48 protein-coding genes (1 of these 48 running past the window's edge) are annotated in these 57,671 nt (G+C 32.5%); 10 read left to right on the forward strand and 38 right to left on the reverse strand.

What is annotated here, in order from left to right; all coding sequences use genetic code 11:
- From FS935_RS00005 to FS935_RS00020, 4 genes are all read right to left on the reverse strand, one after another.
- Positions 1-759, reverse strand: a 759-nt coding sequence (locus FS935_RS00005; protein WP_193559335.1) for an LXG domain-containing protein, incomplete at its 3' end; no start/stop codon positions are given.
- Between the two features lie 364 nt (positions 760-1,123).
- Positions 1,124-2,431, reverse strand: a complete 1,308-nt coding sequence (locus FS935_RS00010) for an McrC family protein (protein WP_146945495.1) — start codon at positions 2,429-2,431, stop codon at positions 1,124-1,126.
- Between the two features lie 14 nt (positions 2,432-2,445).
- Positions 2,446-4,365 (reverse strand): DUF8426 domain-containing protein, encoded by a 1,920-nt coding sequence (locus FS935_RS23720; protein ID WP_146945496.1) that lies wholly within the window; start codon positions 4,363-4,365, stop codon positions 2,446-2,448.
- Positions 4,366-4,515: 150 nt separating this feature from the next.
- Entirely contained in the window at positions 4,516-6,423 is a 1,908-nt protein-coding gene (locus FS935_RS00020) for a 3'-5' exonuclease (protein WP_146945497.1), read from the reverse strand.
- Positions 6,424-6,660: 237 nt separating this feature from the next.
- Between FS935_RS00020 and FS935_RS00025 the strand changes: the two genes are divergently transcribed.
- A complete protein-coding gene (locus tag FS935_RS00025) occupies positions 6,661-7,023 on the forward strand; it encodes an ABC transporter ATP-binding protein (protein WP_240050761.1) in 363 nt (120 codons plus the stop codon).
- A 113-nt stretch (positions 7,024-7,136) separates the two neighbouring features.
- Here FS935_RS00025 and FS935_RS00030 read toward each other — a convergent pair whose 3' ends face one another.
- From FS935_RS00030 to FS935_RS00050, 5 genes are all read right to left on the reverse strand, one after another.
- Positions 7,137-8,306: a restriction endonuclease gene (locus FS935_RS00030; protein ID WP_146945499.1), complete on the reverse strand. Its 1,170-nt coding sequence runs from the start codon at positions 8,304-8,306 to the stop codon at positions 7,137-7,139.
- A 177-nt stretch (positions 8,307-8,483) separates the two neighbouring features.
- Entirely contained in the window at positions 8,484-9,602 is a 1,119-nt protein-coding gene (locus tag FS935_RS00035) for a PD-(D/E)XK nuclease family protein (RefSeq protein ID WP_146945500.1), read from the reverse strand.
- Complete coding sequence (locus FS935_RS00040; protein WP_146945501.1) at positions 9,577-15,282, reverse strand: DEAD/DEAH box helicase; 5,706 nt, start codon at positions 15,280-15,282, stop codon at positions 9,577-9,579. Before FS935_RS00040 ends, FS935_RS00035 begins: the two co-directional genes overlap by 26 nt.
- Positions 15,283-15,296: 14 nt before the next feature.
- Entirely contained in the window at positions 15,297-16,277 is a 981-nt protein-coding gene (locus tag FS935_RS00045) for a hypothetical protein (protein ID WP_146945502.1), read from the reverse strand.
- Positions 16,270-18,345 carry a hypothetical protein gene (locus tag FS935_RS00050; RefSeq protein ID WP_146945503.1) on the reverse strand — a complete coding sequence of 692 codons (2,076 nt, stop codon included), beginning with the start codon at positions 18,343-18,345 and terminating at the stop codon, positions 16,270-16,272. Before FS935_RS00050 ends, FS935_RS00045 begins: the two co-directional genes overlap by 8 nt.
- Before the next feature lie 989 nt (positions 18,346-19,334).
- Here FS935_RS00050 and FS935_RS00055 point away from each other — a divergent pair.
- Entirely contained in the window at positions 19,335-19,523 is a 189-nt protein-coding gene (locus FS935_RS00055) for a hypothetical protein (protein WP_146945504.1), read from the forward strand.
- Positions 19,524-19,707: 184 nt separating this feature from the next.
- Here the strand turns inward: FS935_RS00055 and FS935_RS00060 are convergent, their stop codons facing one another.
- The 3 genes from FS935_RS00060 to FS935_RS00070 all read right to left on the reverse strand — a co-directional run bounded on the left by FS935_RS00060 (position 19,708) and on the right by FS935_RS00070 (position 21,367).
- Positions 19,708-20,703 carry an HNH endonuclease domain-containing protein gene (locus FS935_RS00060; protein ID WP_146945505.1) on the reverse strand — a complete coding sequence of 332 codons (996 nt, stop codon included), beginning with the start codon at positions 20,701-20,703 and terminating at the stop codon, positions 19,708-19,710.
- Between the two features lie 67 nt (positions 20,704-20,770).
- A complete protein-coding gene (locus FS935_RS00065) occupies positions 20,771-20,974 on the reverse strand; it encodes a hypothetical protein (RefSeq protein WP_146945506.1) in 204 nt (67 codons plus the stop codon).
- A 69-nt stretch (positions 20,975-21,043) separates the two neighbouring features.
- Positions 21,044-21,367 carry a nucleoside triphosphate pyrophosphohydrolase gene (locus tag FS935_RS00070; RefSeq protein ID WP_146945507.1) on the reverse strand — a complete coding sequence of 108 codons (324 nt, stop codon included), beginning with the start codon at positions 21,365-21,367 and terminating at the stop codon, positions 21,044-21,046.
- A 159-nt stretch (positions 21,368-21,526) separates the two neighbouring features.
- On the opposite strand from FS935_RS00070, the gene FS935_RS00075 reads away from it, so the two are divergent.
- The gene (locus tag FS935_RS00075) at positions 21,527-21,922 is read left to right on the forward strand and encodes a (deoxy)nucleoside triphosphate pyrophosphohydrolase (protein ID WP_146945508.1); all 396 of its coding nucleotides are present in this window, start codon (positions 21,527-21,529) and stop codon (positions 21,920-21,922) included.
- 208 nt (positions 21,923-22,130) lie between these two features.
- On the opposite strand, the gene FS935_RS00080 is transcribed toward FS935_RS00075, so the two are convergent.
- The gene (locus tag FS935_RS00080) at positions 22,131-23,855 is read right to left on the reverse strand and encodes a hypothetical protein (protein ID WP_146945509.1); all 1,725 of its coding nucleotides are present in this window, start codon (positions 23,853-23,855) and stop codon (positions 22,131-22,133) included.
- A 116-nt stretch (positions 23,856-23,971) separates the two neighbouring features.
- On the opposite strand from FS935_RS00080, the gene FS935_RS00085 reads away from it, so the two are divergent.
- The 4 genes from FS935_RS00085 (at position 23,972) to FS935_RS00100 (ending at position 27,585) form a co-directional block, all read left to right on the forward strand.
- On the forward strand, positions 23,972-25,252 hold the full coding sequence (locus FS935_RS00085) for a DNA cytosine methyltransferase (protein WP_338036886.1): 1,281 nt from the start codon (positions 23,972-23,974) through the stop codon (positions 25,250-25,252).
- A gap of 232 nt (positions 25,253-25,484) precedes the next feature.
- Positions 25,485-26,192, forward strand: a complete 708-nt coding sequence (locus FS935_RS00090) for an ABC transporter ATP-binding protein (protein WP_146945510.1) — start codon at positions 25,485-25,487, stop codon at positions 26,190-26,192.
- A gap of 1 nt (position 26,193) precedes the next feature.
- Positions 26,194-26,955 carry an ABC transporter permease gene (locus FS935_RS00095; protein WP_146945511.1) on the forward strand — a complete coding sequence of 254 codons (762 nt, stop codon included), beginning with the start codon at positions 26,194-26,196 and terminating at the stop codon, positions 26,953-26,955.
- 81 nt (positions 26,956-27,036) lie between these two features.
- On the forward strand, positions 27,037-27,585 hold the full coding sequence (locus tag FS935_RS00100) for a PadR family transcriptional regulator (RefSeq protein ID WP_146945512.1): 549 nt from the start codon (positions 27,037-27,039) through the stop codon (positions 27,583-27,585).
- A gap of 324 nt (positions 27,586-27,909) precedes the next feature.
- Here the strand turns inward: FS935_RS00100 and FS935_RS24420 are convergent, their stop codons facing one another.
- Positions 27,910-28,002: a putative holin-like toxin gene (locus tag FS935_RS24420; RefSeq protein ID WP_369127090.1), complete on the reverse strand. Its 93-nt coding sequence runs from the start codon at positions 28,000-28,002 to the stop codon at positions 27,910-27,912.
- A gap of 373 nt (positions 28,003-28,375) precedes the next feature.
- Complete coding sequence (locus FS935_RS00105; protein WP_146945513.1) at positions 28,376-29,224, reverse strand: helix-turn-helix domain-containing protein; 849 nt, start codon at positions 29,222-29,224, stop codon at positions 28,376-28,378.
- 117 nt (positions 29,225-29,341) lie between these two features.
- Here FS935_RS00105 and FS935_RS00110 point away from each other — a divergent pair, with 117 nt between their 5' ends.
- On the forward strand, positions 29,342-32,155 hold the full coding sequence (locus FS935_RS00110) for a glycoside hydrolase family 2 protein (RefSeq protein ID WP_146945514.1): 2,814 nt from the start codon (positions 29,342-29,344) through the stop codon (positions 32,153-32,155).
- A 588-nt stretch (positions 32,156-32,743) separates the two neighbouring features.
- Here the strand turns inward: FS935_RS00110 and FS935_RS00115 are convergent.
- The 10 genes from FS935_RS00115 to FS935_RS00160 all read right to left on the reverse strand — a co-directional run bounded on the left by FS935_RS00115 (position 32,744) and on the right by FS935_RS00160 (position 46,651).
- Positions 32,744-33,037 carry a type II toxin-antitoxin system RelE/ParE family toxin gene (locus tag FS935_RS00115; protein ID WP_146945515.1) on the reverse strand — a complete coding sequence of 98 codons (294 nt, stop codon included), beginning with the start codon at positions 33,035-33,037 and terminating at the stop codon, positions 32,744-32,746.
- Complete coding sequence (locus FS935_RS00120; protein WP_146945516.1) at positions 33,025-33,207, reverse strand: hypothetical protein; 183 nt, start codon at positions 33,205-33,207, stop codon at positions 33,025-33,027. The genes FS935_RS00115 and FS935_RS00120 overlap by 13 nt, the downstream gene beginning before the upstream one ends.
- 264 nt (positions 33,208-33,471) lie before the next feature.
- Positions 33,472-33,750 (reverse strand): toxin-antitoxin system YwqK family antitoxin, encoded by a 279-nt coding sequence (locus FS935_RS00125; protein ID WP_146945517.1) that lies wholly within the window; start codon positions 33,748-33,750, stop codon positions 33,472-33,474.
- Positions 33,751-34,307: 557 nt separating this feature from the next.
- Positions 34,308-35,114: a carbohydrate ABC transporter permease gene (locus tag FS935_RS00130; protein ID WP_146945518.1), complete on the reverse strand. Its 807-nt coding sequence runs from the start codon at positions 35,112-35,114 to the stop codon at positions 34,308-34,310.
- Complete coding sequence (locus FS935_RS00135) at positions 35,111-36,067, reverse strand: carbohydrate ABC transporter permease (RefSeq protein ID WP_240050763.1); 957 nt, start codon at positions 36,065-36,067, stop codon at positions 35,111-35,113. The genes FS935_RS00130 and FS935_RS00135 overlap by 4 nt, the downstream gene beginning before the upstream one ends.
- Before the next feature lie 66 nt (positions 36,068-36,133).
- A complete protein-coding gene (locus FS935_RS00140) occupies positions 36,134-37,450 on the reverse strand; it encodes an ABC transporter substrate-binding protein (RefSeq protein WP_146945519.1) in 1,317 nt (438 codons plus the stop codon).
- Between the two features lie 73 nt (positions 37,451-37,523).
- Positions 37,524-39,269, reverse strand: coding sequence for a sensor histidine kinase (locus FS935_RS00145; RefSeq protein ID WP_146945520.1), 1,746 nt, complete (start codon positions 39,267-39,269; stop codon positions 37,524-37,526).
- Complete coding sequence (locus tag FS935_RS00150; protein WP_146945521.1) at positions 39,266-40,798, reverse strand: response regulator transcription factor; 1,533 nt, start codon at positions 40,796-40,798, stop codon at positions 39,266-39,268. Before FS935_RS00150 ends, FS935_RS00145 begins: the two co-directional genes overlap by 4 nt.
- A gap of 97 nt (positions 40,799-40,895) precedes the next feature.
- Positions 40,896-43,229: a beta-galactosidase gene (locus FS935_RS00155; protein ID WP_146945522.1), complete on the reverse strand. Its 2,334-nt coding sequence runs from the start codon at positions 43,227-43,229 to the stop codon at positions 40,896-40,898.
- A gap of 77 nt (positions 43,230-43,306) precedes the next feature.
- Positions 43,307-46,651: a DUF5107 domain-containing protein gene (locus tag FS935_RS00160; RefSeq protein ID WP_146945523.1), complete on the reverse strand. Its 3,345-nt coding sequence runs from the start codon at positions 46,649-46,651 to the stop codon at positions 43,307-43,309.
- A gap of 173 nt (positions 46,652-46,824) precedes the next feature.
- On the opposite strand from FS935_RS00160, the gene FS935_RS00165 reads away from it, so the two are divergent.
- Positions 46,825-47,712 carry an AraC family transcriptional regulator gene (locus FS935_RS00165; protein WP_146945524.1) on the forward strand — a complete coding sequence of 296 codons (888 nt, stop codon included), beginning with the start codon at positions 46,825-46,827 and terminating at the stop codon, positions 47,710-47,712.
- A gap of 247 nt (positions 47,713-47,959) precedes the next feature.
- On the opposite strand, the gene FS935_RS00170 is transcribed toward FS935_RS00165, so the two are convergent.
- The 11 genes from FS935_RS00170 to FS935_RS24445 all read right to left on the reverse strand — a co-directional run bounded on the left by FS935_RS00170 (position 47,960) and on the right by FS935_RS24445 (position 55,467).
- Positions 47,960-48,202 carry a hypothetical protein gene (locus tag FS935_RS00170; RefSeq protein ID WP_146945525.1) on the reverse strand — a complete coding sequence of 81 codons (243 nt, stop codon included), beginning with the start codon at positions 48,200-48,202 and terminating at the stop codon, positions 47,960-47,962.
- A gap of 180 nt (positions 48,203-48,382) precedes the next feature.
- On the reverse strand, positions 48,383-48,682 hold the full coding sequence (locus tag FS935_RS24365) for a GNAT family N-acetyltransferase (protein ID WP_338036887.1): 300 nt from the start codon (positions 48,680-48,682) through the stop codon (positions 48,383-48,385).
- Positions 48,573-48,797 (reverse strand): hypothetical protein, encoded by a 225-nt coding sequence (locus tag FS935_RS23785; RefSeq protein WP_240050764.1) that lies wholly within the window; start codon positions 48,795-48,797, stop codon positions 48,573-48,575. The genes FS935_RS24365 and FS935_RS23785 overlap by 110 nt, the downstream gene beginning before the upstream one ends.
- A gap of 402 nt (positions 48,798-49,199) precedes the next feature.
- Positions 49,200-49,400 (reverse strand): hypothetical protein, encoded by a 201-nt coding sequence (locus FS935_RS00180; protein ID WP_146945526.1) that lies wholly within the window; start codon positions 49,398-49,400, stop codon positions 49,200-49,202.
- A gap of 439 nt (positions 49,401-49,839) precedes the next feature.
- The gene (locus FS935_RS24425) at positions 49,840-49,932 is read right to left on the reverse strand and encodes a putative holin-like toxin (protein ID WP_369127091.1); all 93 of its coding nucleotides are present in this window, start codon (positions 49,930-49,932) and stop codon (positions 49,840-49,842) included.
- A gap of 327 nt (positions 49,933-50,259) precedes the next feature.
- The gene (locus FS935_RS24430; protein ID WP_369127091.1) at positions 50,260-50,352 is read right to left on the reverse strand and encodes a putative holin-like toxin; all 93 of its coding nucleotides are present in this window, start codon (positions 50,350-50,352) and stop codon (positions 50,260-50,262) included.
- 313 nt (positions 50,353-50,665) lie between these two features.
- The gene (locus FS935_RS24435; protein WP_369127092.1) at positions 50,666-50,761 is read right to left on the reverse strand and encodes a putative holin-like toxin; all 96 of its coding nucleotides are present in this window, start codon (positions 50,759-50,761) and stop codon (positions 50,666-50,668) included.
- Between the two features lie 49 nt (positions 50,762-50,810).
- Positions 50,811-52,298, reverse strand: coding sequence for a DUF2357 domain-containing protein (locus FS935_RS00185; protein ID WP_146945527.1), 1,488 nt, complete (start codon positions 52,296-52,298; stop codon positions 50,811-50,813).
- Positions 52,273-54,519 carry an McrB family protein gene (locus FS935_RS00190; RefSeq protein ID WP_146945528.1) on the reverse strand — a complete coding sequence of 749 codons (2,247 nt, stop codon included), beginning with the start codon at positions 54,517-54,519 and terminating at the stop codon, positions 52,273-52,275. The genes FS935_RS00185 and FS935_RS00190 overlap by 26 nt, the downstream gene beginning before the upstream one ends.
- Positions 54,520-54,895: 376 nt before the next feature.
- On the reverse strand, positions 54,896-54,988 hold the full coding sequence (locus FS935_RS24440) for a putative holin-like toxin (RefSeq protein ID WP_369127093.1): 93 nt from the start codon (positions 54,986-54,988) through the stop codon (positions 54,896-54,898).
- A gap of 329 nt (positions 54,989-55,317) precedes the next feature.
- Positions 55,318-55,467, reverse strand: coding sequence for a putative holin-like toxin (locus FS935_RS24445; RefSeq protein ID WP_369127094.1), 150 nt, complete (start codon positions 55,465-55,467; stop codon positions 55,318-55,320).
- A 122-nt stretch (positions 55,468-55,589) separates the two neighbouring features.
- Here FS935_RS24445 and FS935_RS00195 point away from each other — a divergent pair, with 122 nt between their 5' ends.
- Complete coding sequence (locus tag FS935_RS00195; RefSeq protein ID WP_146945529.1) at positions 55,590-55,826, forward strand: hypothetical protein; 237 nt, start codon at positions 55,590-55,592, stop codon at positions 55,824-55,826.
- A gap of 144 nt (positions 55,827-55,970) precedes the next feature.
- Here FS935_RS00195 and FS935_RS00200 read toward each other — a convergent pair whose 3' ends face one another.
- Positions 55,971-56,303 carry a hypothetical protein gene (locus FS935_RS00200; RefSeq protein WP_146945530.1) on the reverse strand — a complete coding sequence of 111 codons (333 nt, stop codon included), beginning with the start codon at positions 56,301-56,303 and terminating at the stop codon, positions 55,971-55,973.
- Between the two features lie 6 nt (positions 56,304-56,309).
- Positions 56,310-57,671 carry the 3' portion of a DUF6792 domain-containing protein gene (locus FS935_RS00205; protein ID WP_146945531.1) on the reverse strand. It continues 789 nt past the right edge of the window, so 1,362 of the gene's 2,151 nt are visible here — the last part of the coding sequence; the start codon falls outside the window, past its right edge; it ends in the stop codon at positions 56,310-56,312.

A 57,671-nucleotide genomic window follows, 5' to 3' on the forward strand; every position in this document is an offset into this window, starting at 1 on the left:
ACGTTGTTTTTGCTCTTCAAGGCGTTTCATTTGTTCTCTGGCTTTTTCTTGTTCTTCTTTAAAATTCAGATAGTCGTTAGCTTGATTTTCTGCTTGTTCTTTTAATAGATATACATCACTAGATTGGAATTGTTCGGCATTAAAATGGATCGGAAGAATTTCATTTCCTTGACGAGTTGCCTCTAGGAGTTGTTGAAATAGTGCCACAACATAATGCTCATCATCCTCTGATAGTGTATATTCTGATTTTAACTTTTCATCAATATTTTCAACAGCTCGAAGTGTTTCATTTCGACTTTTTTTTGCCTCTGCCACCGCATCCATAAACCGATCTGTTGAAAAAACATTTAAAGGAACTAAATCATCGACTCGATTAAATATACGTTTCAATTCATCCTGCTGACTATCAACCATCATCATGTAATTTTTCTCATGATGAGATAATTCTGATTCTAGAAAGCTTTGATAAACAACAGTGTTCCCTGATAAGTCATTATCTCCAGCATCACCTGATACTCCTTTAAAGAAGGCGATTTGCCGATCAATGAGTCGTAGCCATGCATCAATAACATCTATTTGAGCTTGATAAAAGCCTTTGATCGCATTTGCCCCTTTTCCTTTTAGAGCATCATCCAGTTGCACAATATCCAAAAAACTTTTTCGTAGAAGAACTAGCTTTTCCCTCAGGCTAGAATATTCCTTCGCGCGATCATCCATTGATTCTATTAAGCTTCTTGCCTCATATACTTTCAAAGACATCGACTACCTTTCTTTCAATTTCTATTCGTTGTTATGTATTAACTCTAGGTTAGGTATTTTTAATATCCAATAATATCCACTTATTATAAATACCATATACACCCAATTAAATACACAATTTAACAGGTAATTGTTAAAGAAAGGAACTTTATACCCAAGAAAACTCGTTGTCTATAGGAACAAAATAACGAAATAAAAAGTATAAATTAGGTGGATTTACTTATGAGTTGAGGATTAAAATAAGAAAATCAATATTATTGTGGAATATAAATAAGCAGCATTTGTTGTTTATACAAATGCTGCTTTTGATTTCGACATACTTTATCTCCAATGATCCTGTACTATGAAAAACATAATTGACTTATTATAGTATATCATTAAGACTTTCTATTATCGTTTCAAGGCTTTCCGACACATTTTCTAAATCCAGAAACATAATTTCAACCCTAACATCGTCATTACTTACATATGTTGGAGTTTTGACCGCAATATCCTTTACTTGTTCATTATAAGGATAAACAACAAGTACCTTGTCTGTGTCTAACTTTTTTGCATATGCATACATTTGGTACATGTCAGCTTGAGAAATGCCATAATTTTTCCTCGGATTATTATGTAACAATTTCCACTTGGTATCAAGTACGATTACTTTAGAATCTGTGCTAGTGAGAATAATATCTGGTATCAGCCGGAATTTCTGAGGCTGATCAAATAAATGATAAGTCTTTGCTTGAGCTTGAATGGTATATGTAGCTCCGCATCGCTTTTTCAGTATGCTGGCAACGAAAGCTTCAAATACTTTTTCCATTGGGAATAATAAAGCATAAGCAACCTCATCTCCTGAAAAGGATGTAAAGCTTTTATTAAAAAAAAATAGTTTACACCACGAAAGAATTAGGTCATAATCCTTCATACTTCGATCTGACTTAACTTTATCAAAGTCATTCGAGTAATTGATAGATTCCTCTACCTGTTCAAAATCTATGAGCAATTGTTGGATCAATTTTTTGTTCCGATAACTCTTGCTTTGAGGGTACAGTTTTTTTAATGTGGCTTTTATTAATCGATTTTCTGGTCTGTTTTGACTAAATACATCATAAGTCAGATAGAATCGTTCTTTATGGGCAACGTTCTTTTTAATATGATCGTTAAATAGTATTTTCCCCTTATAAAACCGTTCATTCTCCTCTATAGAAAGATAGGAAGATTTCAAGCCTTTTTTTGTTAACTCCATCACCTGCTGTATAAACATTTGGATAAAAATCTCAAAGATGCTATGTTTCATAACCCCTAAGCTTGATAATTGAAACTGTTTAAAGGGAAACTCTTTTAAAGATTTAAGCATCATTAAAAATATACTCCTTGTTCTTTCTTCTGTCAAATTGCCTTCCTTTGAATAAATTTTAGGTAAGATTTCGATTTGTGTACCATCTTTCATAGAAATGAGACCCACATAATTTTTTACATGAATGAGTTTTCCTAATCCTTTCTTACTTGTAATCGACATCAGTTCGATTGGATTCGTTTCAGTATCATGACAATTAGACAATATAAAATTCTCTAGAGCGTCAAATACTTTCTTAGGTATAGGCTTATACTTATCAGAAAGGCCTCGATGATCCTTACCTCTGACAAAGCAATCATATTCCTTCACTACATAGATGTTTGTCATGTTATCAGCACCAACTAACTATTGTAAATCTTTTTGTAAGATTCGGCGTTAGTAAAAGCAGCGGTATTCACTTTATAGGTTAAATCTAGATTATCGATGTCCATGCCAAACACATGACCAAAAAGATCTCTGTTTACCTCTGTCTCCCTAACAAATTTATACTCATTTTCTTTATTAAGATCACCAAGGATAAGCTGAATCTTTTGGTAATCTTCATAAAAATACTCCTGCAATAATGGAATAATCGAATTTTCAAAAATGTGCGCTAACTTTTTTAGTGTTGGCTCTTGTTTTAACTCAGTAAAATATCCATGGCCAATCATGTGTTCCCGGTCATATAGAACTTCAATACGTTCATTCATTTTTTCTAACATACTCTTAATATCAATTTCTTCAACCATTACTCCATCAAGTACACTTGCGTTAGGGAGCATTTCCACAAATCGAAATCTTCTACGTAAGGCAGTGTCTAAAAGAGCTATCGATCGATCAGCCGTATTCATCGTTCCTACTATGTAGACATTACTTGGTACGCCAAACTTTTTTTGGGAGTATGGTAGAGTTGTTGTTATTTCTTCTGTCATTCCTAAACGTTTTTGGTTTTCAATTAGTGTGATAAGTTCGCCGAAAATTTTAGAGATATTCCCTCTGTTTATTTCATCGATAATAAATACATAGTTGTCTTCTTGTTGGGGTTCCTTCACTGATCCAAAATTTTCACCTGAATACTTTTCTATTATTGGCTTAAGATCAGTAATCGTTATTCGGTTTAATCGGTACACAGAGCTTAGGGTAAGATTTTTGTTTCCGTTGAGGTCCAATATATTCACATTAATATTTTTGACAAGCCACCTCACGTTTCTTTTTCTCCGATAATGACTATAGCTTTGGTCATATTCATATTCTCCAGTAATAATACCGATTCCATCAATAGATTCCTTTGACCGTAAGGAAACAACTATATCACCGATTTCCATTTTTTCTTGAAAATCGAGAAGTATCCTCTTCACACTGTCCGATTCAGTAATAGGTGTATCATACTCAATTTTCTCGTCTAAATGATCCCATCCGATTCGAATGTGACCATTCTCAAAGCACTCTCTTTTAGTAGGATTGTCTCCTGCTCCTTCTAGAGACACTTTCCATACCGTTGGATTTAAAAACTTTTCATCCCCAATAGAAATGACCTTATCTCTTGAAGCTGTGTCACAAAAATCCTTAAATACACCAGGTTCTAAGGTATAATAAATCTCACCCTCTTTTTCCTCGCTAATAACAGGTTTGATTCCTTCAATAAACTCTTCATATCCGTAGGACTGGTGAAAAGTCGTAAATTGTACTCGCTTCTTTTCTTTATATTCATCATATCTTTTCTTTATTTGCTCATATCCATCTTTCATTACCTCTTCTTCTATATCTTCCATTGCCTTTTTTTCGATAATAGCAACCGCATATTTAACCGTATTGTAGGTTTTCCCAGTCCCAGGTGGTCCATATAAAATAATATTTTTATCATGCCAATGATCCATAGCTCTTTCCCCATTTCTTTGGGCTGCTTGTCCCATGCTGATCTTATCCTTTCCCTTTACTTCTTCACGCTTCATTTCATTTAATGTTCCAATTATATGATTAATCCCTCTCGCTTTTTTCTTTGTATAGTCTAAACCTATTATTTTATCAGTATTCTTCAGAACAATCGTAAACCCTGAATTTATTAAGTAGTTGTTTGATTCATCTCCCCCAGAGAAATCTCTAAGCTCTGTGCCATTTGCAGCTACATTCGCATACCTTATTACCTCTTTTGGAGGATACTTTCTTCCTTTGTAATATAATTCAAACTTTGTAGAAGCTCTTAGAGAATCTACTCCGATTTCATTTATCTTTTCAATCGCTTGGAGGAGGTGACTTTCTTTAATGTTATTAGGGATACCCATATTACACTCTTCTCTCTATATAATGGTTTTTATCTTAGGATTAATAAGGTGTATGTCGAAACATACACCTTATCAATGCTTTGTGATTTTCTTGAGTTTATCCTGGAGCTTTTTCTTAAGTAGTTTCTCAGTAATATTTTGTGGTTAAAACTAATTAGCTTTCTCTACCCCAGTTTTAACCTGCTTCCGTTCTTCTCTTATGTCGTCTAAATAGTTTGTGAATTCTGATTCTCCTGAATAAGATAAACATAAATATTCCTGTGCTCTTGTCATACCTATATAAAACAACGATACTTCTCTTTCCTTGTTTTCAACGAGTGGAAATGGCATGGAATCGATGTTCACGATGAATACCGCTCTGAAATCCAAACCTTTGCTACTTTCTATTGTACTGATTTTTATTTTTCCATCTTCTTTTTCATAAGATCTTTTGGAAACATCATTTTCAGTAATCCAATAAAAAGGTAAATTCGTACCCGTTAAAGCTTTTTTAATCACATCAATTATTGGTGTCTGATACGTTTTTTTCACGCGATAAAGAATCAACATTTCATCATATGAAACCTTTTTCTCTTCATGCAGTTTCATTATTTGGCGAGCAATCATTTTAGTTTCTTCAAAGAAATTTTTCGCTTTAATGATTCCAGGTTCAGGTCCCTTCCTTTTCGTACTTTGAGGAGCTATTATCTCACCATCTAAATCACCTTTTACGACTTTATTTTTAAACAAAGAATGTTTGCGATAAAAGTCCCAAGCAAAAGTAAGGATTTGATGTGTATTTCGGTAATTAATGGATAACACCTTTGATCTACCTTGAAAACTTAACCCTGTATCTTGAAGGTATGAACGTTTTCGGTTATAGATTGTTTGTGCACGATCTTCCACTAATAATAGTGATTGAGTATTCACATTAATAAGCGAACTAACAAGACGAAGCCAATCTGCTTCAAAATCCTGTCCTTCATCGATCAAAACTGCATCATATGTAGGTAGAATTGCTTCCTTTTTACCTACTTTCTCAATAATAGTAGGAAGTTGATGCTCCTTTATTCTTAAATCATTTTTTAACCAAGAATGAAAGTTTCGTACGATTATATTCTCATTTGTAACAACCTTAGAATTTGGATCAAAATCAAACAAATCCTCTGGTTCATTTAGCATATGGGTGATCATTTGTTGAATAGAATTTGCTAGTGATATATTGTAACAAAGTATGAGAATCTTCCAATCAGGATTTTGCTTTGACAGCATCTTTGCTCTACTAGCTAATATAATCGTCTTACCGCTTCCAGCTACCCCACGGATCAACCGGTTTTTATCTCCAATTTGCTTTGCTAAATTTTCTTGGTGTAGATCCATTGTTTTTATATCATGAAGAGATAACAACAGCTGATCTTGATAAGGTACAGGCTGTTTATATTCAGCACTTATTCGAACCTCAGGAAATAAATGATAGCGAATCGCATTAATATCTTCTATTGAAAGTGGTTCTCTAAGGCGAAATGGAACAACAAACATATTGAGGATTTTCTCCATCAATACTTCTTCAGAAAATGCTTCTTTATCAGGATCAATTTCGTCTCGTGTTAAACATAGGCTCGGTTCAATAACTGAATACATGCCATGTTCAACAAAATCTTTAGAATACAACCTTGTAAAAACAACTCCATGACCATATGGGAATTTCAATTGAAATTTATATTTTCCATCTAATTGAACTAAGCTTTTATCTTTCTTTAATGCATCAACAACATGAAACATATTATCTCTTGCTTGCTTCATAGGACTCTTCACAAATGCATTTTGTCCAGATGATGAAACAATTTGCCACTCGTCATTATTAATCTGGAACAATGTGTTTTTTGTATAGTCCTTTACTTCTAAAACCACAACACCAAGATCAGGACCAATGATGACAAAATCAGGCCTTCTCCCTTGTATTTCTGGTTCATAATAAACTATATAATCATCAGGTAAATAGGTTTTAAGAGTTCGGAAAAATAACCTCTCTCCTGCTGTAGCTGATGAACGAATATTCTCAGGAATTGTAACTGCCATACCAAACGCTCCAAAAAATGTATTTTATGTGATTATTATATCAATAAATAGTTACATAGACTTACATTTTTTGAAAATCCATCCCATTTTTCTTACATTTGTGATAAAATGGTACAAATTATTAAGAGAATTATGATAAAAGATATACTTATTATTATAGAAAAGTTTTTATTAATAATTATGTAGTATGCCTTTCGAATCAAATAGAAATAGGATGAAACTTATTTAAAAGAGGAAGTGAACGAATTGATTAAGGGGTTCCTTGAGAAATTATTAAATTCAAAACAACAAACGGTGTCAACAGAAAAACAATATATAAGTGAAGACCAGGTCCAAGCTATTGTAGATCAAAGATTAAAAGAACATGCTTCAACATTACAACAAACAACTACTAGTACTGAAGAAGAAGAACACTTACTGACCGCAAAACAAATTGACTATGCCCTTTCTTTAGTACATAAGATCGATGATTTTATTCTTGCTATTGATCCAGCTAAATTAACTGTTAAGGATTTGAATAGGTTAATAGCTTATAATAGGTATAAGAATAAGGGGACGGTTGTTAATTTGGTGAAAAAAGGTGTGTTGAGGAAGAAATAATCTTTATGTGCCAGCAAACTATTTGTATAGTATTTTTTAATAAAAAGAGAAGAGAAATCGGAATTGCGTTTCTCTCCCCTTTAATCACTAAAATTGTTATAAATTCTATTTCACTACCTATTAAAGTTCGCTTGAAGCCATTTAAGAACAGTTTCTTTAGATCTATATCCCGATCTTTTTAATATTGATACTATTTCAATTGCAGAAATAATAACTATTGGATGTTGATCTTCTACAATTTCTTTATAAGTGTATTCATCCACATATGAAGTAGTGACCAATATACCAAACTGCCTGTGACGTAATCTGGATATTAATCTTGAAGTTTCTTTTACTCCAACACCAGATCCTAATGCGTATCTTTTTGCTTCTAATGCGAAATCAACTAATATGGAGCTAGACTCTAATCCAATTCGATATTTACCCACTATGTCTCTACCTCCATCTCGTGTAGCCCTTGTTACATCATAGTTGATTATATTTGAATCCATTAATTGTGCTATTTGACCCGCACATGGCTCGAAAGCTTGACCAGTTTTAAAATAATAATAAATTGTTTCAATAATTTCTAAATCATTTTTTGATATAGGGATTTGCTCTTGTTTTCTTCTATATACTGTTGATTTTATAGCTTTAAGCGGTTTATAGATTCCATGTATTTTCCAGTCTTTCCATACTTTCGGTGCATGTTTACTCATTAAACCATTATCATTAAGTAAATCCTTAATCCATTCTCTAGATATAGAGCTCACATCTAAAATAGTAAAAATTGATTTATAATTTTGAAACCTCCCCCCTTCCTTTATACTCCAAATCGCTACTAGATCCTCATTAGCTGTCATTCCTTCATACCCTGGAATAGCTAAACCTCTAAACCTTACATTTCTACCAGTTTCTTTAGAGAAAATAAAAAACGGAGGAATTTCACTTCGATCACCACTATGTAGTCGATTAAAGCATTCCCTTAGTATAATATTCCCCATTTTTTTATTTCTATGGTCATGAAGTTCTCTTCCTGGCTTTTTATTATCTCCAAAATAAGTGAATTTTCCATTTTCAATGTCAATTTCATCTATCCAATCAATATCTTCTCCTGTTGTAAAAAGTACAACATACTTCAAGTCAAAATTTTTTTTATTCCCTCTTGCTCTAAAACCTCCTGAATTTTCAACATACATAAGCTTACTTAAAACTTCATCAGAAAGGTTACCACTACCTCCTGCAAGGTATAATTCATCTACTATCAAATCTGAATTTGGTAAATCAATAAAAGAAACACCCATCTTTCTCTCACCTTCCTATATTCATTTATCAATATAATTATTGCAACCTGATCTAGCCTAGCAAATCGGCAGAGTATATTTAAGCACTGATACTTTCCGATAGTGCCAACCTAAATTTACCAAAAAACCCAGCAATTCGAATGCTGGGTTCACATATAAGGTCCTGTTTGAGAAATTTTACATGTCTTGTTGATTTGTATAAATCACTGTTGTTAACTTCTCTCTAAAACAATTATCATTTGTATCTGCTAACAAATTATAAATACTAAAAAAACTTCCTTCTGATATTGATATTAGATGCCTATTAGGATTTAATCCCCTAACTTTAAAAATACTTGTAGCAGATTTAACTTTTAATAAAAGAGTTCCATTTCCTAAAGTTTTAAGACTTTCAAAATGACCTCTTATATCATGATTCCAATTTAAATGGGGGCTCTGTTCTCTCTTTTCCCAATAAGAATTACAAAGTGGTCTGAATTCACAATATTGACAATGCTCTGGAGCTGGATTAGCTAAATATTTTTGTAATTCAATGAAATTATTATTCTCCAAAATTAATTCATTTATTTCATAAAACATTTCTTTTGCTTTATTCAATACCTTTATACATTCTTCTTTAGAGTAATAGATTGAATGTATAACCCCATTTAGACCGTAAACTTTAAGAGCAGATGGCCACTCATTTAAATTTTCATAAAGTAATGCTGCATAAAGTAGCATTTGATATTTATATTCTTCTTTAATCTCATGAGTATCATTATTAAAGATTGACCCAGTCTTATAGTCAATTATTTCAATACCTGTATCAGTGAATGCTAGTTTGTCAATATATCCCCCAACAATACTGTCACCAGTCTCAAACCATCTTTCAAGCCCCGGGAATGTTTTATTGTTAGATTTATACTTTCCACCAACAACTTCTATCAATTCAGATGCTTCTTTAAATAATAACCTTTTTTTAAGCTCATACCCTCTTAGAGACTTATTAAACGGAACTAAGTATTCCTCCCTTGTCCCCAACATTTGTCTTTCTAATACAGTTATTGAGGATAACCATTCATTATCGAAGTCTTCTTTAGTTATATTACCTCTCCCAACATTCTGAAGAAAGTTATGTGCTGTAATACCAAAGTACATATTTGGAGAGGAAGGTAGTAATTTTTCATTATTATTTGATATTAATACTTCCCTTAATCTACAGCAATTCATTCTAAAAAAACGACTTGGAGAGACCCTTCTTAGTGGAGCAATGTTTACTGATGATGGCAAATTACCACCAGACTTGTTCATCCTCATCCACTGTTCCTCCTAAATTTTCATGGCACCAACCCGGACGTCTTATAAGATTAAAAGTATCAATAAAATCTAAAGAATCCAAATTTGCACCGGTAGCAACAACTGCATCAGCAAGCACACCATTAGGATTTGAATAGTCCCATAACGGATGTGTAAAAATTATTTTTCGGTTTCCTGCTTTTACTCCAGGAATGCCAGCCCACTTGGTTGGCTCATAGTTGAAAAAGGAAGAGAATCGTTCAGCTAAAACTTCAGCTAGTTGTAGCCACTCCTTTAACTCAGGTGTAGAAAAATCTCCATTTATTCCACATTGGTATGCCGAATCAAACATACTCCTTAAATAAGCTAGCCCTAAACGCCAATCTAATAAACCATGATACTGCATATTTCTATAATTCATTAGACAACCATAGCAAGCAGTACTACAATTATGCTTTTCACTAATTAAATAATTTATAAAAGACTGATTTCCTGTTTGGGAAACAACCTCTTTTAGTACATCTGTCCATTTATTTTCAAGCCAACGTACAAAACCTGCCCCATTTGGTAAGCGGTCACTCAAAATAATTTCACCAACGAAACTTCCATCTCCAATATCCGATCTTAAACATTGGGAAATTTCAATTTCATCTGCATCTATATCTAGTTTTTCGGCAACTACTGAGCGGAGTAGAAACGCTGCAGAATATACGGCTGCTTTTGCAGTTACATTAATTGGGTCAAAATTTAGTCCATTATTATTAATAATTGGTTTAATGCGCAATAAGTCAGTTGTTTTTGAGCTTGCAATTCCTATCTCTTCATTAGTAATAAAGTCTTGATCACTAACATATTTATAGTCTTCTAGTACCCATTGCCCTTTAAAGGTAAAATATTTCTGATCCCTACCACTAGTTGTTTTTGTACGATTAGTTGTTATTAAACCACCCTTAAATAAACTCCTACCATTATCATTAATTCTCCATACACGTCCATCACTACTCAAGCTTATTTGAACGTTATTACCTTTTACTTTATTAAAATTAACTTGTTTTCCCTCCGCAATACTAGAAGGGGCACCTGAAATGACCTTATCTTCTTCTCTAGCGTCACTTCCCTTAGAAAAGTCGGATCTAAATGCTTGAGGTATAGCTACGTTATAGACTCTAAATTCTTTACCTTTACTCATACCACAATTAGAACATTCTTCTAAGTCTTGATCTACCTTCATATATCCGCAATTTGAACAGTGAGCGATTTGGTATCTACCTTGTTGTGGCAATGCATCTTCATCCGTTGTTTGCCATTTCCCTTCTCTTTTTAAGAGGGGGGCTGTAAATCCAATTGCAGTATGAATTGCTTTATCCTTTGTTTTCTGAGCACCAGGTGCAAATTCACTAATTCCCATTTCTATATCACGGTCAATTGTTTGTGGATTATTAGAGCCATCAAATCCATGATAAAACAATCTTGTTCGCGTCGGCATACCAAACATTGGTAACTTAGCACCCTCCGCAAGGCATTCAGCCAAGCCTTTTCCTACTAGTTCAGGGTTAGCTGAACATTCATCAATGTCATTTATTAAGTCATTTTGAATATAATTTAAATAATTTTTAACACTGTTTTCTCCAGCTTGCCAAGGAGGAAGAAGACAGGTAATTATATCTTTTATTGCTTTTGAATTTGATAGAAGCCAGTCATAAATCTTATTTTTATTATTACCCCAATCAGATTTGTATCCAAATTCCCCATGACTATCAGGAGGATCACTAGGACCATCCCACCATTGAACACCAATTTCTTTAAAAGCTTTCCTTAAACACTCTTTAACTAGAAGTCTCTTAATAATAGGAGGCTGTTCAATTGTTACAAAAGGTACAGGTGGTGGATCACCAGTAATAGCAGAAGGATTCTCAAAATAATGGTCGTCATGGCTTCTTCCTCCACGGCAAAGTGTCAAAACATAAGAAAAAGCTTGTCCACGTCTCCCTGCACGCCCTACTCGCTGTTGATAATTAAATCGCATCGGAGGCATATTTGCCAACATCACGGCTTGTAGACTACCTATATCCACACCTACTTCCATTGTCGTCGTTACATTAAGAATATCAATCTCGTCTACTTCCTTAATATTGTTATCGCCCTCGGTATCCAGTAATATCCCTCGGAATAAACGCTGTCGAGCCCCTTGATTATCAGTTTGAGCTGTTAGCTCTTCAGAATGTAATCGAATAGGCACTCTTTCATCAGTTGCCATGAATGCTAAATAGTTTCGACTCATTAAATCACTACATTCTCCATTCGGTTGCTCTTCCAGTTCCGAATTACAATTAGTACAAATACCAGCAGACTCATGAAGGTGAGGTCTTTTACATTTTGAACATTCCCAGTAAGGGTCTTCTTCCGCTGCTACCTTAATTTGAAGTTGATCGGTAGAAATAATAACACCAGTATGACCAGAATTTTTTAATATGTTGAATACTTTTTCACCAACTACTTGATAGTCATTTGTAGGAATCCTTAATTTTTCACATACATTATTTATATAGTGCTTGATTGAACTTTTTGAATTTCTATATTCTACCCAGTCATCCAAAGGATAATCCGATCCATCATGTCGGTAAAGATCACCTAGTATTCTAATTGTTGAATTACACATTTGCTTTAAAATTTCTTGGTCAATTTTTAGAGTGATTGATGTAGTTTCGATTAAGGTCTTATCAAAACAAATCATAGGGTATCCTAAACCAGATGATTCAAAACCAAAATATAATCTGCTAAAAAGTAGATCACATAATTCTTTACGAATTTTATCACGAATTTGATTTTTAAATCTATCGGTATCAGGCGGAAGGTCACTTAACCAAGTTTGCTTTTTAAAATCAAATAGGTCAGTCCAGCGATGTTCTTGATTTCCCCACCTAAATGATTGATTTTTTATATCGTTTCCAGCAGGATTAACCCCTAATCCTATTAACCTAGAAACTATTCTTCCACAATCATCGGCAGATGAGGGATATATTAACTCTTTACAAGAAACAACCAATGTATTTTTCTTGTTTCGGATAACTTCTAACTCTTTTATTGCTTCATCATAAAATCTTCTAAAAGCAGGAGGTGGTTCATTTTTAGTTACTTCTAATAATTCACTTATTTTTTGTTGAGCCATTGGATAAGCACTAATGTATCTTTTAGATTCAGTTGATAAATCATTTCCTTCTTCAAGATCTTCTAAAAGTTGTGATTCTCCTATTGTCGCTAAATGGAGTTCATCAACTACTACTTCTCTAAAAAGATCCTTATAGTGATTACGTTCTACCCCATTAGACATTTGTGCTGCATCTTCCCTACTATCCGAAAAGACTACTAACTTTTTATCACTTCTTTCTGAAAGTTGATAAAATAGTTCCTTCGATAAGATTTGGCTGACTTTTGAGAAACCAGTACGAAAACCTCGTATTGGGCTAGTTAAATATTTTCTATTTGAATAATCCGCGTTACAACAAGGACAAATAGATGGTAATGATTTAAAATCCTCAGTTTCATCACTATCAATAGTATATCTATAGCCTTTAATATATGTTGAAGGATTGTCTTCTGAGTATTCGTGTGTAAGTTCTATTGTACCAGTTAAAGAACTAAGACTTGCAGGTTCCCATTCACCTTTTGCCTTGCCCCACTCTTTTTTTCTTTTTAATTGGTTCCACGTACGCGCTTCCTTGTGTAACTCTTCACCATCTTCAACTGGCCAGAAAATTGCATATTCTTCATAATTTCTTTGTTCAACCATATTTTTCTTATTTCGGTCTGGAATGCCTTCTATATCAGGAGAAGTTATTAACATTTCATCTTTGCCATTTTGGAGCTTCAAGCGGTTTCCTCCATAGAATACTGTCCCACATTGTTCACAATATAAGAGTTCTAAAATTCTACTTCCATTTTCATCAATGATGCTTGGTTTGGAGTATATCTTTCCAACAGGGCTCATTATCCCACTTTTTTCTTTATAAGTGGATGCCCATAAACCTTCTATATTACGGAAAAACCAATGGAATCGGAAAGAAGGTAAACTACTGACCATATGGGAGGTATCACATATAGTTCGAGCCTTAAATAATCCACTCACTGCCTTTCTTCTTACAACTTCATTGATATTTGCCCCAAAGAGACTTTTTGTAAAGTCATCTATGGAAACAGCTCGTATCCTATCACCAATTTTACAAGCATTTAACATTGTATTTGCTAACTTTAAACGATTAGACTCTAAAACTTCCTTTAACCCTTTAACCCCAGTGAGTTTACTGTCTAATCTCGATAATAGGTTATTTATTGCTATTTCTTCATTTTCTTCATATTCGTCATTAAACTTAATAAAAGGTTCGTATGGAAGGAAGGTATTACTTTTTATAGGTAATTGCTCAGGTGTACCAGTAATAATCTCAAATTTATCTCCCTCAACTCCAAAAAAGTCTTTTAGAAATTTCCGGCTGTCTTCATCCTCAGGTTCCAACGATGCACTGGATGCTAAAATCCTTAACTGCGGATGAGAGGGATATAAGTCTAGACGATTTAATAAAAGTTTTAAGAGGTAAGAAACTTCCGCTCCCGATGTTCCTCTATATAAGTGTAATTCATCAATTATTAAGTGGAAAACGTTTTCTTCACTTTCTTTAAGCCATTTCTTTGTCTCCTCGAAAATTCCACTGTCAACTTCCCGCATCATCATAATACTTAACATTGAATTATTTGTAATAAGTATATCTGGTGGAAAATCCTGCATATCCCAACGAGAACGCATTTCAGCTCCATTCATATTTTGGAAAAAGAACGGAATCTCAGGGTTATTAGTTTCTACAGAATAGTTTAAAGCAGCATTACTGGTTTCATCCATTTCTTTCATTCTTTTGGCTAGCTCTTCTAATTTCTTTCTATTTGGAATGCCTGTTTTTGTATATTCATGTCCCGCTACTGGACTCATGCCATTATATCTACCAAAATAAATTTTATTACCTTTAAGGTGTGAGTCATAAAATAATTTTGCTTGTTTAGAGTCTAATGCTTTTCTTAATCGAGTTAGTTGATCTTCTACCAATGCATTCATCGGATATAAAATCAGAGCACGTACACCAGATTTTCTCTTTTCATGACTTCTTTGTGGCACACGATATGACCTGTTCAATGGACTACTTTTCCCAACCGAATCACATCGTTTTTGCCAGTCATTATTTTTCCACCAATCATTTACATGCGGTTCAGGAGAGTCAGCCGCCTCCCACTTTTTCGCTTCTTTTGCCAAATACGCAAACAATGGTAGTAGAAAAGATTCTGTCTTCCCTGATCCTGTCCCTGATGTTATTACACAATTTTTTGAAGATAGGGCTTCTTTTAGCATCTGAGATTGATGGGTATATAAAGGGAGTTCAGGATTAAAAAGACCGCAACTAACCAATTCTTTAAATAACCCTATTTCTTTAATAGTTAAGGAAGGTAGATCATTTTCCGATAGATCTTTTATCTTCATTTTTGAACTTTTATATCTAGGCAAGGGCTCAATCCACGGATCTTGTGCAAGAACTCCGGGACTTAATAGTAATTGTTCTCTTTCCTTCTCGAGGGAAGGGTATCTAGTTCCAAACGCGGTTTTTACATATCTAATAAAATTTTGCTGTATTTCCTCAAAAGCTTCTATTGGACTACCCATTTATATTCCTCCTACTATAAATTAGCCTCTAATAAATTCAACCCTAATTTTCTTGATATTTCTAAAGCTATTAAATTATTAACACCTTCATAAACAGTTATATTTGTATTTCTAGGTAAATAACCTAATTGTTTGTGAAGTTCTTTTTTTCGGGGGAGCGACCCAGTACAGAGAGAAACTGCCCTAGCTAAATCTTTAGGTAATGGTATTGTTGAGGGAATGGCAAATCTCTGTTTTATTTGGTCAAATAAAAGTATGTCAGTTTTGTATCTACTTAAGATGACATACCTCCCCCACCCTCTATCAATTTTTGCGGCAGCATTTCCATTCCAAATCCATGTGTATTGTTGCTGTGAAATAGGATTTTTATATTTAACTAATTTAATTTCATCTGTACATACAAATTGTCTAAAATACAAATTTTCATGGCAGAATACTTCTTTTTTCCAATTAGGCTCAAATTGTTCACTATACACAAGAGATTCATAAATATCATTTACACTAGGTGCTGTAATTGAAAGGTTCCAAGAAGCAGGTGTTTTTAAATCGCCCTCAATTCCTATCCTTTCAGTAACTTGTTTTAAAATTTGAGTACTTTTAGCTTCAATACAAATAGTCTTGGGAAAAAGGGGATTTTTAGCTGAGAGCTGATCTGAAAAAATAATTCTTACTTTATCATAATTTTTATTTACTAATTTCGTTATACGTTTTAGCATTAGTTCAGACCTTCCACCTGCTAATACTATTCTAGGTAATCCCCTTCTAGGTAATAATGCAAATGAAGGTGGGCAAATATATATTATTCTATTTTCATAGTCTACTTCACAATGTCCTAATGCCTCCAAATCTCTCATTATATCGTAGTAATTATATAAGAGACGTTGTTGTTCATCATCATTAAAGTAATGTTTCAGAAGAGTGTCACAGACATCCCTAAACTTTTCAAACTTAATACTACCTAGTACACTTAAAACAGTAAGAATATCGTCAAACACGTTTTGCCACCTCTAAGTAATTTTCCCATAATTCGTGCAATGGGGGGAAATCAGGTTTTTCAATTGCTTTTCTCATTTTACACATTACTGTTTTCCAAAATCGTAAATTTTCTTGATCAATAACCTCTTTTTGTATTTTACACTGTGTCAACTTTTTTGTAGCTATGAAGTGTACTTTCCATTTTCTCTTTCTGACTTTCGAAATTGCCCAAATGGGCTCAAATTCTATTTTCACTTCTGTTTTACCTTGCCAATGGTATATTTGACCAACTTGTTGTCCAATGAACATGATCTCATTTGATAAAAATGTTGGTAACGGAAATTGCTTAAAAAGTGGTGAATTTTCCGTATTATAAACATTTACACCTATATTCATTGGTTCCTCACTCTCTTTATTATAAAGTCCTTTTGAATCTATAAAACTTTTTTTATTAAGTATAGAAATTTTAGAATTAGTAATTTTAAAATTTATTCTTCTAATTACATTTCCTTGCTCTAATACTTTAACTCTCAGTGTTTCATCTAATGGAAGATTTTCTTTTACAAGTTCCCAACGCTCAGATTCCTCGTTATAAGGAAGTGGCTCATCATTTAATAAAACAACTTCATTTCCTTTATAGTTCTCAAGAATAATTTCAGGAGGAGCTGCTCTTAAAAAAGTGTTCCCCTTTCCTAAGCGAAGACCATTTACAAGTCGAATTTTAAGGTCACTAGCTATAGTTAATTCCTTAACACCATTATAAAACTCTTTCGGTTTACTAACATGAAAAAGGGACCAACCATTTGGAACACCAGCATAATTTATTTCTCCAAAAGACTCACATTTGTTTTTACCCCATTCTATAATCTTATCTCTGTATGAGTTATCGCATAGTAATATAAATCTAGAACCCTTTTCAATACGTGCAGTTTCAATTAAATTGGGTAGACCATATTTCTGCCCTTCAACAAAAATTCTGATAGATGTACCTCTTAATGATGATTTTAACTTATTATCTAAATCTACTATTTCTTCTCCATTTAGCCAATTAAAATTGGTGGCATCAACAACCAAACCATCTTTATTCTTAAGTTCTGTAGACCAATTATTAATACTTCGCCTACAATACAAAAGACTTTCTACTTCACTCCTTTGAAATTTAAAAAAATCACTTGGGAATTCTTTCTGTGTGTTAATGCGTATACTAAAAGATGCCTTTTGTGTTATTTTATTTAAATTCAAACATATCCGTATCCTGGATGTAACGAATGAATCTGACACCATATAATCCTCTGGAAAAAAACCGTCCCACTCATTTAATTCGTCATTCACTAATTCAAATAGTGCTTTTTGCAGATGTTCATTTTCATCTTCTCCATTTAGTAGTCTTTGAGTTTTATTACTCAGGACTTCTTTACCATGTTCCTTTAACATTATGTGAATTGTATCATTATCAGGAGAGTCTGAAGAAATGATACCAGCTTTAGTAAATATTAAAGGTAAATCTTTTCTTTCCTTGCTAGATATAATTGTCTGTGAGAGGGGTAGCCCTACGTGTCTCCATCTACCTCTTATCCTTACCCTGAAACGACCAAACTCCTCAAGTCTATCTTCAACACTCCACTCTTCCAAGTCCCTCCACAAACTAATCATCCTATCAAAATAGGGATACTGTCCCGATACCTCATCTTCTCCTAATAATGCTCGCAACTTAGGGTAGTATGCAATTGTAGAAAAATGATCATCTTCTACATAACCGGCTAATACAAAAAGAGCAAGATATGCTATATATGGTGGATATCTTAAGTTTCTAGATCTCCAATTCTTATATGTCTGATATGCCTTACGACAAACACCATGATTACTATACGCATTAACCCATGGAGGACCCTCAATAACTGATGAAATAAAACCATTCAAGTTTTCATTAATTTTACTTCCTATTTCGTTAATGAAATTTTCATCTACAAATAAAAGAACTTCCCGTCCAGCCATTGCCTCATTAAAAAATTGTTTAGCAATTAGACTGTTCCATTTCATATATGTCATTTTTTCCCCCAAACCTAAAATCATCAAATTTAAAATCACTCAATAAGAACTACTTTACCATTTTTAACCTATAATCAGAATCTTTTTTCAATTTTTACTCAAGGAAATTTTCTATTATATAATTTTATCATTTTTTCTAAAAGGTATGAAAGAACTAACCATGACTAAGTAATGAAATTTATGTAAATTGACTAGATTCACATATAAATAAGGGATAAAATGAGATAAAATAACTGGTATATTTTATTATTTCTCTAAAGAAGTATAAAAAAAAAGGGTACAGAGGTTAGATTTAGATAGGAAGCAATAAATAAAAGAAGTAGAAAATTAAAGTACTACCGACCTCTTTTCTTTTATTAACTTTAAACATCATTACGGATTAATGTAATCAATGATTGTTTTGTTTAATTAGACACCCATCTATCCAATTAGTAATAAAGACAGGTTCAATGATTAACAACATAAAATTATTAAGGTGTAACTCTATTTCTTTCATAATTTACTCGGTTATACTTAAAATAACATATCAAATCACAAGAAATAGCACCCTTTTTCATACGCTGAAATAGTCAGTGTAAAGTTTTTTGGTGCTATTTCCAAAGCTATATCCAGCTTATTTCCTTGTGAAATGTTGAAATATAAACGTAAAAAGGGTAAATAGGTCTCATAGATGAGAAAATCCATATATTAAAGGAATTGATTTAAATTTAGAAAACAATTCAGATATATTCGTTAGTTACTTTATTTTTATAAAGGTAGAAATTGAAACAATTAGTAATAGCTAATATATTATAGTAGTAAATATGTTAAAATTTTCTTAAAAATGAACTATTGTTGAGTGCTAAAAATGAGTAGCGACGATAGAGTTAAAATTATTAATATACATAATAATAAAGAACTAATGACACTTATTTTAACAAATATAGTTCAACATTCTTATTAAACATAAAAGGTATTATATCTTCAAATTTTTGGTTGTAATTAGTAGCATGTATTCTTTATAACAAAAAGAAATGGGGTTTTTTATTATGAGTTCAGAACGTGTTATAAAAGAGGTTATAGTAGAAGCTAAACTAAAAGCATTGAAAATTTTCAATATGATTAGGGATGATTCTATCTACAGTAAGAACAATATAGAACATGATTTACTAGATTTAATCAATTATCTAGATGAAAACGATATTAAGTTGAAAAATAAAACAATAAAAGTTATTTAATATATAGTTTAAAAATTTTACTCAAACCACAAATGGCATAAGTAAAATAGCAACAGAAAAATTGAATAGAGAATTTTGTTTAATGACTTTGACCAACTAACTGTTAGTCAAAGTCGTGCTTATTTTCCAATAGCATAAATTTTTATTAATTACAACAAATAACTCACACATTTAGAAAAACATATCATGCTTTAAGAGGTATCCACAAACTATCAAACCCATTTTTAATCGAATAATCATATAGCATAATAATCTTATCTGTCTTATAATTACTCATTAAAGTTGTAATTGAAGTATCCTCTTTCTTATCTGTTAATACTTGATTCCTATCAATTATATATTCCAAATAACTGCGCGTTGGCAACCTATCACTCTTAGAACTGTTACATTTATTACAAGCTAATACAAGATTCCATATATGATCAGACTGAACAAATGACCAAGGAATAAAGTGATCAACGTGTGTTTCTCTCTTAGTATCAGATAATTTCTTACCACAATAGAAGCATTCAGCTTTAAAATAAGTTAAAAGAACTTTCTCAAAAGGTTTTAACGAAGATCGTTTTGCAATGCTCTCTACTTTTCCTAAAAGATAATTGATACTAGGTACTTCATTTAGTTGTTCAATCATGGCTGCCATATGATAATTTGTAAGGTTTACAAGAAGCCTCTGGAAATTAAGCATAAAGCCATGAACTGCAGGATTTAACTTTAGCATTTCTTTCTTATGATCAAACGCATAGAAACTGCCTCTTGTATCTCCGTATAGTGCACCATATACATTAATTTTCATAGTTGTTTTTACTTTACTAACTAGTTTTATCTGTAATGTGTCATCTAATTTATCAAACACCATTTCAGATGGTATACCACTTTTCATTTGCTCTTCTTTGATAATGGAAGCTACTCTAGCTGTCTGCCCACTGTTTTGGTTTAACAAGTCATGATGAACAACTAAATTCCAATAAACCTTAGTAAATGAGTATGCTAGTTGATCATAAGTTAACTCAAAATCTTCATTTATTTGATACAAATTTTCAATTAATGCTTTGATTAGAGCATATTTATAAGTTGAAGATTTTACTGACTTGTTTGATAAGATGATCGTGAATATTCTCCATATTTCTTCATCGGTTAAGTATATCTCTCTTAACTCACCGCCTTTTAATTTATGACCCAATTTCCTTTCTCCCTTCACCCATAAAAAGATTTCATTCTATATATTCAGAAATTCAGAACCTATAGTCTTATACTAGTTCATCCTTCAAGTTACTAAATGCTCGATTAACAACTTCTTCTTTCTCTTTACCACTAACGATTAATCCTTTTTTGTTTTTAACAGAAGCAAGTACTTTATATTCATCTCGGTCTATATAGTAAAATATGTCGAGTCGAATCATTGTGTTGTTCATATCTATTAATAGAAATTCCATCGATTGTCCAATAAACATGTTTGCAACAGTCCTTATTAAATAATAATGTTATGTAAAGTAGTTTATATGTATTTTAATAAAATATAGTTAGTCTTCCACTTCAATTAAGAAAATTTTCTCACCAAAGCTACCTCGTTTTTCTTCTTTCTGTTGTCTAATTGAATTGATTTCTTCTAAAGTTGAACCATGATAAACAGCTACTGCATTAATCACTTCTAGTAAATCCCCTAGTTCTTCAAGAGAGCTTTCTCTATCCTTTGCTTCCACAAATTCATTTAATTCTTCATATGCTTTCTTCTTTAGTTCTTCTATGTATTCTTCATTATTTAGTTTTCTTACTTCATACTTTTTACCTGTCTGATCAATAATTGCTGGGATTTTGTCTCGTACAAGTTTATTATAAGTAGGCATAATTGACACTTCCTATATATCTAATTTTCACTATATATAATCCATTCGACAATAACTGTTACTTTCCTCCATTTACTTATAATAACTACTATATTTCCTTTTTAATAAAAATAAAAAATGATATGATAATTTAAGATCAATTTTATTTCGGGGGATATTATGAAAAAAACAGTAAAAGTCGTTGCAGCTATTATTGAAAATGAACAAAATGAGATTCTTTGTGCTTTACGATCACCGGAAATGGCTATCCCTAATATGTGGGAATTTCCTGGTGGTAAAGTAGAGAAGAATGAAGATATTTATTCTGCGTTGGTTAGAGAGATCAAAGAAGAACTAGATTGTACAATTGAAACTATTGATTTATTTAATGATCATACACATGAGTACGATTCTTTTATCATTAATTTAATCGCGATCAAGTGTAAAGTTGCCCAGGGCAATCCTACTCCTAGTGAGCATTCCACATTAATTTGGTTGAAAAGAGAAAATCTTGATTCACTTAAATGGGCTCCAGCTGACATTCCAGCTGTTGAGCAGCTTATTGGTGAGTATTAAGGAAGTTCGTAATTTCACCTTAATACTTCATTTCGAGTAAAAAAAGGTACAAAACTCCATGTTTTCGCACCTTTTTATGTATCATAATTATTTTTAGTTACTTATTTGTACTTTTATCCGATTATTTTAAAGAATAGGAATCGGTCCAGGTTTACAATCTATCGAAATTCACTAATCATTTAGAAAAACGTAATTTTGATCCCTTGTATCATATATTTAACTTTACTTCGCAAGATAATTTTAGAGAAGACCACCCTTTATCATGACCAGAACTAAATTTAACCCTGAGCGATAATTCCTCATTATTTTCATTCCATGTAAGTGTAGTTTGTATAAGAGATGGAAATTTCTCTAATACATTAACTTTTGTATTTACATTTCCATGCTCCAAAATCACACTTTCGTTTTGGCTATAAAATGAAATAATTAGAGCCGACTCACCTAATAAATTTCTAATGCCTTGTTTTAATTCATGTTGCTGTGCTGACTTTAACTTCTTACCTATTTCTTCTGTTACTTTAATTAAACATTGTTGATGATCCAATGTATTATTAGAAAATAGCTCCTTTGTTTCCGCTATTGTATTTTCCATAGATCCTATCCCAAAGTACTGATCACTTAGAATAGTTCCTACCCCTGGATTTTTAGTTGTTAATTTCTTTACCTTTTTAGAGTATGCCTTTAAAGAAAACTTCTCTTCATACATTTTTCCATGTACCAATAACACTAGTTTTAAATCACTAGTATCAAGGCGATTTGTCATATAACTATCTGGAACAAGTTGTATACTATCAATGGTGTATGACTTATATTTATCTGTTAGATAGGAATTCAATTTCATAATAGTATTTTGATTTGTATTCATCATATCTTTAATCGTAGAAAAAGGAATTAAATCAGAATATTTATTAAAAATAGTCTTATATTCTTCATTATCTACCTGCTTTACAGATAAATTGGAGTTTATTATTTCATAATAAACTAGAGCCTCGTTACACTTTCCGATTGCATTGCTAATATTTCCATCTTTAGTTTGCTTATGAATTTTTATAAGTTTTTCAAATTCATAAAGATCCTTTTTATTTCTATCTTCAATTTGCTTATCTTCATTAAAAATTTCCTCATAACTAGTTGCAAGCTTGATAGAGGAAGTTGGTCCACTTTCAAATTTAAAACGAATCAATAATGAGGTATTTCCTTTACTTAAACCAATTGAGTTTCTACCTTTTTTATAAATATTGATAGTTGAACTATTATCATATTGAAAGTTCAACGTTTCAACACACAAACACTCGTTCTTATTATTGTATCGTGTTATAATATTAGTTGAATCTAGTAGCAATAAATCTTTAAATGCTTTATTCAAATCGTCTAGCCGTTCATTATACTGTTCTCGCAAAAGTGTAAAACAGTGTTCTCGTATTTTAAATAAAAATCCTTGACGAATTGGTTCAATTTCTTCTGAAAAATGACTATAGGATCGTTCAATTGATTTCTTAAGTTCAGTTTTATTTTTGTATAGAACTTCATTTTCATTTTTAGAATCAATTTCCCTTAGATAACTTAGATATTCAATCTCAAATAATTGGTTGAATTTTAGTTGTATATCATCAGCATGAAAGTACTTTTTCAAAAAACTTAGAGCACCTAGATTTTTGGGTTGGATTTTCCCTTTTCCTTTGATTAAGAAAAGATTAATGTCAACCTTTGAACTACTATCTAGCGTTATTGTAATATCAGCATGTTTATCTGGTGTGCTTTTTTCAAATTTGGACTCTATATCTATTATATTAGGATATTCTCCTAATATATAATTTACCGTGTTTAACGTAGTTTCTTCTTTGGAATATAAAGTTTCACCTTCAATTACCCGCTTTATATTCTTTACTACATCTAAGACATGTCCATCCCCGATTTTCTTAGAGCGACTCATGTAGGTAACTCCTCCAATCCTTTTAAATATTTTAACTCAACGATTGGAAATAATAAACAAGGAAGATTAACATGGCCTTTTTTGTCGTTTAATGATAAAATATATAACTATTAGAGGTGATATTCTTGAAAATTGAAGAACGTGGGCGAGCTAAATACAAACCCGCAAAGGATTATGATATTAAAGATGTACAAAATCTTCTACTAGAAAAAATTACTGAGGAGCAATTACGTTTACAATCGGTAAATGATGCGGAAGATTTCTCATCTATTGAATTCAATTCAGATAAATTAAATGTTGTAAGTTTATTCTCAGGATGCGGTGGTCTTGATCTAGGTACTGAGTTAGCCGGACTTGATGCGATGTTTGGAAAAGAAAAAGTAGATTTCCATTATTCAAATAAAGAATCTTACGATAAAATTCGCAATGATAGTATTTTTCATACAATTTGTACTATTGATATGTTTAAAGAAGCAAATCAAACCTACAAGAAAAACTTCCCTTCATCAGTATGTCAAATTGAAAAAGATATCCGTAAAATTAAGAACTTTCCAATGAGTGATATGGTAATAGGCGGATTTCCTTGTCCTGGGTTTAGTGAGGCTGGACCTAGATTAATTGATGATGAAAGGAATTTTTTATATATTCATTTTATAAGATGCTTACTTCAAACTAAACCTTTCTTTTTTGTAGCAGAAAACGTCAAAGGACTATTAACGCTTGGAAAAGGAGAAGTAGCAAAACAAATCATACAAGACTTTGAATCTGCAGGTTACAAAGTAAAGTTTCAACTAGTTAATGCAGTCGATTATGGTGCACCACAAAACCGTGAACGTGTTTTTATAGTAGGCGTAAGAAACGATATAAAATACAAATATGAGTTTCCACATCCAACACATGGTGTTAAAAACGACCTACTACCATATAAAACATTAAAAGACTCTATATATGATTTAATTGATGATCCAGGAGAATGGTATGAAGGTGGTTTTTCCTCTATGTACCTATCTAGAAATAGAAAAAAGACATGGGAAGACCCAAGTTTTACTATACAAGCTTCTGGAAGACAAGCACCACTCCATCCCTCTGGTGAATCAATGAAAAAGCTCGATAAAGATTTATGGGAATTACCTGGTGGTCCTGAAAAAAATAGACGCTTATCATCTAAAGAAATTGCCAGAATCCAGACTTTTCCTGATTGGTTTGTGTTTTCAAAAGGTTCAGAAACATCAGGAAGTAAAAATAGTCAAATCGATAAAGTATATAAACAAATCGGAAATGCAGTTCCAGTAGAATTAGCCCGTGTAATGATTATGCCAATCGCAGAATGGAGTTCTGCTAACATGAACTACCTATTCGAAAAAAGAGAGACAACACACCAACTGGTTCTACTTTAAATTCACCAACGTCAAAAATGCTAGAAACCAATTGTCTAAATATGGTTTTTAGCATTTTTTAATATATAAATTCTTCTATTCATATCAAATCTTTGAAATTCCCCTTTACAATAATTAATTTCCAGATTATATTAAATACATAAATACTCAACGTTGATTAAATAGCGTTGAGTTTATAATTAACCTTATACTCAACATTGAGTATATAACATTAACTAAGGAGTGAAACATAATGAGAAAAACAATTGTCAAGGCGATTAATCTTCATAAGTCATTTGGTCAACGGATCGTTGTAAAAGATCTATCATTAGAAATTAATGAAGGAGAAATATTTGCTGTCATTGGACCTAATGGAGCTGGAAAATCAACAACAATCGATATTTTACTTGGACTTAAGAAACAAGATAAAGGTGAAGTTACCTTCTGGAGGAGCAACATTCAGGAGCATATTGGTGTTCAATTTCAAACCACACCGTTTTTCGAAGGACTAACAACGGAGGATAATCTGCGTTTATTTGCATCGTTTTATAAGAAAAAGCTAAAAAAAGAACATTCAAAGAAGCTACTTCATATTTGTGGCTTAGCTGAGGTTGGTGCAACTCAAGCAACGATGTTATCTGGTGGTCAACAAAAGAAGCTAGCGATTGCGATTGCCATTGTTCATAATCCAAGCTTTCTCATTTTAGACGAACCAACAGCTGCTTTAGATCCCCGCTCGAGAAGAGAAATTCATGATGTGATGCATAGCTTAAAACAAAACGGTACCACAATTCTTTTCACCTCCCATGATATGAGTGAAGTGGAGAAGATTGCCGATCGATTAATTATGATTGACGATGGAAAAGTTGTTTTAGAGGGGAAGCCAGATGAATTATGTAGAACTAATTACGTAAACAATTTAGAAGATTTGTATTTAGATCTTACTAAGGAGTGTGTGTAATATGTTATTTCGTTCGATGATCATTACATCTTTAAAAGATAAAATTTCTTTATGTTACGCAACAGTATTTCCCCTTCTTTTATTATTTGGTATAGATGCATTTATTAGTAAACCTGATTATGAGCCATTGCTCCTTACAGGTGTTATTACATTAAGTGTAGTATTTTGGAGTGTTCAGGGGATTGCTTTTCAAGTGTTCTCTCAAAGAAACAAGGGATTATATAAACAGTTGAAAATCACTCCCTATCAAACTGGAAAATTTGTTCTAATCATGGTTGTGGCAAGAACACTGATAGGCGTGATTATTAATAGTTTCATTTTGCTTTTAGGAATCGTAATGTACGATATTGATGCTTCATTGCTAGGGGTATTACTATCCATTTTAACGATTACTCTTTCAACATTTTGTTTTACTTTTCTTGGATTTTTCATTGCTAATTTTGCAAAAAATGAAGGTCAAATCAATATGTACTCGAATCTCATTTACTTACCGATGATTTTTGGAAGTGAGGCTTTTTATTCACTAGAAAATGCCCCAAGCTGGTTATCTTTTATCGGAAAAATCTTGCCATTCCATCATACGATTAACATGTTGCGTTGTAGCCTTGATATTTCAGATGCTGGTATGTTCCTAAATCTTGTTGTGATCATTTCATTTATGTTCGGGTTCTTACTACTAGCTATCTTTACATTTTCGATTGACAATGGGTTAAAGCAAAGCTCTTTTTATAGAGGTAAAAAGAAACAACAACTCACTAGCTAACTAACTTTACAAAATAATGATCGCATGATATATTTTTTGTACTAATATTCAACGTTGAATAGTTAAAGTTGAGGTTTTGATATGACACGTTTAATGGTACTAGGACTTTTACGAGTGAAAAATATGTCAGGCTATGAAATACAGCAGCTTCTGCAGCAAAGCAAAACTGATACATGGGCAGGTATCCTTCCCGGCTCGATCTACCATGCATTAAAGAAAATGGATAAAGAAGGTTTAGTTAAAGTAGAAACGCTAGAACAAACCGGAAACCGCTCTAAAGCGATTTATGCAATTACAAGTAAAGGTGAAGAAGAATGTCAAATGCTTTTGCTGGATGCTTTTTCAGCACAATCTGTTCATCTCCCTTCTATGCTTTATACAGGCATGTCACTGTTAACGATGCACAAAGATCTTATTGATGTTGACAAAATCACTCAAAAGTTAGAAGAACAAAAGAACTTGATTGAGAAACAAATCGTTACCGTTAAAGCTGGAAGAGAGCAAAAAGCAATGTATGTAGAAATTGATGAGTTAACTCAATTAACCTTTGATAATATGTTAGATCACTATCAGTTGCAAATGAAGTTTTTAGAAGATATTGCAGAGACATTAAAAAAGAATCAAGCTTAAATTGTAGTAAATAACCCTAGTAACTAAAGTAAATAAAGGTGCTTATGATTAACTAGGGTTTTTGCATCTCTTAAAATAAACTCTAATCTCCTTTCTCTTTTGTCGATATGAAACTGAAGAATAAAAGCATCTTTATTTACGTTGCTTTTCATCGCTTTTCAAGCCTTGCATCTTGGGTTATAATTAAAATAGAAAATGCATACACTAAAAAAGACTGTTCGGTGCTTGAACACCAAACAGTCACACAATAGCTAGGTTCCCTCTAAGGGGATCAGCGTCATGGTATATAACTCACCCTATTTCGCTGCTGGGCTCAAGGGTGGGTTATTTTTTGTCTCTAAAAGATAAGATTGACAACACCAAACTTGCAAATGCTATCATAAGCATTAACGTTTGAAATACTGTCATCATAAGCATCACCCCCTTTCTAACGGGGTAACACTGACCACCCTTGAGTTTCCTAACTATTGCAACACTATTATAGCACAAGAATAGAATGTATGTTCTTATTATGTGAATAAGAAACAATTAACATATTAACTAGCTTAAGATGAATTTTTTAAAAGAAAATACTCTTTTATTCAATAAATTTTATATTGTTTCTCTTTCATTAAGTAGTAAAAATAGCATTGAGTTTCCATATACATTGGAGGTTTTTTTACTTTTATTGCTATGATGTGACTTCGTAGTTTTGTTTGTGTTCTATAATTGCTTCTACCATATCCGTTCCACCCCTGCACCAAACAAAACCTCTTATAGATTTTTTTATAGTGGTCTTTTTTAGACTTGCTTAACCCACCCGCCCTTTCTTCCGATAAGCTGAAGGACTTTCTCCAAAGTAGTCGGTAAATATTCTCGTAAAATAATCTGGGGTCTGATACCCAACTTCATGTGATATTTCATTAATTGTTCTTGTTGTATGTAGTAATAAGCGTTCAGCTTGCTTTAATCTTATTTTCTTAACCGTTTCAATAATTGATTCCCCTACCTGTTCTTTATATAAATGTGAAAGTCTTGATGGAGAAAGGGAAACATGTTTGGCTAGCTCTTTCACTTGAATTGGCTGATTGTAGTTTACTGTTACATAATCAACTGCTTCTTTTATTCGTGAATCTAATAATAACGTTGAGCTGTTTTGCTGGTGCAGATAATTGGCTAGAAGTAATATCGTTTCTTCCAATGCATTTACAGCCAATTCATAATGAAAAAGATTTTCTGAATGCAAATTATATTGAATTACTTTTCGAAATGATTCATAAATGGCTGTCCTTTCACTTTTTACCTTTATTTCTGTATGAAAAATCATTGTATTCTTAGATATTTTCGGTAGCCATTCAATCCATGTTGGTCTAGGAATAAAATGACACCATTGCATTTCCCAAATATGACCTTCAATTGTGTAATAATCATGAGTTACTCCAGGCGGTAGAATTGTAAGTGTTCCAGCTTTATGAAAGAACTGTTTCCCCCCTACTCTAACGGCACCTTCACCTGAAGTTGTATAAATCATTAACCAATCTTTCGTCCCTTTTGAGCGATAAGTATGGTACTTGTCATCATTTTTGTAGGTATCAGAAACAAGAATTCCAGGAGGTGGTGAAGGAGTATTTATGACATAATTGTTCAGATTAATAGCCAAATCCTACATTCCCTTCTAAAGTGAAAAATTTTATTATAAAAGTAATTCTATTTTATCTTTTTCTTTCGTTATTCGTCTATGTTATAAGGAAAATAATCATGTCAGGAGGAATTGTCTTTGTTAGATTCTCTAAAAATGAATGATAGAAAAAAGCTATTGTTAAATGGTGAATGGTCTTTTTTATTAGATCCAGAGGAAAAATATGTACCGACTACCCTTGATCCAGAAAAATTGAGTGACAAGATTACTGTTCCTGGATCGTGGGAGGAACAAGGTTTTGGACAGCCTTCAAAGCATCAACCTATTGGTACATGGAAAAAATTAAGAGAATATGAAGGAACTGCATGGTATTTTAAAGATATTTTTATTTCAGATGATATGAAGAACAAATCTTTGAACTTGGTCATTTCAGGAGTACGCTGGAAAACCAAAGTTTATATCAATAACCATTGTATTGATGAATGTAATAGTCTTGTAAGCACTCATGTTTATAATGTGACTGACTACATAAATGTTGGTCGTTCGAACAGAATTACGATTTATGTAAACAACACCATGATCCTCCCTCTTCATGACAGTCATATTCATTCCTACCATACAGCGACAAACTGGGGTGGTATCACTGGTGGAATACATATAGAAGCAACACCTCCGGTAAGTATTCAAACACTTTCCTATTATCCTGATCTTGATAAAAATAAGATTGATGTTCATGTAGAGTTAACAAATACTACTCTATTAAAACCGGATGACTATTTATCTATTGCTGTTTACAAAAAGAATGGGAACAGGGTAACACATACTAAAAAATCTCTACTATCAAACTCCCATAAAGTACTTGTCACATTGGATCTGTGGGATGAGGCAATCCTGTGGGATGAAGATCATCCATACTTATATCAAATCTCTGCTTCTATTATCCATCAAGAAACGATTATTGACCATAAAGTGCAGTCCTTAGGTTTAAGGTCTATAAAAACAATGGATAAGAATATTGTTGTTAATCAAACACCCAGATTTTTAAGAGGCTATGTAGATTGTTGTATTTTTCCTCAAACAGGTTACCCTTCTTGGGATAAAAACCATTATCTCAAACAATTTAAAACGGTTAAGGAGTATGGATTTAATCATGTAAGACTTCATGGTTGGACACCACCAAAGCCATTTTGGGAAGCTGCAGATGAAGCTGGTATCTTTGTTCAAACAGAATTGCCTCACTGGTCAAATTTATATACAAAAAGAGATACATCACCTAATAAAGAAGTTCATAAATTTTTATCTCAAGAGATTGAAAGAGTGATATCTTCATTAAATGAACACCCATCATTCGTTTTACTGTCATTAGGCAATGAATTAATTAGCGCTGAGGGCCATGAAGCTTTAAATGAGATGGTAAATAAATGCCGTTCTTTAGATTCTACTCGACTTTATACAGATAATACTGGATTTGGCCATCTTCCAGCACATGACCGTGAAGGTGACTTTTATATCCCAACTTTGAACGCTCATCCCCCTGTTACGAATCATTATGCAGGAACACCTAACACCTTTGAAGATTACAGTATGGTCACACAATTAGAATCAAAGCCAATGCTGGCACATGAACATGGACAATTTACAATGTATGTACGACCTCAAGAGAAAGAGAAATATCAAGGAATTTTACAGCCACACTGGTTAAAAACAACAATGGAAACATTAGAAAAGAAGCGTCTTCTAGGTCGTGTTGATGAATTTATACAAGCATCAGGTGTACTTCAAGCAAGAGCCTATAAAGAAAGCATTGAAAGAGCAAGAAGAACTTCCGGCCTTTCTGGGATCCAATTGTTAGATATTAGAGACTTTCCAGGACAAGGTCATGCAACCACCGGCGTACTGGACGTCTTTTGGGACAATAAAGGCACAATTACTCCAGAGCAATTCCGTACATTTAATGATGAATGTGTTTTATTAATGAGATGCAAGTCTCGTACACATGTTGCAGGAGAGAAAATGAATATCGTGATTGATCTATCTAATTTCAGTAAGTATTTCTTTGAAGATAGTCAATTAATATGGGAGTTAAAAGATCGTCATGGTGATATTCAACAAACAGGTACGATCCCTATTTCTAGTGCTCCCCATGGAGAAGTAACAACAATTGGTGTGATTGAAGCAACTACTCAGCCTAATATAAGTCAAGAGTTACTGTTATGTGTACAGATTGAAACTTCAGACAACATCATTAAAAATGAATGGGAATTCTGGACATATGCAAGACCTACTCTCCATAGTAACTCAAACCAAATATGGTCAGATGTTTCTGCATTAAAATCTTCTATTTATGGAATGAAGCATAACGGTAAAATTGGATTTCAGGATTTTAGCTATAAAGAAGCAAAAGGTATAGAGTTAGCCATTTCAGATCATCTGTCAACTGAATTACTTCAATTTATACTAGATGGTGGAAAAGCTTGGTTAATGGCTGAAGAAGGAAATCAATATGATGAAGTAAAAACACGCTTTTTACCGATCTTCTGGAATTACATTTGGTTTCCTTCACAAGTTGGAACAACGATGGGAATGATCATTCATGACCACCCTTCACTCGAGGGTTATCCACATGATGGTACATCTAATTGGAACTGGTATCATCTGGTTGATGGAGCAACGGCAATAAATTTAGAAACCATTCCCCAAATAAAACCTATTGTTGAAGTAATTGATAACCATAATCGTGGAAAACATCTAAGCTACTGCTTTGAAGCGAAAATTGGTGAAGGAAGTTTGTTTGTGACCAGCTTTAATATTTTACAAAACTTAAAGCGTCCAGAAGTTGAATCATTGTTACATCACAACATCTATTATCTGATGAGTGATAAATTCACACCTTCATCACATCTTACAGTTGGAGAATGTCTTGGATTATTCAAGCTTCAAGCTACATGGTGATAATAAAAATAAGCAAAAGAGAACTCGTTGTCTCTTTTGCTTTTTTACTTTTTCAATAACTTCTTTAGTTTCCAAGCCAATTATAAAAGAGAAATAAACTATCTAAAAAACAGATTCCATCTCCGGGTAGAAAAGAGTAAATCGCATTATGTTTTTTAGCATGAAGTTAAGAATAAAGTTACCAGATAATATATCTCAAATATTATTAAAATAAAATCTGAATTAATGTGGCAAAGGTGGGTAAAGATTAAAATAGCTTTGAATATCAAAATCAAAAGGGAAGCCTAAATCTATTCAATTCACTTGTTTTACCCACAACATTACTCTTTCCTCGTGTGTCTCAACATAAATCCTATCAGATACAAACCCTATAAAAGTTAATAAAAATGCTATTAAAATAATAATAAAATGCTTTCTCTTTTTTATAATATCTCCTTCTTACATCGTTTAATTACTAAATCTTTATGAATAAAGAAGTGACTTCCTCGTTAAGCTCGTACCCGTTAGCTTAATTGAATTCCTTCACATATACTCTTGAATTACATAAAAAATAACATCACAGCCTTTATCTATCCGAAGCCATGATGTTTATTGGTTTATATCTCTAAAATTCCTAGCATTGTGAATGATTCGAACCACTTCTATTGAGTCATTGTTAATACGATAAATTATTCTATAATTTGTTAAAACTTTCTCTCTAAGCATTTCATTATTCATCTCAGGAACTACTCGACCAGAGTATGGGAAGACAGCAGCCGTTTCAACAGAATCAATTATACTTCTTGCGAACATTCTTGCATAATCTTCCGAGTCTTCAGCTATATAATTACAAATGATATCTAAATCTTTAACAGCAGATTCAGCCCATCTTAATTCAGCCATTTCCCTAATTTCTCCTTAACTTCATCATGAGAAACAACTTTACCCGTGTTTAATTCTTTAATTCCTTTATCAATTTTTGATCTTACATATAGTTCCCTCATAATATCTTCAAGGGTTGCATTCTCCGGTAAACCCTTTATTAACTTTATTACTTCTTCTTTTGTGCTCATGTAAACACACCTCCTTATCAATATTGTTGTACTATTATTATAAAACAAATTATTCTTTGTAACATTATTTCATCACTCAAAATACAGAAATTTGATTATTTACACAGGCATCAGTTATTTGAAGAAAGCATTATTCTTCTCTAGGCAATGCATTCATTGAAAAATTAGTGTCCATCAAATTACATATTTTGTTGCAATGCATTTCTCTGTAATAAGGTAAAAATTATTAAGATACTATTTCCACAATAGATAACCTATTATTTATTATTTGTTACGATTGGTGGTTTTGTATTTTTTACCTTTACTATCATAGGTCACCCATTCACCAACAGGCTCACCCATTTCAAAATATCCTGAACGTTTTATTGTGCCATCGGAACGATACCATTCCCAATAGCCCTCTGGCTTATCTTCAATTATTTTCCCCTTTGACCATATAGTTTTTCCGTTTGCATGGTACTTTATCGTGTATCCATCAATCACTTCAAGTTTCTTTTCCTTGACACCGTTCGCGTTTATCAAGTCGCATTTTTCATTTTTCATGATTTACCTCCGATAACCATTATTTATTTTCATCTCATTTTAATGATATTGTTTTACTTTTGCACATTTAGTGTTCATTTTTTTATATAAAACTTATTCAACAATCCTGCCCCGTTAATTTAAGTACATCTCTTCAAAATATCTACATTTATTTTAACATAAAATAACAATTTTCTTGGTTTAAAAATCAGCATCGCAAATAACAAACAAATTCACATATAAAATAGCATAATGAAAATAGCAGTTGTCATTATGCTATTTGTGTTGCGATTTCGTATGAAAATTCAATCAAGTGGTTAAAAACGATAATCATTGATATGACAAGGAATAAGAACAGACCAAACCTTATGCGATTTGATCTGTTACTTGGTATGTTATTTCGTATTTTTCACTCGAAAACAGAGCCCGTTAATATAAAACCAACAGCGTTTTCTTATGATATTCTTTTCGTAATTAATCATCCTTTTAGAATAGTAAAATGAACTCCTTTTTCAACTGTTTGGGGCTCAAATCGAAACCCATATCTCTCTAGAATCATCCTTTATTAAACATGATTTCTATTCTTTTACCGCTCCTGCAGTTAACCCTCGAATAAAGTTTTTTGATCCAAAGATAAACAAAATAATTAATGGAATAATCGCTATAAGTAATCCCATCATTCTTGCTCCATAATCTGTTCGATAATAGCTTCCTAATGACTGAATACTAAGAGGTATTGTAAAAAGTTCCTCTTTGTTAATCATGACTAGAGGAAGGAGGTAATTATTCCATGACCATAAGAAAATGACTAAAGATAATGTGACCATTGCCGGTTTAACAATTGGTAAAATGATTTGGATAAATATCCGTAATTCATTACAACCATCGATTCTGGCACTTTCAATGATATCTTGTGGAACGGCAGATTTGATATATTGTACCATCCAAAAAACACCAAAGGGATTTGCGATCCAGATTAGGATTAATGGAATTAACGTGTTATTTAGCTGGAAAAATCTCATTTCCATAATATAACCAATTAAACCAATTTGAGTCGGAACCATCATCGTACCAATAATAAAAGCATAAAATAGTTTCTTAAATTTATAATTATATTTTGCTAGTGAATAACCTGTCATCGTACATATCAGAACACATAGAATGGTTGAAGTTACTGAGACAAATATACTATTTAGAAAACTTTTGAAAAAGCTACTATTTAAAACTGTTGTTAAGTTTTCAATGGCATATTTTCCTGGCAAAAACATTTTGCCTTTAAAAATATCTTCTGTCACCTGTGTACTCATCATAATGAGAACATAAAAAGGCATAATACTTATAAATGAAACAACAACAAGTCCAAAGGCTGTTATAACTTTTTTCATTTGTAAGACTCCTTCTTATTTAAAAATTTATAGCTTATTAATGTAAAGATGATAATGATTAAAAATAAAGAGAAGGATACTGCTGCACCATAACCAAAACGAGATGTAGCAAAGGTGGTATCATAAAAATGCCAGATTGCTGTTAACACAGAGCGCTCAGGACCACCAACCGCTGTGTCAGTAAAAAGCAATTTAGGCTCATCAAACATTTGTAATCCACCAATAATATCTGTTAACACTAAAAACATGGTAATTGGAGCCAGCAGTGGAATGGTTATCTTAAAGAAAGTATTTACAGCGGAAGATCCGTCCATCTTAGCTGCTTCATAAAGTTCCTGAGGAATCGTGCTTAACCCTGTTAAATAAATGGCCATATGATATCCTGTATATTTCCATATAATCATAAGCGCCACCACAATTCTTGCATACATCGGTTCGCCTAACCAGTTTATCCCTTCTTTGATCAAGCCTGTACTCATCAAAAGATGATTAACAGTCCCTGAAGACCAATCAAATAAAAAGGCAAATATCAAACCGATAGCAACGGGTGTTGTAATATATGGAATGAAATTGATCGTTTGAAAGAATGACCTCCACTTTGTAATATTAAATAAAAACACGGCTAACAATAAACCAAAAATGATAACAAAGGGAGTTGACATTAACATGATTAATAATGTATTCCAAACAGATTTCCAAAATGAGGGGTCTTGTGTAAAAACACGTATATAATTATCAAACCCAACAAACGTTTTTTCACTAAAACCATCCCAACTTGTAAAGCTAATATAAAATGAATAAATAATCGGAAAGATATTAAAAGCTAAATAAAAAAGTAGAAACGGACTTAAAAACAAGTAGGGCCATGCTTTGATACTTATTGTAAATCGTCTCGTTCTTGAAACATTTGGAGAAATGGTTTCTTTTGATTGTAAAATTGGTTTGTTTTCCACTTTATTGACCTCCTTATCTAAAATGAAAAGGACCTAGTTAAGGTTGAACTAGATCCTTTATGATTTTTACTTTATTTCCTTATCAGGAAGTTTTGCTTCAACTTCATCTTTTAACTTACTTATTGCTTCATCAGTCCCAACATCTGGATCCGAATTTAAGAGATTAAGAATTAAGTTTGTCGCGTCCTTCACAACGGAATCACTAGCAGATATTTTTGGTACTTCTAATTCAGGAACAATTTCCTCCATCCAAAACTTACCAACATCTTGATTGTTGAAGAACGGATCTTCTGATGAAACGAATTCTGGATCATCATACACTGATTTCAGAGGGATATAAAAATTCACTAGCTTACTAGCTTCTGCACCTTCTTTTGTTAATAACAACCAATTCATAAATGTCCAAGCGAGATCTTTTTCTTTACTATCCTTTGAAATTCCAAATACAGTACCTCCCCAAGAATAAGCATTTCCAGGAGGTTTCATTAACCCCCATCTTCCTTCTCCATCCTTATCATTAGGCTTAATAACGTATTGTGGAGCCCAGTTTGCTGCAGGGAAGAAGATATGTTTTCCATCTGCAAAGCTAGCGTTCCATTGAGGTGACCACAACTCTAACTTGTCAACGATTCCAGCATCTCTTACTTTTACAACATTATCTATTACTTCTCGCATTTTTCCTGATACATCAACTACTTCTCCATCCATAAGTGGTTTTTGACTTTGAGCTGTGAAAATTTCATTTAGTTCTCCTAAACTTGAAAACATGTAAACTTCCCCACCGCTTTTAACTTGTACTTCTTTCCCTTTTTCTATAAAATCATCAATAGATTGAAACATTGCTTCTAATTCTTTTGGATCATCTGTACCAAAATATTCTTTTGCTAAATCTCTTCTATAAGCTAAACCACCAGGTGTTAAAGATTGTTCAAGTGCTATCACTTCACCTTTTGGACTTGTTGTTAATTCATCTAAATAATCGAAAACTAGTGATTTATCAAATTTGTAAGGCTCTGCCTCAAGATTTTCCCAAATATCAAGTTCGAAAATTTTCCCTCGATAGTTTCGTTCACCCCATAAGATATCAGGTAATTCCCCTCCTGATGCTAAGGTTGTTTGAACTTTTTGAAGATAATCCTCAGCAGCAACATTTGTTAATTCAATCTTAATGTCTGGATAAACCTTGTTAAATTCTTTACTAACAACTTCAATGTAGTTTGTATCCCATCCCCACATGGTAATCGTACCTTTTAGCTCATCACCATCTGTTTCACTTTGTGACTGACTGTTTGTTTCATTTGATCCATTACACCCTACTATTAAACTTATTAATAGTAAAAATGTTGTAAAAGCGAACCAATTTCTCCTCATTTTCTTTTGCATACTCTCTCCCCCTTTTATCTTACAAACCGATATTACCAATTTGTATACGCTTTCAAAACATAACAATTCGGTTTTATTGTATAAAATCTGGAGAATTCAATGGAATTTTTATCGTGATTTTCGTGCCTATTCCTTCGACGCTATCAATGTAGAATGCTGATCTATTATCATATAAACTTAATATACGAGCCTTAACATTAGATAACCCTATGCTTCTCATATTAGAGAAAGATTGGTTTGAAGTTTGACCTAATTTTACTTCTTCTAACCGTTTTGAAGACATCCCCACTCCATCATCACTTACGATTAAGTGTAAAAAATGATCTATCAAAAAGATCTCAATACATACTGTTCCGAATTCTTCATTGGGAATGATGCCATGAAATAAGGCGTTCTCAACTAATGGCTGAAGAATTGTTCTTGGTACATTCAACCCCAATATTTTTTTATCAACTTGCCATTTTACTCCAAACCGTTTTGGATATCGGTAATTTTGAATAACAAGATAGTTTTTCAAATTATTTATTTCCTCTTCAACGGGGATAAGATATCCACCTTCGCCATACTTTACTGTATCCTGTAAAAGACTAATGAAAGATTTTGTTATTTTTACAATATCTTCATTTTCTTGTTTTTGAGCAAGATAGATGACTGTATTTAACGTATTATAAATAAAATGAGGATTTATTTGTGATATTAGTAAATCCATGTGTAATTTCTGTTTTATTTTCTCATCTTCAATTGAACGATCAATATACTTTTGAAGCTCTTTCACCATATAGTTAAAACCTTCTCCTAAAACCTCAAACTCATCACCACTTTTAATATTTACAGAAGTCTCCAGCTTACCTTTTGAAACTTCTTTCATCGCTGTAGTTAACATAGAAATTGGCTTTGATAGATTTAGAATCATTGGAGTTAAAACAATCATAATCAACATAATATTGAGAATAGTTACACCCGCTATAAAGTAATAAACGAAATTTACTTTCTTTAATATTTCTTCTTTTTGATTAACTGAAACAATTTTCCAATCATCTTCCATATTAGGGTTGATAATGAATATTTTCTCTTTATTTTCAACGACATTTATTTTTTGACTTTGTTCTCTAATAATAGAGTCTATTTTTTTATCGTAATCCTTATTTTTATATAACGATAATGAATTTTGTGAGTCAAAAAGATAGAAAATATTATCACTCGTTTCATCTATCAGAAGATTTGAAAGATGACTAGTATCAATATTCACAATAAGATACTTTAGTTTACTATCTGGATTTAAAATAGGGTTAAATTTCACAATGTAGCTAATCACTTTGTTTTCTTGTTGGTTGTTTGTAAGTAAATGTTCTTCTGAAAAACCACCATTCACTTCCCTTTTCAAAAAAGCTGTGAACCACTTTTCCTTTAGCGTATTTATATAATAATCATTTTGGATTGATCTTGATGATATAACGTTTCCATCTTTACCGACCAAAATAATACTGTCAAGATAATCTTTAAGTAGTAAATAGCTTTTTAGTTCATTAGATAACCAATCTTCATTTTGAATTTTTTCATACATACTTTTAGCAGAATAAAGTGTATTGATTTTGTCTTGAATTTCATTATCAACCAATATATATTGAGAAAATTGCTTAATATCATTTTGGAACGATTGTATACTTTCTGCTTTTTCTTCTAATTTTGCACTTTCGTCTTTCTTCACCTGTTCAGTAAAAATTTTATTGAAATAGGAATAAGTGAAAATTCCACATAATAATAATGAAGATGAAATGATAATAGCAATAACAAATAAAATCTTCGTTTTTATCTTCATCGTTTTTTATTCAGACTTTCTTTATATTCCTTTGGAGTTGCACCAGTCATTTTTTTAAAAACTAAACTAAAATATTGACTTGTTTTATAACCAATCATTTCACCAATTTCATATATTTTATACTCTTCTTTTTGTAAAAGTTTCTTCGATTGCTCAATGCGATACCAAGTTAAATAATCTAAAATTGTATTGCCCGTTTCTTTTTTAAAGATATGGCGAAGGTGATCTCCGCTAATTGAAAGCTTTTCACCGATTTCATTCATTGTAAAATCTCTTTGATAGTTTTCATGAATATACCTTAACGTTAATTCAACTTTAGTAGAGTAATTGATTTCGTCTTTAGTAGATGTTATTTTTCTATATTCATCAATTATCCACTGCATAATATCTTTTAAATTAAATAGCTCATCAGCATGTAGTTCATTTCTTACATCAGTATCCAAATAGCTTGGTAAATGGTGTTGATTTCTTAAATTCTCTAACAAGCTTATTAATTCCTTACATAGAAATCTTAGTGTAACGGGGTGGAAGTTCAATTTCACTAACTCAAATGCGTCTTGTACCATTTGAACAAAATCATCGTTATGTTCATTTATACATCTGGCAATTTCTCTACAGTTTTCTTGTATATCAAGATCTGAAACAATTAAATTCTGTAAATTTAATATTGACCCTTTATCAAACAACACAAGTGCTGATGATTTCTCTTCACATTGAGCATAGATTTCGGTCAATTGTTCTATGTTCTTAAATAATGGAGAAATGAAGATTGACACAGAAACGCCTGAATTCACAAATTCTCTTTGTAGTTTTAAGGCTATATGATAGAAGATTTTCCAGTTTTCTCCCTCAGTAGATTTTTTCCTAGTACTGCAAAGTAATACTGCTTTTTCTTTATCAATTGGAATGACTTCAACAAACTCTACCTCCTCTGAGTTTTCCTTTATACATTCAAGATTCAGACGTTGGAATTTACTATTCCTCTCTATTCTTTCATCAAAAATTGGGTAAGGTCGATCTACCTTAAGATAAAACATACAATAATTTCCTTTATTTCCTTTCTGATAAAATTTGTTGATACCAGTTTTATGACCAAAAAACAATAAATCTCTAATACTCTGACTTTTTACTGATCTAGCTATTTCTTCCTCTCCTACCAATTCTTCGTGTATCTTTCTAAGTTCCTTAGCTAGATTTAATTTATTCATCTCATGTTTGAGCAGGAAATGAGAAATACCTATATTTATTGCTTTTTTTGCATATTCAAAATCTCTGTGAGAGGTAAGCAAGACAATTTTCATGTTCGGATTTAGCGCCAGTATCTTTTCACTAAGACTAAGACCATCAACAACAGGCATTCTTATATCCATAAAGATCACTTGAGGATAAGTTGATCGAACAAGTTCCATCGCTTTTTTTGCTGAAAGAGCTTCTCCTATAATTTCAAAGCCTAGTTCTTCCCAGTTTAAAAGGATTTTTAGATGCTCAATCGCCAATATCTCATCATCAACAATCATTACTTTTATCATGTTGTACCCCCTTTTATATGAAGTTATGAAATTAGGTATTTAAAAAAAGCTAATTGTTTAATATAAACATTAGCTTCAGAAGAAAGTTTCTAGTTGTTTATTCTATTTCGAGCTCTATCTCACATATTGCGGTTGCTTTTATTGATTTAATTTCAGAGGTATTATGATTAATTTCTGTCCTAGCTGCCATTGGTGAATCTGATTTAACATAACTTCCCTCTTTTAACGGTGAAACATAAAGGTACATTCCCTTTTCGATTAGTTCTTGCTGATATTGTTTCAGTCCTAATTGCCAGACTTCGTTATTGGAAAAGTTATCATGAATTAATTTCCCATCAATAAACGCATATCCAATATCTCCAATATAATCTATGTTAAGAAGCGGTTCTTTAACTGAGTTAAAGAACTCTGGTGAAAAGTCAATTTTCGCTTTTGAATGACCAACCTTCTTAATATCTATTTCTAGCTTATTTGTATTAGTAGAAATATAGTACTCATCAAAGAACCCATCATTTTCTTGCTTTTTTATTTCTCTTCCCTGGTATAGTAATTTCTTCTTTAAAGGTGGAAAAAACATTAATTCTATTTTTTTTTGTTCATTACTATACTCCAACTTTAATTTGTTATCCTTTAATAAAACAGTGCTATCTGTTATCACAATTTGATGTTGATTATCTAGTGTATATCTCCAAAAATTCAGACTTTGTTTATCTGATAAAGTGACAATATGAATGTTGGTTCCTGAATGCAGTGTTATATCACTAACATGAGTTTCTACTATAGGATCTAGCTTAATTATTACTTCATCTCCCCAAATAACATCACCATCATTTCTTTCAATATTCTGTATAGCTTCTCGACGGAAGCAATATTCCGCTTTCATGCCTTTTGGAGTAAAGAAAAAGTAGTAACTTTCACCATTATGTTCAATTTTCGTGATTAATTGAGTTGTGGAGTACTTTAAAGTTGTTCCATCCATAATCAAATTAAATGGGAGAACACAACTTGTATTTTTTGCGATTGATAGTCCTTCACTTTTAGGTAGATTGATGGTTTCATGGTTAAGTTGAATAGAAATAGAAATATCTTGTTTGTACTTCATTTCAACATGATCTTGATAATTATTAATAAATAGAAAACCTGAATCTTTATGAGCTCTGACAGCATAACGCAAAGACTCAGTATCAGTTGGATCAATACGATCACTCATCTCAGGTAGGATGGTTTGTGATTTACTAAACTCTTTTTCAAAGGTTGTTAAAAAGTAATGCAACCGCTTCAGTCTTTTATATGATTCTCTAATCTGTCCAAATTCTCCTATGGGAGCTTGATAGTCATAGGAAATTTTAGGTGTCGCATTTTCATTTAAGAAGTATTTTCCTACTGGATTTGAACCACCATGAAATACATAATAGCCAATGAAATTACACCCACCTGCAAGCTTTACATTAGCCATTGCATCAACACTTTCATATGGTAATGTAAATCGATACTGATAAAAATTAGTCATACCTGCTCCCATTTCACAGCAAGCATAAGGTAGATCTTCAGCACGGTAGGTTGGGGTAAACCCATAATTTTCTTTTTCATTATTATGAAAATCTCTATAAATAAACTCCGGTGTAGCTGGATGTTCTTTCACATCTCCATAAAATATCCATGGCCAAAAAGCATATCCTCCCCATAGAGGAAGTACTTCATCAGAAGGTGCGGATGCTCCTCCCCATCCAGTACAAGTATAAAGTGGAGTCTTAATATTAGCCTCTATGGCTAGCTTTTTTAATGTTAATATATGTGAATCTCCATCCCTACCGGCAGGAAGCCATTCATTACTTGTTCCAGCTGTTATTTCCCATGGTGCACCTGCATGTTCATATTCGTTTTCAAGCTGGGTACCTATAATTGGACCATTGTCTTTAAATAATAAACCATTCACTTGTTTTCCAATTTCTTGATAAAAGTTTTTAACAAATCCCAAATACTCTATATCATTTGAGCGCAGATCAAATGGTCGTCCGAAAAGCCAATCTGGTAAACCACCATTTCTTACCTCACCGTGTGCAAATGGTCCAATTCTTAAGATCACATAAAGTTCATGCTTCGCACAAATTTCAACAAACTTTCTTACGTTTCTATTTTCTGTCCACAGAAAAATACCCTGTTCTTCTTCATGATGATTCCAAAAGATGTAGGTTGCGATTATATTTACACCTCCCATTTTCATTTTTATCAGCTCATCTTCCCATCTTGTATGATGATACCGACTAAAGTGAAATTCACCACAAATTCCTAGAAATGGCTGATTATTTTTCTCCATAAAATAGTTTGTGAAACTAATTCTGTCTCCGCTTAAGTTTATTCCTCCAAGTTTGGTTTTGGCAGGATAAATATTCTTCTGAGGATTTTTGACGTTAATAGTATATTTCTTCATTCACTCATCATCTCCCGACTATATATAAAGAAATAGTTGTGAAGCAGCGTTTTAAACCTTCACAACTATGATTCTTTTTAGCTCGTTATCATATTGACCTTTTTATGAGTTATAGCACCTTGATGATTTGAATCTAGACTCAACACTATGTTTAACTCATCTATTGCTTGTTGATGTTTGTTTAATCCAATTAACCCAAGTGCTCTCATGTAACGACAGTGAATTTCGTTGCGTTTTTTTAGATCATCATTAAATACTAGAAAATCTGGAAGAGAAACCGCAAAATAATCAATTTTCGGAACATCAAATATATGTTTTTCTCCATAATCTATTAACTTATTAAATCGTTTCTTTGAGTCTTTGAAGCTCTTCAATTTCTGTAGAGCTAATCCTTGGTAGAAAATCATTTCCGGTGGTTGATCATTGTAATAAAGTGCACTTGCGGGTTCATCAAACCCTTCGGACGCAATCGTAAAACATTCAATTGCATGACTTTCATCCTTTAAACCTTCATAGGCACAACCCAGGTAATAGTACACATTATTATCCTGTGTACCCTCAAGTTTGCCTTCACCTAGATTTTCAGGATAGGTAAGTGCCTTTTTAAAGGTATTTAAAGCGTTTACATATGACTTTTTATGAAGATAGTGCTTTCCAAGTTCGATATGGGAATACACATATTGCTCTGTGACCTTTCCTTCTCCTCCTTCCCATGGATGAAAAATTCGTGTTTTCAGTGACTGGATTGTTTTTTCATAATAACCTAAGCAGTTTTGAAGTGTTAAATATTCAATATACAAATCGTCTCTTGATTCGACTAAAGGCAATTTGTTCGTTAAAAAATGGAATCTTTTATCTGGTGAGTATCCCAATTTCTTGTGTAACTGATCATATTCATACAATACCCTTGCATCAGATTGATCACAATCAAATGCTGTTTGTAAAGAAATCAGTGCACCATGTTCATCTTGTAAATGGTTATAGTAAGCAAGAGCTAGATTTCGATGAACTGTTGCAAAACTAGGTTCTATTTCCCTTGAGGTTTCCCATAACTTAATTGCTTCTTTATATCTTTTTTTATCATAAAGTAAATTACCTAAATAGTAACAGGCCTTGCTATCTTCTGGATTCGCTGCAATCGCATCTTCTAGTACAATTAACTCAAATAAACTATTTGGGAAACAATAATCTGAAGAAGCCTGGTTACCTATACGTCTATAATACTGTGCTTGATCATGCTGCTTTAATTTGGAATACAAATAACCTATCGTATAGTGAATAATTGGATATTCTTTATTTGTGTTTTCTCGTAACAATTGACTTAAAATTTGTATACCTTCTTCATATCTTCCACATTCTTCATAATCAGCAGCAAGATGTAAATAATTTTGAGGATCATATCTCATAAAAGCTTCTAATTCAGACACGATAGAATGAGCAGTTAATGTATTTCCCAATTCTAAATGAATGAAATAAAGTTCATAATAAGCTCCAAAATCAGCAATATCCATTGTTATTGTTTCTTCGGCAAATTGTTTTGCTTCTTGTAATCGACCGATGTTGCGTAGAATGATTGTTTTTAGGTGACGCACTTTATAATTTCTACTATTTTTAACTAAGGCTTTTTCTATAAATTCTAATGCTTGATCATACAATCCTTTTGTTGAAGCAATTTGTGCTAAAGAAAAATACCCACTTTCTTGATAGTGTGCTGACCATACAGATTTATAAAATGCTCGATATGCTTCATCTAATTTCCCTTGTAACTTGAGTGATAGACCCAGTTGATAGTAGGCTTCACTGTCGTATGGATTAGGATTTCTCCAAGTTAATAACTTAATTGCATTTCTGAAGTATTCTTCACTTTTCTTGAACAATCCTCTACGCAATAGTAATGTTCCATATGCCACGTTTATTCTGATATTATTTGGTTCTCTTTTCAATCCTTCTAAGTAGTATTCATCAGGATCCAGTGTTGCATGTCTGTATTGTTCTAAGTGTAATCCGGCAAGATATAATTCCTCTGTTGTTTTTAGGTCATGTGGAGAGGGTAATGGTTTTGCGGGTTCCGGTATTTCTTCTATTTGTTTTTTGGGTGGTTGATAGGAAACTAATATTTTCTCCCTTGCATCTTTTACAGATAAAAATAAATTGTGTTCTAGTTCACTTTCATCAACTTTAATATTTATCTTATATGTGTGGTTTGGAGACAAGTTTATTTTTTCATTTAAGTAAGAGTGCTTTTTACCCTTTAATTCGACAATAGCATCAGTATAATCTGATGTAGCATATACGCTAATACAAGCTTCATTTAGTAGAGAATCTACTTCTAGATTCACAGCAGCATGTTTTGTGGCATTTTTCACCATTCCAATATGTTTATAAGGCATAAAATATTGTGTAAATGTTTTTTCTTCGTAAGGCTGTAACCAAGTAAAATCCGGTTGATTATCAGTAAATACCCCTGTCATCAACTCTATATATGGACCATCTTCATCTGTTAATTGTCGGTCCCATGCTTTTCCAAAATCTCCATTACCCCATGTCCATTGTTTTTTTCCAGGAGAAATATGGTGATCTGCTACATGAAGTAAGCCTGCTTGCAAATTATGATCATAACCCCCGACAAAATCGTAATCAGATTTGTAAGCCATATAAGAAGTGGGAACAGGAATATTTTTATAACGCGAAATATCTACACCTTCTGAATAATCCATCTTATAATAAGTGCCAGTGGCGATTGGAAAGCGTGATACATCTCTTTTACCATGATCAAAAACAGCATGAACATCTGGGGGAAAAACAGATTGTGTGTGATCATTTACCGCTACGGCTGGATTTGCCCACCAAAGAAATGTTTGAGGCAAAGATGTACGATTATATAACTGTGCCTTGATTTCTAAATATGCTTTATCAGGATGTAGGATAAAACCTGCCGTCACTTTTGTACCGTACATCCGATCGATTTCACTTACCCATACAGTAGCACTTCCATCATCATTTTCAGTTACTTTGTATTCAACTGGTCCAAATGTATTTGGACGGTGATGCTGTGGCCAGTTAAACTCTATCCCACCTGAAATCCAAGGACCCGCCAATCCAACAAGTGCTGGTTTAATCACTCGATTGTAATAAACAAAATCGTAATTATTCGTTTTATCTAATGCTCGATAGATACGCCCCCCCAATTCTGGCATGATTTCAATACGGATGTATTCGTTTTCTACTATAACAAGGTTATACGATTTCATTTTTTTATGATCGTGTATCTTATCGATTACCGGATAGGGATATACTTTTCCAGAGCTACCTTGATACACTCTTTTTTCAAGGAACATGGGATTTTTATTTGGCTCTCCTACCTCATAAGTTGGGATTTGTCGTTCTTCTTCCCAAACTTGAACTCTTTGTTCAATTTTCATTAAACTCCCTCCTCTTTATACTACTACGATACGTTGATATGTTTTTTCTTACAATTAACTAAATTCGGTTTATAATGGACTATATTCTGAATTATTTTTAATATATTGCTAAAGGTAATAGTATATAAAGAGAAGAAATTTGATTATTTTCTTATTTTGTTAGGAGTGTTGAAATGGGGAATATAAAAAAAAGTGATGGATTTGAATTGGAACGACTGCTGGTTTTACCTGATTATGTAATAAGAGATATTGAGAAACATCCGTTAATAGCTCCTTTCTATGTAACTGATATTGGCTATTTTCCGAGAGCTAAATATCATTATCGTGAACGAATACATGGTTGCGATAGTCATATCGTAATTTATTGTGCTGAGGGAGAAGGATGGATAGAAATAAATGGTACAAAATTAACTATTAAACCTACTATGCTAATGATTATTCCTAAGGAAACTCCTCATCGATATGGTGCATCTGAGCAAACACCTTGGAGTATTTATTGGTTCCATCTAGGTGGCACCGATGTAGATCAATTTATAGAAGGTTTAGGGCTAAAAAATAATCTATCACAACTAAAATTTATAAAATTTGTAAAATTTTTAGAGATTTTTAATAATTGTTTCGATTTTCTGTCAAATAGAGTATACTCTCACCTCCACCATATCCATGTATCTCAATCTATAAAATATCTTTTGAGCAATGTTAGTGTAACAAGCGCGCTCACAAACCAAGATAGAAATAAAGAAGATTATCTTGATAAAGCTATTCATTTTATGAACGAAAATATGAACAAAACAATTAAACTCGATGATGTTGCAAAATACTCGGGTTTATCAAAACAACATCTTACACATCTATTTAAATCTGAAACCAGTTATCCACCTATTGATTACTTTATAAGAATGAAAATGCAAAGAGCGGCACAAACACTTGATCTTACAGAAAATTCTATTAAGCAAATTGCTGTTTCATTAGGCATAGATGATCCTTATTACTTTTCGAGAATCTTCAAGAAAATTATGGGTACTTCACCATCCCAATATAGAAAGATTAAAAAAGGTTGAAAGTTTCATCTGTATATTTTAATTCATCATAAAAACTTTGTGAGTAATAGCCGTATTTCCCATTCTTTTATCCTGAAAAGAATGGGATACGATCTTTGTAGGTATTCTTAGTATCGAAAATTTATTGTACAAAAAAAGGACAGTGCACAGCCCCATACTAACAGTTTTAAGTTTACATAATATATTTCTCGTAAACTATATTTCATTTGAACCTTTATATCTTACAAAAATTATAATATAGTTTATCTTACCTACCATTAATCTTTTTAATATATCTTATTTCTCTGTCACAAACCAAATAATCTTCTTTATGATCAGGGACCCAAATATAGAACATATTTTCGCCATCTTCATTTTTCCAATATGTATCTTCAATTTTTACAGTTAAACCATGAAAACTAATATCAACATCAAAAAAATGAATACTGTAAAAATCTCCTACAATTAGTTCGTAATTTTGTTTTTGAATAACAATTGTAAATCGATCCATGAATTCTCCTTATAAAAAAAGTTCCAACAATTACTGTTGTTGTTATGTTAAATTAAGCTAACACTAACTCCCCTTAAAAAATGTTAATAAAGAGATTAAAAAGGAGAGATATAACTTTACCATCATTACTCATTGATTACTAAACAATATACAGGTTTTGGATGATAACATTGTTCATTTTCACCTGTGTTTAAATCCTAATTTTTCATATAACCGAATTGCTCTATCATTATTAACAATCACAGAAAGATAGATTTCCTTACAATCATACATGTTAATCATATCATCAATGACTGCTTGTAATACGTGGACACCGTAACCTTTTCCTTGAAACTTGTAACCAATCATAAAACTAATCAATTCATATCTTTCATGTTCTTTCCGGTAACCATGACAAAGTGAATCCAATGAGTGTATCTTTGTCATAAATAGCTTTTGGCGTAAAACCATAAACATGGCAGGTTGAAAGAAAGAACACATTTGATCCAACCCATCTTTCGAAAATTTGTATTCTTTCTTCTTGGTTTCGATCTGATTTTAGCTGTGTAATTTCCCAAAAATTCTTTTCGTTTACTTCCCTTAATCGCAATTCCATTCTGACACTCTCCTTTTTATCTACTTTCATAATAAGAATTTTTCAGTTAGATGAATAGAAACGACATTTCCTAAAAATCATTTAAATTAAACAGGTACTAATGCATAGATCAAGTCTCAATTAAAAAGAGTTCAGTTTCTTACTTTTCTTTTCATCACTTTTCAATGAACACATCTTTGATTATAATAAAAGGAGAAAAAGTATAAAATAAAAAAACACTGCTTGGTGCTAGAACACCAAACAGTCATACAATAGCTAGGATCCCATCAAAGGAATCAGCGAAGTTTGAAAATAACTCACCTATCGCCGGGAGAGCTCAAGGGTGGGTTATTTTTCGTACCTATAAGATATGTTTGACAACACCAGACTTGCAAATACTAACATTATTAACTTATCTACCTATCACAATACAACTTCAGTAGCTCTGCTAAACTCTTCTAGCAGAATTGATAATTTAATATGTTCCACGTCAATATCTTCCTTCTTATTCATATAGAACTCTTTAGCTTCCTCAAGTGAATTAAATTGTAGTGATTTATGTATTTGCTCATACCTTCCAAGCTCCTCAAATATTTCATATGCCAACCAAGTTACTTCGTACATAGTAACACCCCATATTCGGTATTATTTTAAAAGGAGAAACTTTGAATATTCCTTAACCATACATACTTTTTATTATACAATACAAACGTTATCAATATTGACACTTTTCACTATCATCTATTGGGTTACATCCTATGAATATTCACAATAAATTTCCAATGATATCTTAATTTATTGTGTTTATTAACTATTAAACAAGTGTGACTACTGTATAGCTCACTTATTTCTATCAAATGGAGTCAGTTCTTACTTTTCTTTTCATCACTTTTCAATCAACTCATCTTTGGTTATAATAAAAGTAGAAAAAACATAAACTAAAAAAGACTGTTCGGTGCTGTAACACCAAACAGTCATACAATAGCTAGGTTCCCATCAAGGGGATCAGCAATTTTGGTAAATAATAACTTCACCCTATTACGCTGCTAGGCTCAAGGGTGGGTTATTTTTTGTCTCTATAAGATATGATTGACAACACCAAACTTGCAAATGCAATCATGAGCATTAACGTTTGAAATACTGTCATCATAAGCATCACCCCCTTCCTTCGGGGTAATGCTGACCACCCTTGAGTTTCCTAACTATTGCAAAACTATTATAGCACGAAATAGAATATATGTTCTTATCATGTATATAAAGAACTTTTATTATTAATTAAGTAGTAAACCACTCTTTACTTTGTATTTCATCTCTTTTCAAGGTTTTCATATTGGGTTATAATAAAAGTAGAAAAAACATAAACTAAAAAAGACTGTTCGGTGCTAGAACACCAAACAGTCTTACAATAGCTAGGTTCCCATCAAGGGAATCAGCGAAGTTTGAAAATAACTCACCCTATTACCCTGGTAGGCTCAAGGGTGGGTTATTTTTTGTCTCTATAAGATATGATTGACAACACCAAACTTGCAAATGCAATCATGAGCATTAACGTTTGAAATACTGTCATCATAAGCATCACCCCCTTTCAATGGGGTAACACTGACCACCCTTGAGTTTCCTAACTATTGAAAAACTATTATAGCACAAAATAGAATGTATGTTCCTGTAATCTAACTAAAGAAATTTTAATCATTAATTAATGAAACACTATTTATTAAGTATTTCATCACTTATCAAGCATTTCATATTTGGTTATAATAAAAGTAGAAAAAACATAAACTAAAAAAGACTGTTCGGTGCTCGAACACCAAACAGTCTTACAATAGCTAGGTTCCCATCAAGGGAATCAGCGAAGTTTGAAAATAACTCACCCTATTACGCTGCTACGCTCAAGGGTGGGTTATTTTTTTGTCTCTAAAAGAAATGATTGACAATACCAAACTTGAGAATGCTATCATGAGCATTAACGTTTGAAATACTTTCATAGAAGAAATCACACGCTCTTTTTTGGTAAATAAAATAATTAACTTAGCGTTATAGAATCTTCCCTAACCATTCCTTAAAAACATCATAATGTTCTCCTGGCGAAAAACAAAACGCCCCCATGTGATATCTCTCATGAAACTCTACATCATAAAAATCCTTATCACTCGGCATATAACATTCTGTTGGTGTTAATATAAACACGTCTTTTACAACCCTCATATCATCTTCTCTGGCTAAAATCCCATCTCTATATTTATGCATCTCCCCAAGCGCCATTGGTAGGTTGGCAGGAATGCGGTACTTAGGATCCATAACATACAGTTGATTTTGGTAATCTATCACAATATCAGGAATCATTCTTTGCGTATATGAGTAGTATGGATTTGTATTAATTTGAATGATTTTTTGATAAATTAATTGTCCACCATTTTTAAGGTGTATCACACTTTCTTTGTTTTCAGATAATCTTAAGAAATAATAGCCGTCCTTCTTGGTGAATAACTCTGCTGTATCATCTAGTTGTCCTAGTTCTCGTAGAGTTCTAATGATCTGCATAAAGCACCACATTTCATACAGCAAATACGTGTCTTTTAAGCTTAGTTTTTGTTCAATATCAAAGGTAAGCGTTTTGAACTGATAAAGTGATGAAAACCACTGGTACCATAGTCTGTAGACTGGGTGCTTACGAAATACATGAGTGATTTTTACAGGTCCTGAATAGGGTCTTAGTCCTTGAAGGAATTCTGCTTTTTTCCATAATGAGATCCAGTCCAGATATTGCGTTGCTTTTCTCCCAATATCACGATCATTTATCGTTCGGTATGTTTTTAGCAAGAGTTGCAATTCATTAAGCTGAAAAAGCAGCACTCGATTTTCATATACATTGAAGGTTTCTTCTACTTTTGTTGATTGAATGTGACTTGGTAGCTTTGTTGGTGAGCCTCCGTAGCTTTCACCATACCGTTCCAACCATGCAATGCTTCTTGGTGTCACAGTTTTCACACGTTCTCTTCTCATTAAAACTTCTTCTTTACGAAGGTTTCTTAACGGGTGAGCTGTGATTTTTTGAAAGGTATTTCTTAGCTTGTAAATGGTTGATTCAATGTACATCCACTGCAACATAGAGCATTCTCTTGTGAATCCACTTGAAGAAATGTTCGTCTCTAAACCAGATTGTTGAAAACAAATACTTGCTTCTTTTAATAAATCATCTAAAAGAAATTGGTATTGCTGCTGGGTTAATTTACGAGAATCAGTATACACATAGTTTTCAAAGGTATCTTTACCTTCTTTCGTACTGATGTTAAATGAAACTATTCCACTTTGAAATGGAGTTTCAAGTACTCCTTCCCAGCCTTCATTTGTTTTGTTCATTGGTAATGAAATATGCTGCATTCTAAATTGAAATGTTCCTTTTGAGCGTGTTCTCCATTTATAGATTTTTGCTTCTTCTAAATAGACCTTATCTATAGCTTCCCAGGTTTTTTGATGATCATCCCATACTGTAATCTTAACGCCAGAATTGAGTGGAGCCATATCGCTCTAATTCCTCTCTCATTCGTTCTATATGTTTATAAACTTGAGATGTTTCGCCAAATTGTTGATAAAATAAGTTTGCTAGAGTGTCTAACAATTCTGTAATTCGTTCATCTCCTCTAATTTTCGGAATAACCTTTTCAGCTACAACACGATCTAGTGCAACTAGGGGCTTCATTCTTAGTTCTTCAGCTAACAAGCTATTTTTATATAATTTTCGGATCATTTCATTCATCGTACGATAACCAAAGTGAAGGTCATATTTTGCAAGATGTTCATGAATCGCTACTAATAGATCCCATTCTGTTTGAACGTTTTTTTTAAACTTGTCATCTAAACGGTCCCAGAAGCTTGAAAAGTCAACATCTGATAACGTCATCACAAAGGCCCGATCAAGTACTTTATCAGAAATACTATGAGTTGTTTCATCCACATTAATCGTACCGATCACATAGAAGTTATGTGGAATTTCTATTGTTTTTGGCACATCCGCTAGATCATCGATATTGTGTAATGTAATCGGTTTTCTTGATTCAACCGCACTTAAATAATCGCTTAAATAATACTCCACTCTGGCTAGGTTCATCTCATCTAAAACAATGAAATGTGGCTTGTCTTTTTCTTGATCAGCTTGAAGTAACATATCTAAATACTCGGTTCTCATGTATTTTTTTTCAAAAGAACTGTAATATCCAAATAGAGATGTCGCATCCATCCAATCTGGTCGAACTGGAATGATTTTCAGATAAGGATTTTCCTCACTATAATCAAGTCCATATACCGCATTAGCAAACACTCGACATAATTGAGTTTTACCTGTACCAGAAATACCACTTAAAATCACAAAATGCTTGTCATCAAGACTTGTTAAGTTCAAATAGAAATCTCTAATAATATCTAGTGAAAACGTGAAACCACTTTGTTCAACTAAATCTAGTATATTGGAAAAGTCAAAAGAACTCTCCAATTCTGGATCAAATTCTTCCTCTTCTTCTTCAGAAGGTTTAGGTGTTTGTGCTCCTTTTGGAAAAGTTAGGAATTCGGTTGTATCAGCAAAAATTGCTGCAGCTGTGATCAGACGTTCTTTTATTTTGAACATCGGCTCTGTAAATCCTTCATCAACACCTTTGTATTTTCCAACATAGAATGAATTAGTAGCACTTAATACAAAGCCGTTATTTTTTAATTCCTGCAATGACACTTCCTGATACATTTGGTTTTCATTGTTTTGATTATATTTTCCTCGATGATAGAAAGATTTTTTAATATACCAATCATAATCCTTTTGATTCGCCAGTTTACGGATTCGATGAAAAATTTGACCATAATTACCTATAAAAATCCCAATTGATTCATGTGGATCACGAGTGAAGTAACCAATATGACCTTCTGTGATTAATTGATCTTGATCATATATGTAAAACATCTGCTTATAATCATTTGTTTTCACCTTTTTTACTTCTTCATCAAGAATCACTCGATAAGATTTCGAGAAAAGTTCTATATCAAAAGGATCTGTTGCTTCTTGGATTGCCTTCATTAATAACATAGCATGACTATGTTCTAATGCTTCTTTCTCCAGAACGCTTCGCACTGGAGTTAATTTTTGATAGGTATTCCAAAGCTGATCAACGATCTCGTTTTCATCTATTAAACCTTCTAGCGGTAAGATTTCCCCAAAATGAATTGTAGGCTTACGTTTATTTTTGATATACTGCCATATCTTATCGGTAAATTCATGTTTATCTATAAAACTCTTTTTCTCTTCAATTGTATAAATCTTAAGATCATCAGTTAGTTCTTCAACCATTTTATCAAGTTCATGAATTTGTGTTCGTTTTGATAAAACCCAAAATGGGTAAAAATCAGAGCTCATCGTCATACGGATTTCACGTGAAGCTAAATGAAACTCTAGTTTTAGAATAAATAAAGGACTTTGATATAATTTTTCATCAATCAATTCTACAAATCCTTTGTTCCCATAATGTTGTTTCTTTTCTGCGTATTTAGGGTTCTTTGAATCTGTTATCGTTGTCTTAATCGCGCGTTCATGTGTATGTATTTTTAACTGAAGTAAATAAGCATCACGCTCACTGTATTTTGCGATAAAAGCATCTATTATTCTTCTTAATAAAGGCTGTACTTCATCAAGGATTTGTTGGTTTCTTTCTGTTGTATCTTCTATATTCATAATATCAACTAAATTGTTGGCTTGGATCATGTTTATCACTTCCCGAGTTTTGAGTATATTTCTCTAATACTATATTAATACATAAAATCTAGTTTTTTAACTAAATATGAGGGTTTTTGTCAAAAGAAAACCAATATCCCTCTTTTAATCTTCAACAAGATGAGCGATTATCTTAGCTTGATTATTATGTAAATTTTTTTGAAACGATTCATACTGTACTTTTGCTTAGCATCAACCCTTTTCAAACATGAATTCTTTGGTTATAATAATGATAGAGAAGACATACAATAAAAAAGACTGTTCGGTGCTCTAACACCAAACAGTCATACAATAGCTAGGTTCCCTTCAAGGGGATCAGCGTTTTGGCAATAACTCACCCTATTTCGCTGTTGGGCTCAAGGGTGGGTTATTTTTTGTCTCTATAAGATATGATTGACAACACCAAACTTGAGAATGCGATCATAAGCATTAACGTTTGAAATACTGTCATCATAAGCATCACCCCCTTCCTTCGGGGTAATGCTGACCACCCTTGAGTTTACCTAACTGTTGCAAAACTATTATAGCATAAAATAGAATGTATGTTCCTATTATGTAATAAAGAAATTTTTTATCATAACTAATTTATAAAACACTCTTTACTAAGTATTTCATCACTTTTCAAGCATTTCATAATTGGTTATAATAAAAGTAGAAAAAACATAAACTAAAAAAGACTGTTCGGTGCTAGAACACCAAACAGTCATACAATAGCTAGGTTCCCATCAAAGGGGATCAGCGATGTTGGTAAATAACTCACCCTATTTTGCTGTCGGGCTCAAGGGTGGGTTATTTTTTGTCTCTATAAGATATGATCGACAACACCAAACTTGCAAATGCAATCATCAGCATTAACGTTTGAAATACTGTCATCATAAGCGTCACCCCCTTTCCTTTGGGGTAACGCTGACCACCCTTGAGTTTCCTAACTTTTGCCATTCTAATATAGCACGAAACAGAATGTGTGTTCCTATTTTCCGAATAGAATTATACTTAGTATTACTTTTCAAGGCAGCTAATAGACTGGTTGTTGAATATTTCTACAAAGGGGGTATTATTACATGTATAAAAACACGAAATTTGCACTTATCGCTTCATTAGTCGTTTTAATAGGTTTTCCTGTTCTTTTTATATTAATATCATTGTTTACGGGTCAATGGGGTTATCTTTTATGGAGTATTATTCATAGTTTTACTGCAGGTTTTACTGGATTGATGATCACGTTTATGCAATTAAAAAAGGCTGTTTTCGCAAACTTTGTTGCTTTTACACACCCGAAGAAATCAGCACAGTATTAAGAATGGTGAGTGATGTTCTAAGTTTTTTATACGAAAACTGACTTTCATTTATCAACATCTTTCTCCCCTTTTTAGATTAATATGCCCAATCTGTACTTACATAAAAAGGACCTACTCTAGTAAGTCCACATCAATTCCATCATATTATGAATTTTCCACATAAGATACAAACTTATAATAAAGTGTGACATCCTGTTTTCTCATATCATTCACATAATCGGTGTAGGTGTTAGTCATACTCGTTATTGTGTCTTCACAGTAATCTAAAATGAGGTTATGATTGCGGTGTTGATCGATGATTTCTTGATTGATGGCTTCTACCAGCTCTCCGTTTTCGTTTTCCATTTCTTTTTTCATGAAAGTGGTAAAATCAATCCCTAGGTCACGTATTTCCTCTAATGCGTTTTTTAGTGGAGTGGCTTTGTAGCTTAATTCCTTTGAATCTGCAAAAACATGTTTTGTTGTAAAAGAACCCATAATTAGTCACCTCCCATAGTGATAATCAAACATGTTTGAGATTTTTTCTTCTTCTGAAAATAAATCTTCAATTGAATCTCTAATTTTTTTCACAAGCAATTTCTCTTTTTCAATTTCACTTTGTATGGTCTGAATCATTTGTGAGAACGATTGGTGGTATGATGCTGGCAATGGTGGAAGGTGTTCATTCACATTAATTTTCGTCAGTTTGTAATAACCACCAACTGGATACCATAGAGATTGTGATAAAAGATAAGAATATTGAGTTGGATTCGATTCCATAGTATGAATCTTTGACATGATTTTATGCTTTCTCTCCTGGTAATCATCAAGATAGTCACTGTCAAACAAAGCTTTCAATCTATTCACATTGCTTTCTTTTTCCTTAGAGATTGCTAGACCTTTTTGATAAATACGAACTGATGATGATATATTAACTTTTATCTCACTTTTGCCACTAGGTGACATGTACATATCGTTGTGAACATAGCTAATATTTTTATCCTTTGCAAGTGCATTGATCACAGCATCAAGTCCATGTGCATGCGCACTTACACTAAAATTTTCAATAAAACTAGTATCTACATTCTTTAACCCTTCATATGCTTCTTTTATATCACTTACCTCATTCTTGATTGTTTGAAAGGCAGCTATGAACTCGGCAATTCCCTTTATTTGTTCTTCTGGATTCATTGTATTTAAAGTTAGTGAAAGGGATAGATTTAGTGATGGATCTAGTAATTTATCAATAGTTGTTTGGATCTCTACTAAACTTGTTTCAATTTCTTTTATATTAGAAATGATCTTATCTTTTTCAACCTGACTTATAAAATCAACATCAACTAAAGCTTGGAGAATCGGATCAAGGTTTTTATATAAAACTTTAACAGCATTAATAAGCTCCGGTATTTTATTAGCCATAGCAACAATTGTTGGAACTGCTTCAACTATTAGTACTGTTAAGTTTGCGATAGTCTGAGAATAACCTGTCACCAGCTCTTTTTGAAAATTCAGGTTCGCACCAAATAAATCAAATGGAAGTGATATTGTTTCCTTTGCAAAAGACCAAATTGAATCAGCTTCCTTCAATTCTGCAAATGGTTTCTCAAAGCCATCAACCGAATCTTCAATACTTTTAACTGTTTCAGAAAACTCATCCCATTTTGAAAGAACCGAATCAAGAACAGCAGGATTAAAACCAGTAAGAGTATTCATAAACCCATCAAACCCATCTTCATTATAGGCTGTAGAAAAATTCGAAAGAAACATTTGTATTGTTCGCAAATCTTGATCAGGGATTTTATCCACTAACTCGCGAATGCCTGCATAACGAGGATCTGTATCAAGAAACCCATCACGGCCACCTAT

This window comes from Metabacillus litoralis (genome assembly GCF_007994985.1).
GTDB lineage: Bacteria > Bacillota > Bacilli > Bacillales > Bacillaceae > Metabacillus > Metabacillus litoralis.

Bases quoted from the DNA above. Each gene is read 5' to 3' on its own strand.
- FS935_RS00030 (WP_146945499.1), bottom strand. From the start codon at position 8,306: ATGGGTGTTTCTTTTATTGATTTACCAAATTCAGATTTGATAGTAGAT.
- FS935_RS24420 (WP_369127090.1), bottom strand. From the start codon at position 28,002: ATGCTTATGATGACAGTATTTCAAACGTTAATGCTTATGATAGCATTT.
- FS935_RS24430 (WP_369127091.1), bottom strand. From the start codon at position 50,352: ATGCTTATGATGACAGTATTTCAAACGTTAATGCTCATGATTGCATTT.
- FS935_RS24365 (WP_338036887.1), bottom strand. From the start codon at position 48,682: ATGTGTTCTTTCTTTCAACCTGCCATGTTTATGGTTTTACGCCAAAAG.
- FS935_RS00125 (WP_146945517.1), bottom strand. From the start codon at position 33,750: ATGAAAAATGAAAAATGCGACTTGATAAACGCGAACGGTGTCAAGGAA.
- FS935_RS00070 (WP_146945507.1), bottom strand. From the start codon at position 21,367: ATGCCTACTTATAATAAACTTGTACGAGACAAAATCCCAGCAATTATT.
- FS935_RS00145 (WP_146945520.1), bottom strand. From the start codon at position 39,269: ATGAAGATAAAAACGAAGATTTTATTTGTTATTGCTATTATCATTTCA.
- FS935_RS24425 (WP_369127091.1), bottom strand. From the start codon at position 49,932: ATGCTTATGATGACAGTATTTCAAACGTTAATGCTCATGATTGCATTT.
- FS935_RS00140 (WP_146945519.1), bottom strand. From the start codon at position 37,450: ATGCAAAAGAAAATGAGGAGAAATTGGTTCGCTTTTACAACATTTTTA.
- FS935_RS00150 (WP_146945521.1), bottom strand. From the start codon at position 40,798: ATGATAAAAGTAATGATTGTTGATGATGAGATATTGGCGATTGAGCAT.
- FS935_RS00090 (WP_146945510.1), top strand. From the start codon at position 25,485: ATGAGAAAAACAATTGTCAAGGCGATTAATCTTCATAAGTCATTTGGT.
- FS935_RS23785 (WP_240050764.1), bottom strand. From the start codon at position 48,797: ATGGAATTGCGATTAAGGGAAGTAAACGAAAAGAATTTTTGGGAAATT.
- FS935_RS00120 (WP_146945516.1), bottom strand. From the start codon at position 33,207: ATGAGCACAAAAGAAGAAGTAATAAAGTTAATAAAGGGTTTACCGGAG.
- FS935_RS00155 (WP_146945522.1), bottom strand. From the start codon at position 43,229: ATGAAGAAATATACTATTAACGTCAAAAATCCTCAGAAGAATATTTAT.
- FS935_RS00195 (WP_146945529.1), top strand. From the start codon at position 55,590: ATGTATAAAAACACGAAATTTGCACTTATCGCTTCATTAGTCGTTTTA.
- FS935_RS00130 (WP_146945518.1), bottom strand. From the start codon at position 35,114: ATGAAAAAAGTTATAACAGCCTTTGGACTTGTTGTTGTTTCATTTATA.
- FS935_RS00075 (WP_146945508.1), top strand. From the start codon at position 21,527: ATGAAAAAAACAGTAAAAGTCGTTGCAGCTATTATTGAAAATGAACAA.
- FS935_RS00160 (WP_146945523.1), bottom strand. From the start codon at position 46,651: ATGAAAATTGAACAAAGAGTTCAAGTTTGGGAAGAAGAACGACAAATC.
- FS935_RS00040 (WP_146945501.1), bottom strand. From the start codon at position 15,282: ATGGGTAGTCCAATAGAAGCTTTTGAGGAAATACAGCAAAATTTTATT.
- FS935_RS24445 (WP_369127094.1), bottom strand. From the start codon at position 55,467: ATGGCAAAAGTTAGGAAACTCAAGGGTGGTCAGCGTTACCCCAAAGGA.
- FS935_RS00055 (WP_146945504.1), top strand. From the start codon at position 19,335: ATGAGTTCAGAACGTGTTATAAAAGAGGTTATAGTAGAAGCTAAACTA.
- FS935_RS00065 (WP_146945506.1), bottom strand. From the start codon at position 20,974: ATGTTTATTGGACAATCGATGGAATTTCTATTAATAGATATGAACAAC.
- FS935_RS00095 (WP_146945511.1), top strand. From the start codon at position 26,194: ATGTTATTTCGTTCGATGATCATTACATCTTTAAAAGATAAAATTTCT.
- FS935_RS00190 (WP_146945528.1), bottom strand. From the start codon at position 54,519: ATGATCCAAGCCAACAATTTAGTTGATATTATGAATATAGAAGATACA.
- FS935_RS00180 (WP_146945526.1), bottom strand. From the start codon at position 49,400: ATGTACGAAGTAACTTGGTTGGCATATGAAATATTTGAGGAGCTTGGA.
- FS935_RS00170 (WP_146945525.1), bottom strand. From the start codon at position 48,202: ATGGATCGATTTACAATTGTTATTCAAAAACAAAATTACGAACTAATT.
- FS935_RS00100 (WP_146945512.1), top strand. From the start codon at position 27,037: ATGACACGTTTAATGGTACTAGGACTTTTACGAGTGAAAAATATGTCA.
- FS935_RS00200 (WP_146945530.1), bottom strand. From the start codon at position 56,303: ATGGGTTCTTTTACAACAAAACATGTTTTTGCAGATTCAAAGGAATTA.
- FS935_RS00035 (WP_146945500.1), bottom strand. From the start codon at position 9,602: ATGAGGATGAACAAGTCTGGTGGTAATTTGCCATCATCAGTAAACATT.
- FS935_RS00020 (WP_146945497.1), bottom strand. From the start codon at position 6,423: ATGGCAGTTACAATTCCTGAGAATATTCGTTCATCAGCTACAGCAGGA.
- FS935_RS00115 (WP_146945515.1), bottom strand. From the start codon at position 33,037: ATGGCTGAATTAAGATGGGCTGAATCTGCTGTTAAAGATTTAGATATC.
- FS935_RS24435 (WP_369127092.1), bottom strand. From the start codon at position 50,761: ATGAAAGTATTTCAAACGTTAATGCTCATGATAGCATTCTCAAGTTTG.
- FS935_RS00165 (WP_146945524.1), top strand. From the start codon at position 46,825: ATGGGGAATATAAAAAAAAGTGATGGATTTGAATTGGAACGACTGCTG.
- FS935_RS00010 (WP_146945495.1), bottom strand. From the start codon at position 2,431: ATGACAAACATCTATGTAGTGAAGGAATATGATTGCTTTGTCAGAGGT.
- FS935_RS00185 (WP_146945527.1), bottom strand. From the start codon at position 52,298: ATGGCTCCACTCAATTCTGGCGTTAAGATTACAGTATGGGATGATCAT.
- FS935_RS00080 (WP_146945509.1), bottom strand. From the start codon at position 23,855: ATGAGTCGCTCTAAGAAAATCGGGGATGGACATGTCTTAGATGTAGTA.
- FS935_RS24440 (WP_369127093.1), bottom strand. From the start codon at position 54,988: ATGCTTATGATGACAGTATTTCAAACGTTAATGCTTATGATCGCATTC.
- FS935_RS23720 (WP_146945496.1), bottom strand. From the start codon at position 4,365: ATGGGTATCCCTAATAACATTAAAGAAAGTCACCTCCTCCAAGCGATT.